The organism is Acinetobacter sp. YH12239 (assembly GCF_013417635.1).
Taxonomy (GTDB): Bacteria; Pseudomonadota; Gammaproteobacteria; order Pseudomonadales; family Moraxellaceae; genus Acinetobacter.
The window spans coordinates 115,343-173,013 of sequence record NZ_VPDP01000007.1 but is presented as its reverse complement, the minus strand read 5'-3'; the positions used below and the strand labels follow the sequence as shown (position 1 = coordinate 173,013).

At 37.9% G+C, this 57,671-nt stretch carries 46 protein-coding genes and 4 pseudogenes (2 of these 50 running past the window's edge); 30 read left to right on the top strand and 20 right to left on the bottom strand.

Features of this window, described 5'->3' with window-relative positions:
- Window positions 1-731, bottom strand: partial view of a multidrug transporter subunit MdtD gene (gene mdtD, locus FTV17_RS08450; protein ID WP_179998909.1) — the 5' portion only. Its footprint begins 661 nt before the window's first position; only the first 731 of its 1,392 coding nucleotides appear in the window; it begins with the start codon at window positions 729-731; its stop codon lies off the left edge, out of view.
- Window positions 732-894: 163 nt separating this feature from the next.
- Here mdtD and FTV17_RS08445 point away from each other — a divergent pair, with 163 nt between their 5' ends.
- Window positions 895-2,736 carry a choice-of-anchor I family protein gene (locus tag FTV17_RS08445; protein WP_257219911.1) on the top strand — a complete coding sequence of 614 codons (1,842 nt, stop codon included), beginning with the start codon at window positions 895-897 and terminating at the stop codon, window positions 2,734-2,736.
- Window positions 2,737-2,825: 89 nt separating this feature from the next.
- Here the strand turns inward: FTV17_RS08445 and FTV17_RS08440 are convergent, their stop codons facing one another.
- A complete protein-coding gene (locus FTV17_RS08440) occupies window positions 2,826-3,452 on the bottom strand; it encodes a TIGR00730 family Rossman fold protein (protein ID WP_179998908.1) in 627 nt (208 codons plus the stop codon).
- Window positions 3,453-3,801: 349 nt separating this feature from the next.
- Here FTV17_RS08440 and FTV17_RS08435 point away from each other — a divergent pair, with 349 nt between their 5' ends.
- From FTV17_RS08435 to FTV17_RS08420, 4 genes are all read left to right on the top strand, one after another.
- The gene (locus FTV17_RS08435; RefSeq protein ID WP_179998907.1) at window positions 3,802-5,388 is read left to right on the top strand and encodes a TerC family protein; all 1,587 of its coding nucleotides are present in this window, start codon (window positions 3,802-3,804) and stop codon (window positions 5,386-5,388) included.
- Between the two features lie 55 nt (window positions 5,389-5,443).
- Window positions 5,444-5,911, top strand: coding sequence for a YchJ family protein (locus tag FTV17_RS08430; RefSeq protein ID WP_373687195.1), 468 nt, complete (start codon window positions 5,444-5,446; stop codon window positions 5,909-5,911).
- A gap of 61 nt (window positions 5,912-5,972) precedes the next feature.
- The gene (locus FTV17_RS08425; RefSeq protein ID WP_035268119.1) at window positions 5,973-6,617 is read left to right on the top strand and encodes a trimeric intracellular cation channel family protein; all 645 of its coding nucleotides are present in this window, start codon (window positions 5,973-5,975) and stop codon (window positions 6,615-6,617) included.
- Between the two features lie 143 nt (window positions 6,618-6,760).
- Window positions 6,761-8,080, top strand: a complete 1,320-nt coding sequence (locus FTV17_RS08420; RefSeq protein ID WP_179998906.1) for an MFS transporter — start codon at window positions 6,761-6,763, stop codon at window positions 8,078-8,080.
- A gap of 34 nt (window positions 8,081-8,114) precedes the next feature.
- On the opposite strand, the gene FTV17_RS08415 is transcribed toward FTV17_RS08420, so the two are convergent.
- On the bottom strand, window positions 8,115-9,845 hold the full coding sequence (locus FTV17_RS08415) for a hypothetical protein (RefSeq protein ID WP_179998905.1): 1,731 nt from the start codon (window positions 9,843-9,845) through the stop codon (window positions 8,115-8,117).
- 244 nt (window positions 9,846-10,089) lie between these two features.
- Here FTV17_RS08415 and parC point away from each other — a divergent pair, with 244 nt between their 5' ends.
- Together parC and FTV17_RS08405 are read left to right on the top strand one after the other, a co-directional pair.
- Window positions 10,090-12,306 carry a DNA topoisomerase IV subunit A gene (gene parC / locus FTV17_RS08410; RefSeq protein ID WP_179998904.1) on the top strand — a complete coding sequence of 739 codons (2,217 nt, stop codon included), beginning with the start codon at window positions 10,090-10,092 and terminating at the stop codon, window positions 12,304-12,306.
- A gap of 150 nt (window positions 12,307-12,456) precedes the next feature.
- On the top strand, window positions 12,457-14,130 hold the full coding sequence (locus FTV17_RS08405; RefSeq protein WP_179998903.1) for a long-chain-fatty-acid--CoA ligase: 1,674 nt from the start codon (window positions 12,457-12,459) through the stop codon (window positions 14,128-14,130).
- Window positions 14,131-14,168: 38 nt separating this feature from the next.
- On the opposite strand, the gene FTV17_RS08400 is transcribed toward FTV17_RS08405, so the two are convergent.
- Window positions 14,169-14,552: a hypothetical protein gene (locus FTV17_RS08400; protein WP_035268065.1), complete on the bottom strand. Its 384-nt coding sequence runs from the start codon at window positions 14,550-14,552 to the stop codon at window positions 14,169-14,171.
- A 100-nt stretch (window positions 14,553-14,652) separates the two neighbouring features.
- Here FTV17_RS08400 and FTV17_RS08395 point away from each other — a divergent pair, with 100 nt between their 5' ends.
- Both FTV17_RS08395 and ppa read left to right on the top strand, forming a co-directional pair.
- Window positions 14,653-15,051 carry an MAPEG family protein gene (locus tag FTV17_RS08395; RefSeq protein WP_035268067.1) on the top strand — a complete coding sequence of 133 codons (399 nt, stop codon included), beginning with the start codon at window positions 14,653-14,655 and terminating at the stop codon, window positions 15,049-15,051.
- A 121-nt stretch (window positions 15,052-15,172) separates the two neighbouring features.
- On the top strand, window positions 15,173-15,709 hold the full coding sequence (ppa, locus tag FTV17_RS08390; RefSeq protein WP_005233448.1) for an inorganic diphosphatase: 537 nt from the start codon (window positions 15,173-15,175) through the stop codon (window positions 15,707-15,709).
- A 102-nt stretch (window positions 15,710-15,811) separates the two neighbouring features.
- Here the strand turns inward: ppa and FTV17_RS08385 are convergent, their stop codons facing one another.
- Window positions 15,812-17,125 carry an OprD family outer membrane porin gene (locus FTV17_RS08385; RefSeq protein WP_179998902.1) on the bottom strand — a complete coding sequence of 438 codons (1,314 nt, stop codon included), beginning with the start codon at window positions 17,123-17,125 and terminating at the stop codon, window positions 15,812-15,814.
- 690 nt (window positions 17,126-17,815) lie between these two features.
- Between FTV17_RS08385 and FTV17_RS08380 the strand changes: the two genes are divergently transcribed.
- Window positions 17,816-18,556, top strand: a complete 741-nt coding sequence (locus FTV17_RS08380; protein WP_179998901.1) for a TorF family putative porin — start codon at window positions 17,816-17,818, stop codon at window positions 18,554-18,556.
- A gap of 43 nt (window positions 18,557-18,599) precedes the next feature.
- Here the strand turns inward: FTV17_RS08380 and FTV17_RS08375 are convergent.
- Window positions 18,600-19,250, bottom strand: a pseudogene (locus FTV17_RS08375) (ATP-binding protein); the annotation flags it as partial.
- 155 nt (window positions 19,251-19,405) lie between these two features.
- Here FTV17_RS08375 and FTV17_RS08370 point away from each other — a divergent pair.
- The 8 genes from FTV17_RS08370 to adeS all read left to right on the top strand — a co-directional run bounded on the left by FTV17_RS08370 (window position 19,406) and on the right by adeS (window position 28,782).
- Window positions 19,406-20,116 carry a TnsA endonuclease N-terminal domain-containing protein gene (locus tag FTV17_RS08370; protein ID WP_038346575.1) on the top strand — a complete coding sequence of 237 codons (711 nt, stop codon included), beginning with the start codon at window positions 19,406-19,408 and terminating at the stop codon, window positions 20,114-20,116.
- Window positions 20,117-22,021, top strand: a complete 1,905-nt coding sequence (locus FTV17_RS08365) for a Mu transposase C-terminal domain-containing protein (protein WP_107008552.1) — start codon at window positions 20,117-20,119, stop codon at window positions 22,019-22,021.
- A 4-nt stretch (window positions 22,022-22,025) separates the two neighbouring features.
- Entirely contained in the window at window positions 22,026-22,946 is a 921-nt protein-coding gene (locus tag FTV17_RS08360) for a TniB family NTP-binding protein (protein WP_020752720.1), read from the top strand.
- An 18-nt stretch (window positions 22,947-22,964) separates the two neighbouring features.
- Window positions 22,965-24,071, top strand: a complete 1,107-nt coding sequence (locus FTV17_RS08355; RefSeq protein ID WP_020752721.1) for a TniQ family protein — start codon at window positions 22,965-22,967, stop codon at window positions 24,069-24,071.
- A complete protein-coding gene (locus FTV17_RS08350) occupies window positions 24,058-25,497 on the top strand; it encodes a hypothetical protein (protein ID WP_020752722.1) in 1,440 nt (479 codons plus the stop codon). Before FTV17_RS08355 ends, FTV17_RS08350 begins: the two co-directional genes overlap by 14 nt.
- Before the next feature lie 71 nt (window positions 25,498-25,568).
- A complete protein-coding gene (locus FTV17_RS08345) occupies window positions 25,569-26,825 on the top strand; it encodes a hypothetical protein (protein ID WP_020752723.1) in 1,257 nt (418 codons plus the stop codon).
- Window positions 26,826-26,948: 123 nt separating this feature from the next.
- Window positions 26,949-27,677 (top strand): efflux system response regulator transcription factor AdeR, encoded by a 729-nt coding sequence (gene adeR, locus FTV17_RS08340; protein ID WP_020752724.1) that lies wholly within the window; start codon window positions 26,949-26,951, stop codon window positions 27,675-27,677.
- Window positions 27,667-28,782: a two-component sensor histidine kinase AdeS gene (adeS, locus tag FTV17_RS08335; protein WP_107008550.1), complete on the top strand. Its 1,116-nt coding sequence runs from the start codon at window positions 27,667-27,669 to the stop codon at window positions 28,780-28,782. The genes adeR and adeS overlap by 11 nt, the downstream gene beginning before the upstream one ends.
- 103 nt (window positions 28,783-28,885) lie before the next feature.
- Here the strand turns inward: adeS and FTV17_RS08330 are convergent, their stop codons facing one another.
- From FTV17_RS08330 to FTV17_RS08305, 6 genes and pseudogenes are all read right to left on the bottom strand, one after another.
- Window positions 28,886-30,400, bottom strand: coding sequence for an MFS transporter (locus FTV17_RS08330; RefSeq protein ID WP_020752726.1), 1,515 nt, complete (start codon window positions 30,398-30,400; stop codon window positions 28,886-28,888).
- Between the two features lie 126 nt (window positions 30,401-30,526).
- Window positions 30,527-33,631, bottom strand: coding sequence for a multidrug efflux RND transporter permease subunit (locus FTV17_RS08325; protein ID WP_269465455.1), 3,105 nt, complete (start codon window positions 33,629-33,631; stop codon window positions 30,527-30,529).
- Window positions 33,628-34,791, bottom strand: a complete 1,164-nt coding sequence (locus FTV17_RS08320; protein ID WP_077109212.1) for an efflux RND transporter periplasmic adaptor subunit — start codon at window positions 34,789-34,791, stop codon at window positions 33,628-33,630. Before FTV17_RS08320 ends, FTV17_RS08325 begins: the two co-directional genes overlap by 4 nt.
- Before the next feature lie 376 nt (window positions 34,792-35,167).
- On the bottom strand, window positions 35,168-36,976 hold the full coding sequence (locus tag FTV17_RS08315) for a hypothetical protein (protein ID WP_046267466.1): 1,809 nt from the start codon (window positions 36,974-36,976) through the stop codon (window positions 35,168-35,170).
- A gap of 115 nt (window positions 36,977-37,091) precedes the next feature.
- A pseudogene (locus tag FTV17_RS08310) lies at window positions 37,092-37,937 on the bottom strand (YifB family Mg chelatase-like AAA ATPase); the annotation flags it as partial.
- A gap of 89 nt (window positions 37,938-38,026) precedes the next feature.
- Window positions 38,027-38,254 carry an accessory factor UbiK family protein gene (locus tag FTV17_RS08305; RefSeq protein ID WP_035264082.1) on the bottom strand — a complete coding sequence of 76 codons (228 nt, stop codon included), beginning with the start codon at window positions 38,252-38,254 and terminating at the stop codon, window positions 38,027-38,029.
- Window positions 38,255-38,526: 272 nt separating this feature from the next.
- On the opposite strand from FTV17_RS08305, the gene glnK reads away from it, so the two are divergent.
- From glnK to FTV17_RS08270, 7 genes are all read left to right on the top strand, one after another.
- Window positions 38,527-38,865, top strand: a complete 339-nt coding sequence (gene glnK / locus FTV17_RS08300; RefSeq protein ID WP_004650081.1) for a P-II family nitrogen regulator — start codon at window positions 38,527-38,529, stop codon at window positions 38,863-38,865.
- A 59-nt stretch (window positions 38,866-38,924) separates the two neighbouring features.
- Window positions 38,925-40,319: an ammonium transporter gene (locus FTV17_RS08295; RefSeq protein ID WP_179998898.1), complete on the top strand. Its 1,395-nt coding sequence runs from the start codon at window positions 38,925-38,927 to the stop codon at window positions 40,317-40,319.
- A 138-nt stretch (window positions 40,320-40,457) separates the two neighbouring features.
- Window positions 40,458-40,922, top strand: coding sequence for a transcriptional regulator NrdR (gene nrdR / locus FTV17_RS08290; RefSeq protein ID WP_035263879.1), 465 nt, complete (start codon window positions 40,458-40,460; stop codon window positions 40,920-40,922).
- 31 nt (window positions 40,923-40,953) lie between these two features.
- A complete protein-coding gene (gene ribD, locus FTV17_RS08285) occupies window positions 40,954-42,051 on the top strand; it encodes a bifunctional diaminohydroxyphosphoribosylaminopyrimidine deaminase/5-amino-6-(5-phosphoribosylamino)uracil reductase RibD (RefSeq protein WP_179998897.1) in 1,098 nt (365 codons plus the stop codon).
- A complete protein-coding gene (locus FTV17_RS08280; protein WP_179998896.1) occupies window positions 42,048-43,340 on the top strand; it encodes a DNA adenine methylase in 1,293 nt (430 codons plus the stop codon). Before ribD ends, FTV17_RS08280 begins: the two co-directional genes overlap by 4 nt.
- 28 nt (window positions 43,341-43,368) lie before the next feature.
- Window positions 43,369-44,028 (top strand): riboflavin synthase, encoded by a 660-nt coding sequence (locus tag FTV17_RS08275; protein ID WP_092767353.1) that lies wholly within the window; start codon window positions 43,369-43,371, stop codon window positions 44,026-44,028.
- Between the two features lie 111 nt (window positions 44,029-44,139).
- Entirely contained in the window at window positions 44,140-44,688 is a 549-nt protein-coding gene (locus FTV17_RS08270) for a VTT domain-containing protein (protein WP_179998895.1), read from the top strand.
- 44 nt (window positions 44,689-44,732) lie between these two features.
- Here the strand turns inward: FTV17_RS08270 and FTV17_RS08265 are convergent, their stop codons facing one another.
- The 4 genes from FTV17_RS08265 to FTV17_RS08250 form a co-directional block, all read right to left on the bottom strand.
- Complete coding sequence (locus tag FTV17_RS08265; RefSeq protein WP_179998894.1) at window positions 44,733-44,951, bottom strand: hypothetical protein; 219 nt, start codon at window positions 44,949-44,951, stop codon at window positions 44,733-44,735.
- A 109-nt stretch (window positions 44,952-45,060) separates the two neighbouring features.
- Window positions 45,061-45,669, bottom strand: a complete 609-nt coding sequence (locus FTV17_RS08260; protein ID WP_179998893.1) for a hypothetical protein — start codon at window positions 45,667-45,669, stop codon at window positions 45,061-45,063.
- Window positions 45,670-45,699: 30 nt separating this feature from the next.
- Window positions 45,700-46,107, bottom strand: a complete 408-nt coding sequence (locus FTV17_RS08255; protein WP_092767347.1) for a DNA polymerase III subunit chi — start codon at window positions 46,105-46,107, stop codon at window positions 45,700-45,702.
- The gene (locus FTV17_RS08250) at window positions 46,107-47,546 is read right to left on the bottom strand and encodes a leucyl aminopeptidase (RefSeq protein ID WP_179998892.1); all 1,440 of its coding nucleotides are present in this window, start codon (window positions 47,544-47,546) and stop codon (window positions 46,107-46,109) included. Before FTV17_RS08250 ends, FTV17_RS08255 begins: the two co-directional genes overlap by 1 nt.
- A 143-nt stretch (window positions 47,547-47,689) precedes the next feature.
- Here FTV17_RS08250 and lptF point away from each other — a divergent pair, with 143 nt between their 5' ends.
- The 4 genes from lptF to FTV17_RS08230 all read left to right on the top strand — a co-directional run bounded on the left by lptF (window position 47,690) and on the right by FTV17_RS08230 (window position 52,724).
- Complete coding sequence (gene lptF / locus FTV17_RS08245) at window positions 47,690-48,790, top strand: LPS export ABC transporter permease LptF (protein WP_035263893.1); 1,101 nt, start codon at window positions 47,690-47,692, stop codon at window positions 48,788-48,790.
- Window positions 48,790-49,860, top strand: a complete 1,071-nt coding sequence (gene lptG / locus FTV17_RS08240) for an LPS export ABC transporter permease LptG (RefSeq protein WP_179998891.1) — start codon at window positions 48,790-48,792, stop codon at window positions 49,858-49,860. Before lptF ends, lptG begins: the two co-directional genes overlap by 1 nt.
- Window positions 49,861-49,983: 123 nt before the next feature.
- Window positions 49,984-51,528: a 2,3-bisphosphoglycerate-independent phosphoglycerate mutase gene (gene gpmI, locus FTV17_RS08235; RefSeq protein WP_179998890.1), complete on the top strand. Its 1,545-nt coding sequence runs from the start codon at window positions 49,984-49,986 to the stop codon at window positions 51,526-51,528.
- A 20-nt stretch (window positions 51,529-51,548) separates the two neighbouring features.
- The gene (locus FTV17_RS08230; RefSeq protein ID WP_257219910.1) at window positions 51,549-52,724 is read left to right on the top strand and encodes a S41 family peptidase; all 1,176 of its coding nucleotides are present in this window, start codon (window positions 51,549-51,551) and stop codon (window positions 52,722-52,724) included.
- A gap of 28 nt (window positions 52,725-52,752) precedes the next feature.
- Here FTV17_RS08230 and FTV17_RS15630 read toward each other — a convergent pair.
- From FTV17_RS15630 to FTV17_RS08215, 4 genes and pseudogenes are all read right to left on the bottom strand, one after another.
- Window positions 52,753-52,932: pseudogene (locus FTV17_RS15630) on the bottom strand (helix-turn-helix domain-containing protein); the annotation flags it as partial.
- Window positions 52,933-53,039: 107 nt separating this feature from the next.
- A pseudogene (locus FTV17_RS08225) lies at window positions 53,040-54,168 on the bottom strand (sigma-54-dependent transcriptional regulator); the annotation flags it as partial.
- 17 nt (window positions 54,169-54,185) lie between these two features.
- Window positions 54,186-55,757 carry a PAS domain-containing sensor histidine kinase gene (locus tag FTV17_RS08220; RefSeq protein ID WP_179998888.1) on the bottom strand — a complete coding sequence of 524 codons (1,572 nt, stop codon included), beginning with the start codon at window positions 55,755-55,757 and terminating at the stop codon, window positions 54,186-54,188.
- Window positions 55,758-55,775: 18 nt separating this feature from the next.
- Window positions 55,776-56,411 (bottom strand): response regulator, encoded by a 636-nt coding sequence (locus tag FTV17_RS08215; RefSeq protein WP_035263902.1) that lies wholly within the window; start codon window positions 56,409-56,411, stop codon window positions 55,776-55,778.
- Window positions 56,412-56,628: 217 nt separating this feature from the next.
- On the opposite strand from FTV17_RS08215, the gene FTV17_RS08210 reads away from it, so the two are divergent.
- On the top strand, window positions 56,629-57,671 hold the 5' portion of the coding sequence (locus FTV17_RS08210) for a serine hydrolase (protein ID WP_179998887.1). The gene runs 19 nt beyond the window's last position; 1,043 of the gene's 1,062 nt are visible here — the first part of the coding sequence; the start codon lies at window positions 56,629-56,631; the stop codon falls past the right edge of the window.

The following is a 57,671-nucleotide window of genomic DNA, read 5'->3' as shown; positions in this document are numbered from 1 at the left end:
CTTGCAGATAAACCAAACACAATAAGAACAATACTCCACCATAGTGGAAGATAGGGGCTAGCAAAATTTTCAATCCCTAAACTTAAGCCAACCATCGCGATGACTAATAACAAGAAGCCAAAAAAATCAAACTTAGCAACATGGGTCTCAGTCACATTTGGCATGGCTTTAAATGTGAGAAAAACTCCAATGAGTCCAATAGGAATATTAATTAAGAAAATCCACTCCCAAGTCACGTACTCCACTAACCATCCGCCAAGAGTAGGACCGATTAAGGGGCCAATCAGACCTGCAAGACTCATCAGAGACATGGCTGCAAGGAATTGGGTTCTAGGAATGATTTTCAACATTGCAAGACGCCCAACTGGAAGCAGTAAAGCACCTCCAATCCCTTGAATCACTCGGAAAAATAACAGCTCATTTAAATTAGAAGAAAATGCACATCCGAGCGATGCCAAAGTAAAAATGATAATTGCAGAAAAATAAACATTTCGGACACCAAATCGGTCAGCCAGCCAACCACTGAGTGGAATACAGGCTGCAACTGACAATACATAAGCCACCACGACACTATGCATGTGTAGAGGATCTTCATTGAGGTGATGAGCGATTGCAGGAATCGCAGTATTGATGATAGTTGTGTCTAGACCTTGCATAAAAAAGCCGATCGAGACCAAAAACACCAATAATCTAAACTCAGGCTGTAAGGGTTGGTGTGCTGTGCTGCTCATCTTGTAGGATCATATTAGTAAGTTAATATTTTAAAACTGTTTCTCAGTATCACTTGTGGTTTATTTACGAAGGATTTGCAACAAAATTGCAATCTAATGGTCACAGTATTGTCATCGCATGGTCATAGAGTTGTTGCCAACAACATCATAAGACGATTAAAAAATGAAGTTAAAGTCTAACGCACTTGTGATCGCAATGTGTGCATTGGGGCTAGGGGCATGTAATGATGACACTAACAATATCACATCAGTACCAGATATTACGCCTGTATCGATTGAACTCAACTATCTCAGTCGGACAGAAAGTCGTGGTTTTGCGGTCAGCGCAGCAGAGATACCTGCCTATGATGCACAAAGCCAAAGATTGTTTGTTGTAAACGCAAAAGAAGGCGTGGTTGATATTTTTGATTATCGCCAACCTCAGCAACCTAAATGGATTGGCTCTTTAGATGCTAAATCTTATTTAACAGACTCAGAAGTAAATAGTGTTGCTGTAAAAAATGGAATTGTTGCCTTGGCTGTACAAGCCAAAGATAAAACAGATCCAGGAATCGTGGCACTTTTTAATGCCAATGATTCGAGCTTTATTGCCCAAGTTCCAGTGGGTTCTCTACCCGATATGCTGACCTTTAGTGCAGATGGGAAAACCTTATTGGTGGCGAATGAAGGAGAGCCATCTCATGATTATGTGATTGATCCCGAAGGTTCGATTTCAATCATTGATCTCTCAAATTTGAACAAACCAGTTGCAAAAACAGCTGACTTCAAAGCCTTTAACAGTCAAGCACAGCTATTACGTGATCAAGGTGTGCGAATTTATGGTCCAAATGCAACAGTAGCGCAAGATTTTGAACCTGAATACATCACACTCAGCGCAGATGGCAAAATTGCATGGGTCGCATTACAGGAAAATAATGCCTTAGCTAAGGTGGATGTTTTAAATGCCAAAGTCATGGCTGTTTATCCGCTCGGTTTTAAAGATCATGGCTTACAAGGTCATGGCTTAGATGTCAGTGATGCCGATGGTGAAAATGGTCTTGCGAAGATCAATATTCAAACTTGGCAGCATGTTCGTGGCTTATATATGCCAGATGCGATCTCAAGTTACGAAGTCAATGGTAAAACCTATATTGTCACTGCCAATGAAGGGGATGCTCGTGCTTGGGGTGAAGATGATCCTGAATATTGGGGAGAGAGATTAAAGGATAATCCGAATGCTCAAGGTAATATTAAGAAAGGTTTTGTTGAAGAATGGCGTGTGAAGCATCTAGTCCATAAAGATGGTTTCGATAGACGGCAAGGGGAAGATCTGCCACCACAATTAAGAGCACTGGCGAAAGGTGCTGAATTGAATCCTCTGCATTTTGCATATTGTGGAGCGATCGATGGCGATGCTAAAGGATGCCGTGAAGACAAGATGCTTGGCCGTTTGAATATCACTTGGACTGAAGGTTATCAAAAGAATACTGATGGCACACCTAAACTCAATGCTCGAGGCAATTTAGTTTACGATCATTTATATAGCTTCGGGGCACGATCTGTCAGTATTTGGACAGAAAATGATGCACAAACAGGATTAGAGCTGGTTTGGGATTCGGGTGATGATTTTGAACAATATATTGCTCAGCACCATCCTGAGATCTTTAATGCAAACCATGAAGAAGCAGGGGGCGATAATCGTAGTGACAATAAGGGACCAGAACCAGAAGGCGTGGTGATAGGTCAAATCGGTCAGAAAACTTATGCATTTATTGGTTTAGAACGAGTTGGAGGCGTGATGGTATATGACATCTCCAATCCTGCCCAACCCCAATTTGTGCAATATATTCATTCGCGAAAACTTGATGCAACCACTGCCGATATCGAGGCAGGTCAGGCAGGAGACTTAGGTCCTGAAGGATTAACCTTTGTTTCCGCAAAAGAATCTCCAACGGGTATGCCTTTACTGATTGTAGGGAATGAAGTCAGTGGTACTACAGCAACGTATCAGATCACGTTGAAATAGAGCCTGATCGTGTAGATGTATGATAAAAGAGCCATATGGCTCTTTTATTTTTTACTCGTCATTCGTAATACTCTAAAGTCTTGTTGAATTTAGACCACGAATTGTTCAGGGCATTTCATGTTTGCGATGGCATTGATGATTTGATGTGAATGCTCGCATACGATGATTTTTGCCCGATGTTGAGCAGGTAGAAAACCTTCTTCTACTGCATGATCGAGTTGTGCAATCAAGGCATTATAGAATCCATTGACGTTATAAATAATCATTGGTTTTTGGTGTTGATTTAACTGTCCCCAAGTTGCGATTTCTAAGATTTCTTCAAATGTACCTAAACCTCCCGGGAGCGCAACAAAAGCACTAGCACGTTCAGCCATCATGGCTTTGCGTTCATGCATTGTTCTTACCACGTGAAGTTCTGTTAACTGATTATGGGCAACTTCGTAATCAAGCATAAATTCAGGAATAACACCAACAACTTCACCATGGTTTTCAATGACTGTATCTGCGACTTGTCCCATTAATCCGATACTTGCACCACCATATACGATGCCAAATCCTTGCCTTGCAATTTTTTCAGCCAAAGCAATGGCTTTTTGTTGGTAAATAGGATTATTGCCAAAACGAGAACCACAATAAAGTGCAATAAGGCATTGAGTTGCTTTTGATTTAACTGATGTATCGGTCTCTAAGGTGTTATTAAGAATGCTTGTATTCATATTTATTTACTCACCTTTTTTAAATTAACTTCATCATGCAGTTTAATCTAAGCAAGAAAGGTGACAACTGTATAGATAAATAAGAATTTTTTGAAATATTTTGTAGTTTCATTCTAAAATGATTGATAAAGCCAATCTCGATTCACCGAAAAAATAGTGAATTGCAATAAAATCTTTTCTATACTGAAAATCTGTTCGGCAACCAATACATCAATATGAGTAGTGATCGACATCGCTCAATAGAACAAAATATTATTTATTTTCTAAATTTAAATACTGCATTTATAACTTTGCCTCATCACTTTGGTTTAAATGAATCCCATCTTCCTGAAACGTGGGAGTGTAACACATGATTTTTGAATGGATGTCTGATCCTTCCGCATGGGTGGGACTCTTAACTTTAATTATTTTAGAAATTGTTCTCGGGATTGATAATCTCGTCTTTATCGCGATTTTGGCGGAAAAACTGCCGCCTGAGCAACGCAATAAAGCCAGAATTTTAGGCTTAACGCTCGCGCTTGGCATGCGCCTAATACTTTTGGCGTCAATCGCTTGGATTATCACGTTAACGAATCCATTATTCCATATCTTTGATCATCCGTTTTCAGCCCGAGATCTTATTTTGATTTTTGGCGGTATTTTCTTGTTAATGAAGGGAACTTTAGAACTACATGAACGTCTAGAAAGTAAAGTTCATGTTAAAGAAGAAAATCCTGTTCATGCTGCATTTTGGATGGTCATTGTACAGATCGTGGTATTGGATTCAGTGTTCTCACTCGACAGTGTGATTACAGCAGTCGGTATGGTCAAAGATCTTTCGGTCATGATGATCGCCGTAATTATTGCGATAGGAATCATGCTATGGGCCTCTAAAGCCCTCATGGACTTTGTGAATAAGCATCCAACTGTAGTGATTCTGTGTCTATGTTTCTTGATGATGATCGGTTTCTCATTGGTTGTCGAAGGCCTAGGCTTCCACATTCCGAAGGGTTATCTATACGCTGCAATTGGTTTCTCTGTCCTGATTGAGTTTTTAAATCAATTGATGCGCCGCAACCAAGAAAAAACGGTAACAACGACTGATTTACGTTTTAAAACAGCTTCTGCTGTCATTCGTATGCTGGGTGGTAAGTCAAAAACGGCAGATGCTCAATCGGCAAATACAGATGATGTCTTGGCTACCCAAGCTTTGGTAGAGGAAATGTTCTCGGATGAGAATGCGGTATACCAAAGCGTGATGTTGCAAGGTGTATTAGGTTTATCTGAGCGACCAGTCAAATCATTAATGACCCCACGTCCAGAACTCGAATGGATCGATTTAAATGACGATCCTGAAAGTATTAAACATCAAGTGCTTTCTATGAAACATTCACGTTTGATCGTTGCACATGGCGAGCTGGACAATATTGCTGGGGTGGTGCTCACGCATAACGTTTTGAATGACTATATTGAATCGGGCGATTTTAATTTCGAAAAACACATTCGAGAGCCTGTTATTGTCCATGAAAGCGCTCAAGTCTTAATGGTGATGGATCAATTGCGTCAGGCACCATTACAAATGGCGATTGTTCTCAATGAATATGGTTCCATTGAGGGTATTGCAACACCGATTGATATTTTAGAAGCGATTGCGGGTGAATTCCCGAACGAAAATGAAATAGAAACTGCAGTTGAAAGCTTAGAGGATGGTTCACTCATGCTCGAGGGTTCAACTGATATTCGTCATATTTCATTATTGCTTGATCGTGATTTAGTTGATGAGTCAGAACAGTATTCTACGCTGTCTGGTTATATCTTATTCCATTTAGGACATTTACCTGAAAATGGAGAAACCTTTGAAGCAGAAGGGTATCTATTTGAAGTGGTTACAATGGATGGTCATAAAATCGAAAAAGTACATATTGTACCCATCGTAAAACAAGACCCATCAGAATGATTTAAACTCAGTTAAAATAGCATCTGATTAGGTGCTATTTTTTTTTGGAATATTGATGTCCGAACTCAATTGTCCTTGCGGGCATGGAATTTATACACACTGTTGTGAACCTTTACATCGTGGTCAGCGTGTTGCAGAAAGTGCTGAACAGCTCATGCGTTCTCGCTATAGTGCATTCGCTAAACATGAAATCGACTATATTGTGAGTACCACAGCATCAGGTCAGCAAAGTCATTTAGACATTGCTGCCATTCGGGATTGGGCGATGAGCAATCAGTGGTTAAAATTAGAGGTTATTCAGCATTTACCTCGTCTGGATAAAACCCATGCTCAAGTCGAATTCAAAGCACATTACCAACATGTCGATCAGGTACATGTCCATCATGAAACCTCAAATTTCGTATTCATCAATAGACAGTGGTATTTTTTGGACCCAACGACAGATCAAACTGTGACGATGAAGCAGCCTTGTATTTGTGGATCAGGAAAAAAATTTAAGCAATGTTGTGCGCGATTTCTCTAGAATTAATTTTTAATTAACTTAGAATATTGCGCATTAAAAACCCTCATTTGGAAGTAGGGCAATGTTACTCACCGTTATTTATATTATTGCGATTACTGCGGAAGCGATGACAGGCGCCTTGTCTGCAGGTCGACGAAGTATGGATTGGTTTGGTGTCATTATTATTGCCTGTGTGACTGCTTTGGGTGGAGGGTCAGTCCGTGATGTTTTGCTAGGGCATTATCCTTTAACTTGGGTGAAACATCCTGAATATCTAGTACTTACATGTTGTGCAGCATTATTTACGATTTTTATCGCAAAATGGATGCGACATCTACGTTCGGTATTCTTACTTCTGGATGCCTTAGGTCTGATAGGTTTTACCATTATTGGTTGTCAAATTGCGATTCAAATGGAACAGGGTTTCGTGGTTTGTGCAGTGGCAGGTGTATTGACAGGCGTTTCAGGGGGTATTTTACGAGATATCTTATGTAACGATGTGCCTTTAGTTTTCCGTCGCGAACTTTATGCCAGTATTTCTTTTGTTGCGGTCATTTTCTATTGGGGCTGTATCGAAGTCGGTTTTTCACAAGATATCACCATTATTTCTACTCTTGTTTTTGGTTTCACATTGCGTTGTATCGCAATTTACTTTGGCCTTGAAATGCCAAAATTTATTTATAAAGATGATGATGAACAGTCGGCGTCATCAAAAGATGTAAATTAAACTTTTTACACTCATCTTTCAAAATGGCCGATAATGTGATCGGTCATTTTTATATGGTTCTTTAGAAAATAAAAATAAGCAGTGTTGAGAAAACAGCGATTGTCATTGGTTGTATTTAAATCACTCCTCACAGAGAGCATGCTATGGATTTAATCTCACGAATACAGCGTTTACCTATTGGTAAATTTCACTACACCTTGTTGTGGGTGATTGGATTAGGCTGGATGTTTGATGCAATGGATACTGGACTAATTTCCTTTATCTTGGCGAAGATGGCTGAAGACTGGCAAATGACGCCTGCTGAAAAAGGTTGGGTTGTATCCATAGGCTTTGTGGGGATGGCGATAGGTGCAGTGTTCTCTGGTGGACTGGCAGATCGAATCGGACGTAAAGCAGTATTTGCTACAACTTTGGTCATTTATAGCATCGCAACAGCACTTTGTGCTTTCGCACCAAATTTAACATGGTTATTAATCTTTAGATTTATTGTGGGTTTAGGCTTAGGCGGACAGTTACCAGTTGCCGTGACTTTAGTGAGTGAATACATTCCAGCCCATGTTCGTGGTCGCTTTATTGTGTTACTTGAAAGCTTCTGGGGGCTAGGCTGGTTATGTGCTGCACTGGTTTCTTATTTCGTCATCCCTAAATTTGATTGGCATGTTGCATTTTTATTGGGTGGTTTGCCTGCACTTTATGTCTTCGTTATTCTAAAAAAAGTTCCGGAATCTATTCCTTACTTGATCAATCGAGGTCGTATTGATGAAGCGCACGCGATTGTACAAAAAATCGAGCGGCAGTGTGGTGTTGAAGTCATCGACAAAATTGAAGTGAAACCAGTTTCAACACATTCAAATGTCAGTTTTGGTCAGTTATGGTCAACCGGTTTCGCAAAGCGCAGTTTAATGTTGTGGTTAATTTGGTTTGGGATTGTTTATTCGTATTACGGTATTTTCACGTGGTTACCAAGTCTTTTAGTCAAAGAGGGATATACCATTGTGCAGTCTTTTGAATATGTTCTCGGGATGATTTTAGCACAATTGCCAGGTTATATTGTCGCGGCATGGCTCGTCGAAAAGTTAGGGCGTAAAGCGACGCTTTCAGGCTTTATTGCAATGTGTGCAGTATCAGCATATTTCTTTGGGCAGGCTGATACCGTAGCGATGATCATGTTCTGGGGATGCTTGATGTCATTCTTTAATCTTGGTGCATGGGGCGTTTTATATACCTACACGCCTGAACAATATCCTGCAAATATTCGTGCTTTCGGATCAGGTTGGGCAGCAGCAATTGGGCGTATTGGTGGGATTGTTGCACCTTTAGTGGTTACTCATATGATGGTGGCTTCAAATGGATTTAGCCAAGTATTTATGATGTTTACCGCTGTATTATTGGCTGTTGCGGCCGTGATCTTGGTGCTCGGTGAGGAAACCAAAGGTAAGACACTTGAGTCTATGGGGATGTAAATCTGTGAAAAAAGAGGAGCGAAGCTCCTCTTTTTTAGACCCATTTTTGACGTGCTTTAGTTAAGTCAAAATTTAATGTGTTCGACACTTGCTGAAGATTGAATTTTTCTTTATCTTCAGGGAGTTGAATTAAAATAGGCAAGGCTGATACCCCATTGTCGCCATTGACAAAAGCATAGTGACGCTCAGTCTGATTAATTGAAATCAAACTTTCAAACTCAAGGTACACCGTCGTTTCATCATGTTTTTTGGGCACTTTCACGAGATCTAAATATGCAATTCGTCGATTATTAATTCCAGCCAATTTAAGCGCTTCAAGCTCCGATTTTAACTTTTCAGTTTTATCAAACATTTTTTGAAAGAATCCTTTGTTTGATTGGCTTTCGAGTTCTCTTTTTTTCTGGTTGAAAGCAATTTGATTGACTTTATGTTGGTCTAGAGCATCGGCAATAATCGTTTTGACTTGCTCAATCGCTGCTTGAGATTTGCTATGACTTGCCGCATAAGACTCCGCATCTAAACTCACAAAAATGGTATGTCGTCTTTTTTCCATCAATTTTAAATAGGATAAAATTTTATATTCGAAAATTTGAGCTTGAGTATTGAATGCGATAATGGGTTCACTCGAAAAGTCTTTATAAAAACTCGCAATATCAGAGAACAGACGATGCATACTGATAAAACAATAATCAAACTCATCAGGGTGACGAATTGAATGACGCAGTGCATATTGAAAAGGTTGCAAGATCTCAAGAGTTAAAGCTTTTTCGAAATCTAAAAGGCGCTCGTTAATGACTTGTTCGACTGAAAATCCAGAAGCATCGAGCGGTTTTTTGAGTAACGGTAATAACAGATCAAAATTGACGTTATGAAATTTTTCCATCAGATCCAAAATAGGAGTCGTGATCTGTCGTTGAATCGTAATAATTCGGCTGACTTGCCATTTAAATTGTTCTAAATAACTTGGATCATTTAAGCGTTTCTTATCCAACACCACGCCATTTAGGTAAACTCGATCTTCAAGACCTAGCTTTTCTTCCATTAAAAAGCGGCGAATAGAATATGGGTTCTGTCTAAAGTCATGAATAGTCGCGACCAGATATAAATACTGACTGCTTTCAATGACATCAAAATCACGAATTTTTTGTTCTTGAATAATAAAGTCTTGGAATAATGGATGGCTAATTTGCTTCAGTTGTCTTGGGAGAATGGTTTTGAACCAATAGCCTAAAATTTGATGTTTAATATGGACTTCAAGAATAAAAGTACGAATTTCTTCAGCCGTTAAATGTCGGCAATTATCAGGAACATTTAAGTCGAGTGTTTTGATGATATTTGCAGCATCATATAAAAAAGTTTTACGTAGCAGTTGTTTGTCTCTAAGAAAACTTTGATCTTCTTCTGTTTCAATACGATCAATTTGATTTTGGACAGTTTCTAAATAATCGGCGATTTTAATTACGTCTTGATAAGATTTCAGCGTTTCTAAAGTGGCTGCAATTTTTTCAGCCAAAGTGCGCATTTTCGGTGAGATTAAATGACTGCTTAAATCCTGAAGACCAACAATGCCCTTAAACGTGAATGATTGTTGATGTTGATCCCAGTAAATATTCTTCGCAGTCAGGAATTGTTCCTGTATCAGACCTTGTATTGGTGCGGGAACACTATTAAAAATATTTTTTAAACGCGTTTGCCAATGAACATCTAGATTAGGGTCAATTTGAAATAATTTTGAGCGAAGATCATAAGGAATGTAATTATGCATGTTTGTACCGTTTATACGATGAGCGTATGTAAAATCATTTGTTATAAAGTTGTGTTTTGATTATTGTATATTTAATAAAATTAATTGGATACAAGAAAAAAGTGCAATTTAAAATGAAATAAAACCAACTGGCCTTTTTTTTGTTATTTTATCTTTACAAAGTGTCCAACCTTGCTTGTTCTTCGCAGTTTGGGAGACTAGCATACACCCTTAAACTATTCATTCATTAGGATTTCACGATTCAATGACAAGCCTTGCGCACCAAGCGACAGAGAATCGTTCTGTAGCAGAATTTACAGAACAAGCTTACCTAAACTATGCGATGTACGTGATTATGGATCGTGCATTGCCTCATATTAGTGACGGATTAAAACCTGTACAACGCCGTATCGTATATGCGATGAGCGAGCTTGGTCTAAAGCATAGTGGTAAACCCAAAAAATCAGCACGTACAGTTGGTGATGTTTTAGGTAAATATCATCCGCATGGTGATTTTGCTTGTTATGAAGCAATGGTCTTAATGGCACAGCCATTTAGTTATCGTTATCCATTTATTGAAGGGCAGGGCAACTGGGGATCACCAGATGATCCAAAGTCGTTTGCTGCAATGCGATATACCGAGGCCAAACTATCACAATATAGTGAAGTCCTGCTCTCTGAGTTAGGTCAAGGAACTGTCGACTGGCAAGATAACTTTGATGGTTCATTAAAAGAGCCTGTAAATTTACCAGCACGCGTACCGAATATTCTTTTAAATGGTACGACGGGAATTGCGGTGGGAATGGCAACAGATATTCCACCACACAATTTACGGGAAGTTGTTAAGGGTACAATTGCACTGATTCGTAACCCGAACTTGTCAGATGAAAAAGTTGCTGAATATATTCCTGGTCCAGACTTACCGACTCAAGCAGAAATTATTACACCTGCTGATGAATTACTGAAATTACAAAGCACTGGACGTGGCAGTTATCGCATGCGTGCGGTATATTCGGTTGAAAAAAATGAAATTGTCATCAGTGAATTACCATATCAGGTTTCTGGCTCTAAAATTATCAGCCAAATTGCTGATCAAATGCAGGCAAAAAAATTACCGTTGGTAAGTGATGTACGAGATGAATCAGATCATCAATGTCCAACACGTTTGGTAATTGTCTTGCGTTCAAATCGTATCGATGCAGATGCGGTCATGAGCCATTTATTTGCTACGACCGATCTCGAGTCGAGCTACCGCGTCAATATGAATATGATTGGTGCTGATGGTCGTCCACAAGTAAAATCTATCCGTCGTATTTTGTTGGAATGGATTGAAATTCGTAAAACGACTGTGACGAGACGTTTGCAATACCATTTGAATAAAATTGAAAAACGTCTACATATTCTGGCTGGGCTTTTAATTGCGTATTTAGATATTGATACGGTAATTCGCATTATTCGTGAGGAAGATCATCCGAAAGAAGTCTTAATGTCACATTTCGGTATTGATGAAATTCAAGCCGAAGCCATTCTAGAGCTTAAATTACGTCATTTGGCGCGTCTCGAAGAAATGGAGATTCGCCGTGAACAAGAAGAGCTTGAAGCTCGAGCAGCCGTGATTCGAGAGCAATTGGCGAATCCTGAATCTTTAAAAAATCTGATCATTTCAGAATTAAAAGAAGATGCGAAAAAGTTTGGTGATGATCGTCGATCTCCTATTGTTCAGCGTGAAGAAGCGACCGCGATTAGTGAACAAGATTTGATGCCAGCTGATCCTGTCACTGTCATTTTATCGGAAGCGGGTTGGATTCGTTGTGCGAAAGGACATGAGATCGATCTAGATAAAGTCAATTTCCGTGCAGGAGATCAATATTTAAGTCATGCACAAGGTAAATCTAATCAAAAAGTGTATGTATTAGATCAATCTGGTCGAAGTTACGCATTACCAATTACAGGATTACCTTCAGCGCGCGGCTTAGGTGAACCATTAAGCTCGAAATTATCGCCAGCAAATGGAGTAAATTTCCAACAAATTCTGATTGCTGAAGATGAGGTGGAAATATTAGTGATCAGCTCCAAAGGATATGGTTTTAAAACACAAGCGAAACAATTGGACACCAATGCTAAAGCGGGTAAAGCGTTTTTAACGCTTACAGATGATGCAAGCGCAATGCCATTGCAACAAATTGATGGTACACATATCGCTGTACTCAGCAGTTCTGGACGATTATTACTGACAGAGCTGACAGAATTACCAATGCTCAATAAAGGAAAAGGTAATAAATTGATGCAGTTGGATGCAAAGGAACGCATTGTGTCTATGACAACACTTAACTTGGATGATGTGCTTCAGGTCGTTGCTGGACAACAACAATTGAAATTAAAAGGTGATGATCTGCTGAAATACATCGGTAAACGTGCTTCAAAAGGGCAGGTATTACCACGAGGTTATCAAAAAGCAAATAAACTCTTCATTCAAAGATAAAGCTAGCATCTAGTCGACAAAATACGTTATATATGAAATGTATTTATGGCTATGGATGCTTTATTGAGCAATAAATTAAATAAGATGCTCAATACATTATCGAAAATAAGAGTTTAAAACCAAGTATTACTAATTGGAGAATATGGCATTATGGAAAAGATTTGGTTTGCTGAATACCAAAAAACTGGAATTCCACAAACAGTAGAATTACCACCAGAAAATACCTCTCTTGTTGATATTTTTGAGAGAAACTTCCAGAAATTTGGTTCGCGTGATGCTTTTATCTTTATGGATAAAACATTAACGTTCAATGAACTTGATACGGCGAGCCGTCAATTTGCAGCCTATCTTCAAAGCCTTGGTTTAGCAAAAGGTTCTCGCGTAGCGGTCATGATGCCAAACGTACTGCAATATCCAGTGGTAGCACTTGGTGTATTCCGTGCGGGCTTAGTTCTTGTAAACGTGAACCCACTTTACACAGCTCGTGAACTTGAGCATCAACTGAATGACTCAGGCACTGAAGCGCTTGTGATTATTGAAAACTTCGCTTCTGTTTATCAATCAATTCTTGGTAAAACGCCAGTTAAGCATGTGATCGTGGCGACAGTAGGTGATATGTTAGGTACCTTAAAAGGTACACTCGTGAATTTTGTTTTACGTAAAGTGCGTAAGCAAATTCCAGCTTGGAGTATCCCAGGACATGTGAAATTCACGACTGCGATGTCTAAAGGCAGTTCTGCAAATTATAAGCGCCCAGCAACAACGTTGAGCGACACTGCTGTATTGCAATATACAGGTGGTACAACAGGCGTATCAAAAGGTGCGGAATTAACACATCGCAACCTTGTTGCAAACTTAATGCAAGCAGATGGTATTTTCCAATCTAAATTTGGTGCTCAAGATGGTGCGAGCGACGATCGCATTTTCTGTGCATTACCGCTATATCATATCTTTGCATTCATGGTTTGTGCACTTTATGGTATGTACAAGGGTCAAGCAAACGTACTGATTCCTAACCCTCGTGATCTCCCTGCAGTCATTAAAGAGCTACGCAAATATCAGCCTGGTTTCTTCCCAGCAGTGAATACTTTATTCAACGCACTCGTTCATAATGAAGAATTCAAACAACTTGACCATAGCAAATTAAAAATGGCGATGGGTGGTGGTATGGCTGTATTGCCTTCAACTGCTGCAGCTTGGAAAAAAATCACAGGTACAAATATTATTGAAGGCTATGGTCTTTCTGAAACTTCACCTATTGCAACGGCAAACCCACCGGCATCTGAAGAGTTTAGCGGTACGATTGGTATCCCATTACCTTTAACGGATGTCGCTGTATTGGATGACGATGGCAATGAAGTTCCACAAGGTGAGCAAGGTGAGATTTCAATCCGTGGTCCTCAAGTCATGAAAGGCTATTGGAACCGTCCAGATGAAACAGCTAAGGTGATGACCGCAGATGGTTTCTTCCGTACTGGTGATATCGGTATCATGGATGCTCGTGGTTACTTCAAGATTGTTGATCGTAAGAAAGATATGATCTTGGTATCGGGCTTTAACGTATACCCATCTGAAATCGAGGAAGTGATTGCAACGCATCCTAAAGTACTTGAGGTTGCAGCGATTGGTGTAGCTGATGAAAAATCTGGTGAAGTGCCTAAGCTGTTTGTTGTGAAGAAAGATCCATCACTAACAACAGAAGAAGTATTAGCTTTTGCGAAAGAAAACTTAACAGGATATAAGCGTCCTCGTTATGTTGAATTCATGGATGAGTTGCCAAAATCGAATGTCGGTAAAATCCTTCGTAAAGATTTACGCAAATAATTCAAATAAAAAAAGCGCCGTAAGGCGCTTTTTTTATTTTATTCTTTCATTAGCCAACGGTCGATATAAGGTCGCGCTGTTGCAATAATAAATGTGAATGTCAGCATTGTACCTAAATGACGCCCTACAGCAGAACTCGGTAACTGTCCTGAATAACTGAAGTAAATATCAACTAAGCTATATACAGAAATAATGCTCAGCCAGATCCATTTATTCGCTCGTTTAATCCCGACTGCGATAAAGGCGATGATGAGAACCAGCAATGTGCCGAGAGTCGATTGCCAATTCATATTGGCACAAATTACGCTGATCAAGAAAGCCATAATCGGAAGAACGATATAAAGCACACGATCGACACGTTTTTGATGTTGCTTTTGTAACTCGAGAACATCAAATAACTTTTTTTGGTCAGAATTGGTCATGCCATTACTCAGAATTTTAATAAACAAAATAATTTAACTAAAATTATCGCACAAACATCATGCTAAGATAAAACCAGCTTAAATCATTGGACTGAAATCCATGCACGGTATTGAAGGTGTTATTTACCTTATTTTAATTGCTTGTTTACTCCCTTATTTATTTACAGTCATTGCTAAAATTGCAGGTGGTTTCAAAGGGCAGGATAATCAAAATCCGCGTGAATTCATGTCTAAAACCACAGGCTTAGCGGCTCGAGCGAATGCAGCTCAGCAAAATAGCTTTGAAAGTTTGCCATTATTTATTGCGGCAGTTTTGATGGCTGAGTATATGGTTGTTCAACAACAATTAGTGATTTTATTAGGTTCGGCGTATATCGTCTTACGAATCATCTATGGGATTTGTTATTTATGTAATTGGGCAACCCTTAGATCAATTGTTTGGTTCTTATCAATGCTTTGTCCGATCTTATTGCTTTTATTAATTATTCGATTGCTCTAAGAAAAACAGACTAACACCATACCTAAAATACATCTTCAGCTTGTATAATCGAATGATGATTGCTGAATAAAGCGTTATAATCAACCCCATTTTAATGAACACTGACAGTAAAGAGTTTGCTATGAGCTACAGTAATATCCCTGCAGGTAAAGATGCACCAAACGATATCTATGTAATTATCGAAATCCCTGCAAATGCAGCACCAATTAAATATGAAATTGATAAAGATTCAGATGCACTTTTCGTAGATCGTTTCATGGGTACTGCAATGTTCTACCCAGCAAACTACGGTTATGTACCAAATACATTATCTCTTGATGGCGATCCATTAGACGTATTAGTTGTTACTCCACATCCTGTAGAACCAGGTTCGGTTATCCGTTGCCGTCCAGTGGGTAAATTAAATATGGAAGATGATGGTGGTGTTGATGCGAAACTTGTCGCTGTACCACACGATAAATTAACGCCAATCTATAAAGATGTTCAAGAATATACTGACCTTCCTCCTTTATTGATTAGTCAAATTGAACATTTCTTCCAACACTACAAAGACTTAGAGCCAGGTAAGTGGGTCAAGTTAAGTGGTTGGGAAGGTGCAGATGTTGCTAAACAAGAAGTGTTAAGCTCAATTGCTGCTTATGCTGAAGCAAACAAATAATTTGCCGGATGTATAAATAAAGCTACAAACTTTGATCTTGTAGCTTTTATAAAAAACCTGCACTTTGTGCAGGTTTTTTTTATTGATCTTTTTAGTTGAAAATTAGAATAATTTCACGGGAATGTCTAACCAAATACGCCATTCGTTGGTGTCGCCGATATAAGCACTTTGATATTCATCACTTGCACGGTAGTAAGAGTGACGAACACGTAAGCTTGCATCTTTAGCAAAACCAGATTGGACTGTATATTTCACTTGATTAAAGAATTCACGTTCCTGTGCATCATTTGTTAGCAATACTGAGCGGTCAGTACCCCCTGCAGATACATCAATATCCCATCCATAAACAAATGCCGAAGTCCATGACAGGCCAGGAACATTTAATGCACCAAAATCATAGGTATATTGTAGCTGTAGGGATTTTTCATCATTACCAATAAAATCAGATAAATACGAGTTAGGCATATAAATCGTTTGATGGCCATCACCAACACCTTTGCCCAAACCATAGTCATAACCTGTATTACCTGTATTTTGTTGGTAAGCAAGCATTACATTGTGTGGGCCAGTATTGTAAGTTGTTGAAATTGCCCAAATATTATTGCTTAAGTTATTGAAATCATTTGAAGTATGAGAATAAGTATATGCCGTATTATTTGGTGTAGCATCCCATTCAGTACGATATGCACTGAAATCGTGAGTCAACTTACCTTTAGCCACGGCATAACTATAGTTGGCATTCACATAGTGACGTTCTAAACGATCTTTAATGTCTGTACCATAATAAGACGCATTGAGAGCATCACCAAAGTTATATTTAGCGCCCCAAACAACCGCGCGATCTAATTCATTTCCATCGGTATTGATTTGACTAGAACGTTGGTTTTCAGTAAATTTACCAGCAACCAAAGTCAAATTATCGATTTCATTACTTTGGATTAACAAGCCAGTGTAATATTCAGGTACCAAACGAGCTGTATTACTTGCAAGAACAGGTAAATCTAAAATCTGAGTCCCATAAGTAGCTGTGGTGTTCGACATACGAGCTTTGATGAAAGCACCACCTCTTGCCCAATGATCATAAGCATGACCATTATTATCGACTGGAATCATGTCGTTACCGGTATGGGCATTATCACCTAATTTGAAAGACCCATCACCAATAACACCAACACCGAAACCAACGATACCTTTCGTAAAACCAGACTCAATTTTAACCATGGCTGTTTGAGCTGCTGAGCTGGTATCTTCGACACCGTTCTTTTTATCACGATGCAAGAAACCTGTACGGAATAATACTGATCCTTCAGCATCTTCTACGAATCCCTTTGATTCACTTTGCTCACTCGCAAATGCAGTAGAAATTAAAGCAGTTTGAATAAGAACTGCTAAGCTTAGTTTTTGGAATTTTTGCATTGGGAGAGAGCCTCATACAAAATGATTATGGTTAAATGTTTAGTATTTGTATACGTAATGTATAACAAAATTGGCTCTATTATTCACAATTTCGCACCTAAAGTCATAAGCAAAAAGTATATAAATTGAACTAAGTTGTGAATTATTAAAGATTAAAAGTATTATAAAATTAAATTTAACTATTAATAACATATATTTATTTTTAACCTAATATTCTTTTTTTTATTTAATTTAGTCAATCTGGCACGTTTTTTTTTGTAACATCAGAAGTAAATAAGGATGAATAAAGGATTTTAAATAAGAATGATATTTATTCAGTTCATTTTCATTTAATTTTAATGTGGTTAAGACATCATTTTCTTTTAGTGTTGCACTAATTTGATACTCCAACTGTAAAGTTGATTAAAAAATAGCCTTAGAATGAGGCAAGTTGTAAATGAATGTGTGACCTAAAAAGATATGTCTTTAACTCAGGTAAATCGTCAAAAAAAATTTCTTTGAATATTTTTAAAAATAAGAAATTTAAACAAATATAATAATAAAATCATTAATTTAAATTATTTTATCTCGTTATTTTAATTCCTTTGTATCTAGACACCTTTAACTTTGGCATAGCTATTGCTAATTCACATATGAGTTCAACAAATAAACCGAAAAAGCATCTAATCATGATGTGGGGGGAACATAAATATGAAATTAGCAATTCAAGCATTGGGTCTAGCAGTTGTAGCATCTGCATCAACATTTACTTTTGCTGAGGCATCAACTTCACCGCATTCTGTATCGGGTAATATCAGTGTTTTATCAAGTTATATATTGCGTGGTAATACGGCAGCTCCTGAAAATACTGAAGCTACATTACAAGGTGGATTAGACTATAGCCATAGTTCTGGATTGTACGCAGGGTGGTGGACATCTACGTTAGGTACAGATGCTTACGGTACTACCAATCCAATGGAAAATAACTTCTATGCGGGCTATAACGGCTCAATCAATGAAGATACAGGTTTTACTGTAGGTACAACTTATTACTACTATTATGACGTTGAAACGTCAGTTTATGATGGCTTTGAATTATTACTCGGTCTGAATTACAAAGATGTTGGAGTAACTGCTCAAACTTTGTTGGAAGATACAGGTTGGGGGAACGCTGGAGACACATATTTAAAAGCTACATATAGTTATCCTCTACCAAATGATTTTAGTTTGGATACAGCTTTGGGTTTATATGTTTATGAAAAAGACGGTAAGTATGTTGCAGAAACACCAGAGTCAGAAAGTTTTAATTTCCGTCACTTTGATATTGGTCTAAGTAAAGCTTTAGGGGAAACAGGTGTCACAGCAAGCATGAATTATATTATTGGTGGTGATGATCGTTATGGAAACAATTTAAAGAATAAAATGGTACTAGCATTAGGTTATAGTTTCTAAACTCAATTCAATAAAAAAAAGCGACTCAACTGAGTCGCTTTTTTTATTCCTGTTTACGATAAGAGAGTGCTTCAGTTAAGTGAGCTGTTTGTATGTGTTCAGAACACGCTAAGTCAGCAATTGTACGAGCGACACGTAAGATTCGGTGGTAAGAACGTGCTGATAAATTCAAACGTTGTTGGGCCATAGCGATAATCTTTTTTGCAGAATCATCTAGTTGAGCCACTTGATCAAGCTGTTGAGAGCTTAGATTTTGATTTGTCACACCTTGTCGTTGAATTTGCAACTCATAGGCCTGAATCACCCGTTTTCTGACGGTTTCAGAATTCTCCATCGGTGTAGTGCTTTGCATGTCTTGAGGAGGTAAAGGTGGCACATCAATATGTAAGTCAATCCGATCTAGTAAAGGGCCAGAAATTCGATTTTGATAGCGCTTAATTGATTCAGGTGAACATTGACAACGACTGTCTTGATTGAAGGCATATCCACATGGACATGGATTCATTGCAGCGACAAATTGAAAATTAGCCGGGAAAGTAATTTGTCTTGATGCTCTGGAAATGACGATTTCTTTCGACTCAAGAGGCTGCCTCAATACTTCTAAGACTTTTCGGTCAAACTCAGGTAATTCATCGAGAAAAAGTACACCTAAATGGGCTAAGGTGATCTCACCTGGTCGAGGGTGTGATCCACTGTCATTTACAATAATAGAAGCTAGTGGCATTATATAAATTCAGCTAGTTGCATGTCGTTTTGTACAGAAATAAAAGCTAGTTTTTACAATAATAAGGGCTAGTAGATTACAAAACTACAATAATAGGGGCTAGTAGATTACTCTTGAGGTCTGATATGAAAAGAATAAGTGATGAATATAGTCCCGTTAGAAAAGCCCAAACCGTTTACGGAAGTATTTCGGGGAATTACTCTTTTAGGGGAGAAAAAACGATTTGGTTTGAATCCACTTTGGAGCGTGATTTTCTTTTTAAGCAAGAATATAACAGTAATGTTATTGATGTGGTTGAACAGCCTATTTCTATTCCTTATATAACTGAATTAGGAAATGAATCGGTATATACCCCTGATTATTTGGTGCAATTTTCAAGTGCAATTTATAATGATATTGATTTCTTTCCTGCACCATTATTGATTGAAATTAAGCCTAGAAAAAAATTAAAGGAAGATTGGAATACCCTTAGACCAAAATTTAGGGCAGCTTATGCTTTAGCTTCTGAAAAGGCATGGAAATTCAAAATTATTGATGAGTCTCGTTTGTATGATCAATATTGGGAAAATATCAATTTTTTAAAAAGATTCAGACGTTCTCATGTTGATGAGGTAGATCAGAGAGTATTAATTGAAACTTTATTAAAACTAGGCTTTTCAACAGTTAATCAATTGCCTGCTTATATTTTTAAAGATGAAAAAAATGTATTAAAGGCTATTCGCCAAATATGGGTTTTAATTTCAAAAAATATACTTGCTTGCGATCTATATAACCCTTTTACTACTGAAACTGTTATTTGGGTAAATGATGGCTCTAAAGCACAAGGAGTTATTTAAATGATACAGGATGATTCAGTAAAGATTGATAGAAAACGCCTAGTTATTAAACCAAATGCAATTGTTGGTTATAAAGGTAATAAATATAAAATTATCAATATTTTAAATGCAAAAGATGTCGTGATTGCAAATTTGGAATCTGCTCGAAGTTTACAAGTGAACATAAGGGAATTATCTGTTTTAAGTGAAGATAATTCTAAGCTTAACCAAGGTGAGGATATTTCTGCTGAGTCATGGCAAATCGCTTTAGATCATTATGAAATTATTAGGGAACTCATTGACTATTCCACAGTTGAGGCGGTTAAGAAGACTGCAAGTGAACATAATCTTCATGTAAATACTATTTGGAAATGGCTTAAAGCTTACCGAGAAAACAAGTCTATCTTAGCTTTAGTCCCAAAAAAACGTGGTTGGACAACAGAAAAAACAAGGTTGTCGCCTGAATTAAATCATATTATTCAACAAGCGATCCATACTAAGTATTTAACAAGTTTAAAGCCAAGTGTTGCCAAAACAATTTTGGAAGTGAAGCTTGAGTGCTTCAAAAGAAAAATTGAACCACCTCATGACAATACGATTCGCTATAGAATTGAAGCCCTTAATGGCTATGAAGTGACTAAGGCAAGATACGGAAAAAAGGCTGCTAAAGATAAGTATGAAGCATCAGCAGGGACTTTTCCGAATGCAGACTATCCTTTGGCGTATGTGCAGATTGATCACACTCCTTTAGATATAGAAATCGTTGATGAACAATACCGTGAAACAATAGGCAAGGCATATTTGACATTAGCAATTGATGTTTTTAGTAGAATGATTGTTGGTTATTACCTTTCTTTAGAAGCTCCAAGTGCAACATCGGTAGCAATGTGTATTTCATCAGCCATTATTTCAAAGAAAAGAAAACTGCTTGAGTTAGATGTGGATGGTGAGTGGGATATCGAAGGTATTATGGATTCAGTCCATTCTGATAATGGTTCTGATTTTAGAACAAACCATCTGCATAAAGCATGTCTAAAGTACGATATTAATTGGGAGTATCGACCTATTGGTGGTGCAAAATATGGTGGGCATATTGAGCGTTTACTTGGAATCGTAAATCTTGAAATGCATGTTTTAGATGGAACGACTAAATCTAATATTTTTGAAAAAGGAACTTATGATTCCGCTAAGAATGCTTGTTTAACACTTCGTGAATTAGAACATTACATCGTCTATTGGATTGTAAATGTTTATCATAAAAGCAAGCATTCAATACTTGAAATTCCGCCACAACAAATGTGGGAAGAGGGTATTTGGGGAACAAAATTTAAAGTTGGTACTGGTTTAAAAGAAAGGGTTGCGGATGAAGCAACACTATTTTTGGATTTCGCCCCTGAATTTGAATCAACCATTCAAAGAACGGGCGTAAAAAAAGATAAACTTTTTTATTTTGCTGATTGTTTAAGACCTTGGATCAATGCGATTGATCCAACTGACGATGAGAAAAAGCGTAAAAGAAAGTTTATTTTTAAAAGAGATCCTCGTGATATTTCAATGATTTGGTTTTATGAACCGAATACAAATACATATTTTAAAGTACCTACAGCCAAACGTGAAATTCCATCAATCGGATTGCATGAATATAGACAAGTCCAAGCATATCTTAAGAGTGAGCGATTAGATACAGTTGATCAAGATGCTATTTACAGAGCAATTATTTATCTCCGTGAAAAAGTAGATCAAGCCGTGACTTTAACTAAAAAGCAACGCCGAATGAATCAAAGAAAAAAAGAGAATGGTAAGATAGTTGCTGCACTACACCATGAAAATAAAAATAATTCAGTTATCCATACAAATGTAGATGCTCCAAAGTCACAAAATAGTTTATGGGATCAAAATTTAACTGCTTTTGACGATTTGAGGTAAGACCATGAAACAATATGATTACCTTGCTGAGCATGTCCTTGACACTATGATTCTTAGTGATGCTGAAAGAATTAATATTCTTTATGAGGATCGGTGGATTGGTTATCAGAAAGCAATTGCAGTTTTGAATACACTGACTGATATTTTGAAACGACCTAGAAAATTAAGACCAGAATGTCTTTTAATTGTTGGTGATTCAAATATGGGAAAAACTAAGATTATTCATGAGTTTGCAAAAGAATACTATACTAAGAGAGTTGATGATATGGACATGCAGCTTATGTCATTGACTAAACCAGTCATTCCTATTCAAGCCCCTGCTAGGGCAAATGTAAAAGATTTATATATTAATATCTTAGATCATTTTTTTGTCCCTTTTCGTGTCACTGATCCTGAAAGCAAATTAAGGTATCAAGCAACCCATCTACTGCGTAAATATGAAACCAAAATGTTAATTATTGATGAGTTGCATAATTGTTTAAGTGGGAGTGCTAGGCAACGGCAAGAAGTGATGAATACACTTAAAACGCTAAGCAATGAACTTAGTATGAATATCATTGGTGTTGGTACTCGTGATGCATCTCTTATTCTTCATACGGATACTCAGTATGCCAGTCGCTTTGAAATTATAGATTTGCCTTTATGGAAATTGGATGCGGATTTTTTAAGACTTCTTTTAAGTTATGTTCGCTTACTTCCCCTAAAAAAATTATCAAACTTGGCATCACAAGAAATTGCGACCTTACTCTATGAAATTTCAGGTGGTAATTTTGGTGATTTAAATCGTTTATTGGTGGAATGTGCAAAAGAAGCAATATTGACTGGTAAAGAAGAAATTACCCTCGAAATTGTTAAAAAATTCAAGTGGCTTAAACCAACAGAGGGTGCTCGTAATATTCGCACTATTCAGCTTAATTCTATTTAGTATTATTGAGGGTGTAATATGCCTAATTATGCTCAAAATTGGTTTATACATACCCCCATTGAACAAGGTGAAGTATTATCATCATGGCTCATTCGTTCAGCCTTAGACATGGGATGTTCCCCTTTAACACTTATAGAAGCATTGTGGGGTAGATGGAGAGCATTAACGATTGATCTTGATCGAGGTATGACGGAAGATCGGCTTGAATTATTATTTGTACATTCTTTTGATGATAAACAAAAAATTTTGAAAACAATGCTAACTAATGTGGCTCCCTATCTAGTTAAGAGTTCAAATAGTGGATGGGTTTTAAGTTTAGGTCAGCGTAGTAGATCAAATTTTTCAGGTCGGCAGGTGTGTACTCAATGTTTTGAAAGTGATGGTAGATCAGCTTATTTACGGTTAATGTGGCGAATGGGGTGGCATTGTTGTTGTGAAAAACATCAAATAAATTTAATTGATCATTGTCCGAATTGCGGTGTAGTCATTCAGCCATTTAAAATAGATTTAGAGCATGGATCATTAGCAGTATGTTTCTCATGCCATTTTAATTTGACTTTATATCAGCCACAACCTAGCAATATTCAAATTTTAGATTTTCAAAAAAATGCAGATAACGTTTTAAAACAAGGCTCAGGTTTATATAATAATCAAAATATTTCAGCTACCGAATGGTTTGCGATTGCTCGTGCATGGATAAGTGAAATCAGATTACTTGTAGATACAGATAATATTCAACTTATTGAAATGTTTAAGAGCTTTGGTATAAATTTAAATACCATAACTCCTTTCACACCAATTGCTTTCGAATATTTAAATACAAACGAACGTATAATTTTGCTTTCCATCTTGAATGAAATTATGAAAATCCCATGTGAGTTGATTATTGACCGCTCTTATGAGTACGGGATTAGTAGTGCAAATTTTTGGGATAAGCGTAAAAAACTACCGATTCAACTTCAACAAATGAAATCAGCAATGATCAAGCCTATAAGAGTATATGCTTTACAACGTGTGAGTTCTCATAATGGAAAACCAAAAGCAAAAAAAACCGTGCAACGTAAGTGGCTTAATTTGTTAAGAAAATCAAGAAAGAAACGGAGTCATAAGCTTGGCGGAGATTAATATTGAGCAGTTATGTAATGGGTGTGAAAAATCAGTTACCCAACTAAAAAAAAGATATAAAGGGAAAAAATATTGCTCAACTTGTTATGCTCGAATTTTTAAAAAATGTCTTTGCCCAAAATGTGGGTTATCTGCTCGATTACCTAAAAATGATGATCAAGCGATCTGTAATGAATGTATTAAAAAACAACCTTGTATAAGATGCAATCAAGTTAACAGACCGATAGGAACGCTTACAGAGTATGGGGTCGTTTGTAATAGTTGTTCTGTTTATTTTAGAGAGGTTGAACGATGTGAGCGATGCAATGTTCAATCGCAAAAATTAACGAAAATATCACGCTTTAATGATGACCTCAGAGTTTGTCCGAAATGTTCAACAAGGGATTATGAAACATGTCCTTCATGTCATAAATATCGCTTGTTAGAGTTAGATGAAAAAGGAAATAAAGTTTGTAAAAAATGTATAACTCAACCGAATAAACCTTGTATTGAATGTAAAACGATGATCTCAGCAGGATGCGGTGATCTATGTGATGATTGCTACTGGATTAAAAATCTATGGTCAAAGTTCCATCAAAATATTTATTTGTTCGAGTCATCTTTTTTAAAAAAACAATATGAAAACTACGTGCTTTGGTTGGTCGATTTAGTTGGAGCACATCAAGCAGCTTTGTATTTGAATAAACATACTCATTTTTTTATTAAAACAGAAATGTTATGGGAGAGTAATATTCCTGATGCAGACCAATTATTGTTGACTTTACGGACGAGTGGACTTAGAAAGTTTGAATTAGTAACACAGTGGCTCGATCAAATGCATGGGGTAAAAATCTCAACTATAAATAAAAATGAATGTTCTGAGATAGATCAAGCCAATAAGTTGATTGATCAGTTACCGCAGCCCTCATTGGCTTTTGATGTTGTATTTGCTTATAAGCAAAAGCTCGATGAAAAAATGCATCAAGGAAAAACATCTGCTCGATCTGTAAGGCTTGCAATGAAGCCTGCTGTTGCATTGATGTTATCTATTCAGGATAAGCAATTACTGCCAGATTTGGCAAAAGTAAAAGCTTATTTAAATGAGTATTCAGGTCAGGCTGCTGCATTAACAGGGTTTATTAATTTCTTAAACGATCAATATGATACGGATATTGATTATATTTCCTTAAAGCATTCTAACTTCATAAAAGAAGCAAGTAAGCGGAAATTGGAAAAAGAATTGATCTCGATGCTCAGCCCAAATACTGATTTCAATGTCATGGTATGGGTGAAAAATGGCTTACAACTATTCCATGAGATGAGTTATCAGGATTCATTGAAGATCAAGTTGGAAATGATCGTTGAAATAAAAGATGGCTATAATGTTTTGTACAATAACCAAAATTATTGGTTGCCTAAGAACATTGATCCATCTTTTAAAAAGTAAGTCTAAAGTTTCAATACTTCGATATATAATTTAGTTTAATATTTTGATAATTCATTAATTAAGAGAAAAAAATGGGCTTAAAGGATTTGCTTGGTCTGAAAGAAAGTGATGAAAAAAAACTACGTGAAGGATTAGCACAACTTAGGGCTTTAAATGATCATTTATCATCCATGTATTCTTTGAGGTCTGACTTAAGAGATTTAACAGATAATCGGCATACTGTTAGTTCACTTTTACAAGGTGAATTAGATAAGATTAAAGCTCACCAACAAAGTTTAATTAATAAAACGAATGAGTTATCTCAACTAAAAGCCAAATTAGATGAGTCTCTAATTGCTATTGAAAAAATTCAATCTGTTTTAGCTAATGATGAAAATGGTAGTTCTATTTATTCTCGTATATTAGAAGTAACCAATGAAGATAATCTAGATATTTTGGAAGTTGAGTCCGAAAAAATTCACACAGCTTATAGTCAATTATTTGATCGAAATGGTGAGGATACTTCTAAAGTTGATCGAGTAAATTATGTAATTGATAAAATTTTAGATCAATATGACAAATTGTTTGATGAACTAAATGATAATGGTGAAACGAAAGTTAAAGAATACGAAAGAAAAATTAATGAGTTAGTTGCATACTATGACGATTTATTTATTTCTGATGATCCTGATAATAAAAGTAAAAATGAGCAGATAAATTTTCAGTTATCGAGAGTCCAAAATTTTTATGACAAAATTTATGGTAATGAAGAAAAAAACATTACTGCATTAAGTGAAGATTTGGATAAAAGGTTAGAAAATTTAAAAAATGTTGAGGAGCGAGCAAAATCAGTTATTGGATTATCAAGTGAAGCAGGGCTTGCAGGTGGTTTTGTTGTAAAAGGACAAGAAGCCAAAAAAGGACAATTCATCAGTATTATTGTATTTGTATTAGTTGTATTAGCAATTTTTGGATTTAATTTTTATTTGTTTGATAAATCAGATTTTTTGAATATGAAGTGGGATACATTCTTATTCAAATTATTGATCAACGCACCTTTGATTTGGATTGCAACAATTGCGAATATAAATTTAAATCGTTTTTCTAAATTAGAGCAAGAATATTCTCATAAAGAAGCATTGGCTAAATCTTATGAACGGTACAAAACAGAAATTCAAGAGCTTGAAAAGTTAGGAGTTACTGGTTCAGAGGAGCTTAAATTAAAACTTTTAGAAATCAATCTTGAAGCATTTAAAGTTAACCCTGCGGAACATTCTGATAAAGCTAAGCCTGATTTCTCTATATGGGATTTGATTCAGAAGAAAAAAGATGAGAAACCTAGTGAGTAATTGAAGCTCAGGTACATTTTTCTCAATGTATTGGGTAAGCAGAAGTAGAATTCAGTTATTCTGAAATTTACAATTCAAACTGTTAAACTATTTACTTACCAAGATTTTATCCGAATAACTTGTATGTATCAGAACTTACAACATAGCTTTGAAAATAGCGTAATTCTCGTTGTAGAAGATGATTATGATATTGGTGACATTCTTGAAAAATACATAAAAAATGAAAACATGAAGGTCATCCGTGCATTGGATGGACAACAAGCTTTAGAGTGCTTAAAAGCCAACTCTATAGACCTGATTCTCCTTGATATTAAATTACCCAAACTAAATGGCTGGGAAATTCTACAAATCATCCGTCAAACAAGTCATTTACCTGTCATTATGCTGACTGCCTTAGATGATCAAGTGAATAAGATCATGGGGCTAAAAATGGGTGCTGATGATTTTATTATTAAACCATTTAACCCAAATGAAGTGATTGCGCGAATACAAGCCGTACTTAGACGAAGTACAAGCCAAAATACGGAAATAACTAATATTATTCGTTATAAAAATATTGAAATTAATCCAGATCATCATCAAGTTTACATTTCAAATGGTCAAAGAAATCAGCTGCTCAACCTTACGTTAACTGAGTATAAGATACTGGTTTTGATGGCAAAAACACCAAATAAAGTCTTTACACGCAATGAATTGATCCAAAACTGTATGCCTGAAAGTGATGCTTTAGATCGCACTGTAGATAGCCATATCAGCAAATTACGCAAAAAACTTGAAGAAAATTATGTAAATGGTTTATTAATCAATGTCCGTGGCGTGGGGTATCGCTTAGATCAAAATCATGAAATTTAACTTTTTTAAAAATTCAGTTGGAATTAACTTCCAGTTTATTATCATGATGAGCCTACTCAATTTAGGCATTACGCTGTTATCTTTCATGATTGGCTATTTTGTTTATAGCTGGGCGATAAAAATAGGTTTTCTAAATACGCAAGTTATTAATTCAAATGAATTTTCAGTTACCTATGTTGACTTTATCTGGCTGTTTTTAGTGCTATTAACAGGCTTTTTTCTTTCTACTATCCTCGCCTTTAAATATGGAAAACGCTATACACAGCCAATTAGTGATTTAGCAGATGTTATTCAACAAATTCAACAAGGTAATTTAGCACTCAGAATTAAACAGCCACATCATGATATTCCACATGAAATCAAGTCCCTTATTGAGAACTTCAATGAAATGGCAAACCAACTTGAAGTATCAGTTAAGAATTCAACTGTTTGGAATGCTGCAATTGCACATGAATTACGAACACCTGTGACAATATTACAAGGTCGCTTGCAAGGTATTGTCGATGGTATATTTATTGCCGATCAAGCTTTACACCTAAGCTTATTGAACCAAGTCGAAGGCTTATCTTACCTTGTGGAAGATTTACGGACACTGACACTTATTGAAAATAAACAATTACGTTTAGAACTAGAAAAGACCAATTTAAAAGATAGTATTGAAAAATGTCTGCAGATGTTTAATGAACGGTTTCAGGTTAAAGGTTTAACTATTATTTTAAATTTGACGGATAAATTGGTTTGCGTTGATATAAGAAGGATGGAACAAGTCTTTATTGCATTATTTTCTAATTTTCTAAGATATTCGAATGCTGGACAAATCAATATTACAACGATGGCCACAGCAGAACATTGGCTATTAATGTTTGAAGATGAAGGTCCTGGTATTGATGAATCGCATCTTGCACATCTGTTCAAGCCATTCTATCGTCTGGAAGACTCTAGATCACGTCTAGATGGCGGTACTGGATTAGGCTTGGCAGTGATTGATGCAATTATTGAAGCACACCAAGGTCATATTTATTATTCTAAATCCAAAAACTTAGGTGGCAGCTGTTTTACTATTCAACTAAATCGTATAAATCGTAAGACATCAACTCATTTATAATGTGTTAAGTTCAGATCAATACGGCTTCATTTAAACCATAAATTTAAGATAAATTGATGTCTGAACTTAACCATTCTGTTTGATGATCCTCAAATAAATTTCATTACAATGAATTCTCATCTCGATATTTCGCTAGCATAAAAAATACCACAATGGAGAGTATGCCGATGATAATCCCTGCTGTTAATAATAAATTAACATGAGCTGAACTGAAGGCAATTTTACCTGCGTTAATCAATGCTGTACCTTGTTCAACGGGTAACTGGCTCGCCACTAAATAGGTATCACCAATCGATAGTCTGGCTTTTTCTGCTAAAACAGCAGTTAAATCTGACGGCACTTGAAGATGACTGCCAAATATATAGGCCATGAAAACACCAAATAAAGTAATACCTAGTCCTGTACCCAGTTCATAACCTGTACTTTCAAGTGAACCTGCCGCACCGCCCTTTTCTGCAGGTACTGAGCCCATGATCGCAATGGATGAAGCTGTTAAACCGATACTTAGAGTGAGTCCAATTGAAGCTAAAATAAAGGGAACAATAATTCCCGGATGATGAAAATCTGAATAACTCAAACTGATCAACGCAATTGCTGCCAATATTAATGAAAATGTTGCAACTAGACGCAGTCCGAATTTATTAGATAAAAATCCAGCAATAGGCCCACCAATAGCAGCAGCAACCATAATCGGAACCATAAAAAGACCAGCTTGTAGTGGTGTTAAACGAATGACATATTGCAGCTCCATCGCTAAGGTTAATTCCACACCTGCCAAAGCGCCTGCAGCAACCATTGCCATAATAATGCCTGCTAAAATAGCAGGGCGTGAAAATAGTGAAAGATCTAGCATCGGTTGAGGAGAATTCAGCTGTTTGCGTACAAATATGGTTAATAATCCAATAGAAAAAATGACTAAAGGAAGGACAATTAACAACGACTGTTTACCGCCTAAGCCTGCTTTGAGCGCATATACAAATGAAACCAAACCGAAAATTAGCAATAGCGCCTGACCAAATGCCCAATGTCCAGAGGTTACAGCTTCATTTTTGGATAATAAGAAATAGCACATTGGGGCGACAACTAACATGATTGGGACATTAATGAGGAAAACTGAACCCCACCAGAAATATTCTAACAATCCACCACCAATGAGCGGTCCAATGGCGGCACCGGCTGATCCGATTGTGCCCCAAATACCCAGCGCAATGGCACGTTCGCGACTGTCTTCGAAGGTTCTGCGAATAATACCCAATACACAGGGCATAATCATGGCACCGCCTAATGCTAATAAAGCACGTGCGGCAATCAGCATAGAAGCCGTTTGGGAAAATGCCGCAAGGACTGAGGCAATTCCAAATATAACCAAGCCAATCAGCAGAATCTTACGATTGCCGACACGATCAGCCAAAGTTCCCATCGGAACTAAAAGTCCAGCCATAAGTAATGGATAAATATCAATAATCCATAAGACTTGGTTGCTTGAGGCACTCAATGATTGGGTTAATGATGGAACCGCAACATGCAGTACAGTCATATCAATCACAATCGGCAGAAATGCAAGCACGACAGCGAGCAATATCCACCAGCGTTTCGGATCAAGATTCGTAGCTTTCATGATCAAACCTATATTGATGGTTTATTAAATCAATTCTGAAATAAAGATGTAAATGAAAGATTTGTTGTGGGCTAAACTCGTTAACCCACAGCTTTTATATTTAGCTTTTATTCTCAGTTTTGATGCTTAATGTGCCGCTTTACGTTTCGAGAATTTCTCAACCATGCTCATGACGACAATAAAGAAAATCGGTACAAAAATAACAGCTAGAATTGTTGCGCTGATCATGCCGCCAAAGACGCCTGTACCAATCGCTTTTTGAGTTTCAGAACTAGCGCCACTGGCAATGACTAAAGGAATAACGCCACAGGTAAATGCCAAAGATGTCATTAGGATTGGACGTAAGCGCAATTTAGCGGCTGCAACGGTTGCCTCCACTAAACCCATTCCTTCTTCTCTTAATGCTTTTGCAAACTCAACAATCAAAATGGCATTCTTTGCAGATAGACCAATAATCGTGATCATGCCGACCTTAAAGAAAATATCATTTGGCATACCACGTAACATTACTGCTAAAAAGGCGCCAATCAACCCTAGAGGGACAACTAGCATCACAGAGAATGGAATTGACCAGCTTTCATAAAGTGCTGCCAAGACAAGGAAAACGACTAACATCGACAACAGTAATAAAAACAAGGTTTGTGATTCCGACTGTTTTTCTTCTAGAGAAATCCCAGTCCACTCATAACCCACACCTTTCGGAAGCTGTTTAATCAAATTTTCCATCTCAGTCATGGCTTGTCCTGAAGATACACCTGCTGCTGGACTGCCAGAAATACTCAATGATGGACGACCGTTGTAACGATTGTATTGTTGTGGTGAATGTTGCCAAATGGGTGTAATTATTTCAGACATTGAAACCAATTTACCGCTTTGACTGTTCACTTTAATCTGAAGAATATCTTCAATACTCATGCGTGATTTGGAATCAAGCTGCACTATGACTTGCTGCATGCGGTCTTGATTTGGAAAGTCATTGATGTACATCGAACCCATTGAGGTTGAAATAATATCGGTCACATCACTGAAATTAACACCTAATGCCTGCAATTTATCTCTATCAATTTTAAGCTGTACAGAACTGCCATCTGGCAAACCTTCAGGATAGACCTCCGCCACGATTTTACTTTGTGCTGCTAATGCTAAAAGCTGATCTTGCGCTTCTCTTAAAGCAGGCATGCCAATATTGCCACGATCTAATAATCTCAGTGAAAAACCAGATGAGTTACCTAATTCATCAATGGCTGGTGGTAACACAGACATGGTTTGACCTTCTGAACTTTCAGCCATCGCTATATTTGCATTATTCACGACTTCTTGTGCCGTAATAGTACGCTCTTCGAATGGCAATAGATTAGTAAAATACATCGCTGTATTCTGACCAGAACCACTAAAACCAAAACCTAAGACTGCCATATTGTCTTTAATACCCGTTTCTTGGTCTAAATGATTTTGAAACTCAGCAACGACTTTACGGGTACGTTCTTGAGTTGCATCCGCAGGAAGCTGAATTGAAGTCATAAACCACCCCTGATCTTCTTCTGGCATAAACGCAGTCGGAACGTGTTTAAAACTAAAAATCAGCACAATGACAATGCCTAAGAAACATAACATTGCGAGGGTTTTATGTTTAATTACTTTAAATAAACTACGTTCGTAGCGATTGTTCAGCTTCTCAAAACTGCGATCAAACCATGCAAAAACACCTTTTTTCTGATGGTCTTGATCAATCGGTTTTAACATTGTTGCACATAACGCAGGGGTTAATGTCAATGCAAGGAAAGCTGAGAATAAAATGGAAACTGACATGGTAATGGTGAATTGGCGATAGATAATCCCCACCGAGCCTGACGCCAATGCCATCGGCAAGAATACAGCGGCTAACACTAAGGTAATACCAATAATCGGATTGGTAATTTCCTTCATGGCTTTAGATGTGGCTTCAACTGGAGATAAACTTTCTGTCGCCATAATTCGTTCAACATTCTCAATGACCACAATCGCATCATCGACAATAATCCCAATCGCAAGCACCATGCCGAACATGGTCAGCACATTAATCGAAAAACCTGCAAGTAGCATGACTGAAAATGTGCCAAGCAATGCAATCGGTGCAACGATCGCTGGAATTAAGGTGTATCGAACATTATGTAAGAAAATAAACATGACAATAAAAACTAAAGCCATAGCTTCAAGCAATGTCATGATTACTTTTTCAATCGAAACTTTTACAAAAGGTGCAGTGTCGTAAGGTATAGAGAATTTCATACCATCAGGCAATGCTAGACTTAATTGTTCAATTTTTGCTTTTACACCCTCTGCAGTCTTAACAGCATTGGCACCAGGACTCATTTGTATCGCCACAGCTGTAGAGGCTTTACCATTTTCTAAAATCGCAAAGTTATACATTTGCGCACCAATTTCGACACGAGCAACATCCGATAATCGAACAATGGCACCATTTTGTTGAGCACGTAAACTAATGTTCTTGAATTGCTCTACAGTTTCTAATTGACCTTGAGCAGTCAAAGGAATGGTGATTTGTTGCCCCTTCAACGCAGGAACATCACCAATACGACCCGGTGATATCGGCAAGTTTTGGTTTTGGATGGCTGTATTCACATCTTGAATACTCAATCCATAAGAGACCAAGCGGTCTGGATCGACCCAAATTCGCATGGCTTTCTCAGCACCAAAGTTTTGGACTTTACCAACACCTTCGACCCGTTTTAATTCTTCAATTACATAGCGAGTCATATAGTCACTGACATCAATTTCACTATATTTGCCATTTGGTGAACTCAACCCCACCATCATTAAAAAACCAGATGATGCAGCATCAACCATCAGCCCCTGTTGTCGAACTGTTTGGGGTAGGCGCGACTCAATGGCTTTAATTTTGTTTTGTACATCAACTTGTGCCAGTTCTACATCTGTGCCTGGTTTAAAGGTTGCGGTGATTGTTGCTGTTCCAGAACTATCCGAACTTGAACTGTAATACAGTAAGTTCTTGACACCTGACATTTCCCGCTCAATCAATGTCACAACACTATCATTCAGTGTCTTTGGGGTAGCACCTGGATAGATTGCAGTAATACTGATCTGTGGTGGCGCAACACTCGGAAATCTTGCAATAGGTAACTTGGGAATACTGAGTACACCTAACAAAATAATAAATAAAGCGATCACCCATGCAAAAACAGGACGCTTAATGAAAAATTGAGACATTATTTCTTGCCTCCACTTTCCTGAGTATTTGTAGGTTGCCACTGCTTAATTTTTAGTTTTTGCTCAGGCTGTATACGATCAGCGCCTTCAACAATAACTTTTTCGCCTGCTTGTAATCCTTGTGTTACTACATAGCTATTTTGATAACGTTGACCAAGCTGAATAGGCTTGCTTTGCGCTAAACCTTTTTGATTAACAATCGTAACATTGGCTTTACCATTAATATCATGTTGAATCGCTTGTTCAGGTACTAACAGCGCATTTTCAACTTGAGCTCGGCTCATATTGACTCGAACATACATGCCTGGCAAAAGTTTTTGATTTTGATTATTGACTAGAATACGAATCGTGACATCACCCGTGTCAGGATCAACTTTAGTATCTGAAAATAGGATTTCACCTGTGACATTATAAGGTTTACCCTGACTATTCAGGATTTCAACCGTATGTTTGATGTTTGACACGTCACCTTGCTGCAAAGCTTCCTGTAGCTTTTCATAATCACTAATTGATTGCTTTACATCGACGTAGACTTTATTAATCTGTTGTATTACGGCCATCGCATTGCTATCGCCTTGACCAACCAATGCACCTTCAGTCACTAAGATTTCACCAATCGTTCCTGAGATGGGTGCTGTGACAGTGGCATATTTAAGATTGAGCTGCTGTCTACTTAACATAGCTTGCATTTGCGCCACATCGGCTTTTGCTTTTTTATAATCTGCTTCCGTATTGTTGTATTCCTGCTGACTAACCGCATTTACTTTTACCAATTCAGTGTAGCGTTTTAACAGCACCTGCAAACGTGTCACCTCAGCTTGTGCACGGTTTAAAGTAGCTTGATTGCTTTTTACATCTGCCTGAAAGATTTCAGAATTTAATTTAAAAAGTGGTTGACCTGCTTGCACATAAGAGCCTTGTTTAAAAAGCACTTTATCAACAATTCCACCTACTTGCGGACGAATTTCAGCAATCCGGTAAGCTGTAACACGGCCGGGAAGATTTTCAATTACATTCATAGATTGCGGTAATACAGTGATGGTACTGACCACCACCGGCGGCATTTCTGCTGCGGACTGTTCAGCATCTTTGGATTGTGTACAGCCGATCAAAAGTACAGTTGTAATAAGTATTGAACTTATTAAATGATGACATGTTTGCATGTTTTTTCAGAGAGAGTTTTAGATGCTACTATTTTGAAATAGCAGTGTTTATGAATTGCTAATGTTATGTGGAGATTGTGTGGAGAAAACTGTTAAATGGGAAGTAATTTTAATTTGGCTGAAACTATTATTAATAATAAACACTTGATTTTGTTAAGCTAAATTATTGTTTTATAATAACTTTATTAATATTGGTTGATTGAGAAACCTGTTGGAAGTTTTAGATATATTTCATACTATTCTTTATATGAGTTATCTATTTAAAAAGAAGTAATAAAGAAGCTAATGGATCATTTTGAAGTAGAAGTTTTAAAACAAGCTGCTTCGTAATTCTTCAATAAATACGAAGCATATTTTAGTAAATTTAATTCTCTATTTATAATTTTTTCTTTTTTATTAATATTTTGAAAATTTTATTAAAACTTGCAACCCAATCAGCTTGGTCAGTATGCATGTGCTTCATGGCTCTTTTTTGATTGAAGTTAGTCTTGCAAATATCGAACCATTTTTTTGTTCCTTTTTTCCCCTCAATTGCTTCACAAATCATGGTTATATTTTTTTCATTAAGCATCTCTTTGGTAATAAATAGAAAAAAACAAAATGCTTCATTATTTTTGTTATTTTTCTTAATATCAATAAGGTAAAGATGATCATGAAATTCGGCTAACTCTAACTTTAAAAACAAAAGTAATCTTCCAACGTCATCGTTAATCCAAGTATTATGAATAGGGAATTTAACGATGGGCTTTATCTGTAAAAGTGAAAAGGTGTCTGAAAGATTTCCACTTTGATCAATGCAAGATACTTTAGTTAATTTAGTAGAATCTTTTTTAGCTTCAATGTTTTTTAAACTACTAAATATAAGAGCAAGATCATCTACATCTAGTTTATTCGGTTTTTTTTCTGAATTTTCAGATTTTGTAGGTTTATTCTTTCTATTGCCATAACGGTTGCCTGATGATTCTTCATCTTTATTTTCATTTTTTTCTTTACTTTCAATATATTGTATATTTGATTCAGTTTCAATTACTTCTTCAATAATCTCAATATCGAAGTCAGTAAAATCTACTGAAATATCAGTCTGTTTTTTATTTTCACCTCTGTTGTGAGATGGGTCTTCTTGGGTGTTGATACGAGTGTTATTGCGTTTTTTTTTGTTTCGACCTTGTCTATGAACTTTATCTTTATCAATGGTTTCTATCTGTTCCTCTGATTCTGTTACAGGTGCATAAGCTACTATAGGAAAATCAGCAATAGGAGAAACTTTAGATACGTGTGTAATTAAAAATCGTTTTCCATTTTCAAGCCAAATACCTTCGGCAGTTAAGCTCATTGTTGTTGAATGCGGAGGAATTACACTAGGAAATCTAGATGGATATGGCTTTCCAGTTTTATCGAGTTTTATGTCATTTAACGAATTTCGTATATTTAGCACTTTTTCTTGGGTGTTTTTGTTTAGTGCTAGATTTGCCAAAAATGTGATCGCTTCTTTTCCTATGGTTTTAACCATATTTTTTTTCAGTACAACAGATATTTTTTCAACATTTTCAACATTTTCAACATTTTGAATTTCATATTTTTCTAAAAATAAATCAACTATATGTGAAATACTGTAATTTTCATTGATGATATGGCCTCTAATGTCCTTTCTTGCAGGGATATAAAAAGCATGGAGTGAATGAATACAACTTGTAAGTACTTCGATATTATCATTTGATTTTAAAATACAATATTTACTCATTAAAAATGGGTAATATCTAAAAGGCACATTTGCACTGTATTCATTTTTAGGAATGAATATTTTTTCATTATATAAGTAGTATTCGTCTGAATCAGGAATCTTAGCATCAAATCTAATGATCTTTGGTTCGTTAATGGAAAAATCAAACTCAAAATTAACTGTTCTCAGACAGTTATTAAAAGAGAATTTTCTTCCCTCTATTCGTGTTTGGCCTTTCCATATTGTGCCAATTTGTACTGTATCCAAATCTCGAAAAGTGACATCATATTTGTTGTAAGAATTTTCAGATACATTTAAACGATTAGGGTTTGCCGCATCAAGCTCAACAAGTAGAACTTCAATTAATATATTGTCAGATTCAGAACTCGAATTTAACTTTAAACAACTATATAGGTAGACAACTCGTTCGATTTCATCATCAGGAAATGAGTCAATAGAGGTCATATCAGAATATACTCTAATAAAGGTTATTATAAAAAAGAAATTATGAGTTATTAATAGTCTATTTTTATATATTTGACTAGCTTCTATTTTTGTAAACTAGCTTTTATTTTTGTAAGTGACATCCACCACCAACCAAGGCCACAGCGGATGCCGTATGATGTGGCGCTCTAAAGGGGCGATGACCAAATTGATAAGGTGTATTTGCAATGGAGTAAACACTTGCGACCTCTAAGTGTTCTTGATTGGTTAATGGGGGCAAGATGCCAGACAATCTTGAGGCAAGCAGTGTTTTACCAGTGCCTGGCGGGCCTTTAAATAAAATAGAATGTCCACCAGCTGCTGCAATTTCTAAGGCGCGTCTTGGACGTAATTGACCTTTGACATCAGCGAGATCAAATCGATTTATTTGAGGTTGGATCGTTTTATTCGCTAATATGGGTTGAATTGGACTCGATTGATCAAAGTGTTGGCAAACATCTTTTAATGACTTGGCTGTATACACCTCAAAATTGGGAAGAAGGGCTGCATCATCCAAATTATTCACAGGAATCATTAACTCATGACCTGCGGTTTGACATGCCATTGCGATAGTCAAAGTTCCAGTTACAGGTCTTAACAGACCATCGAGTGCCAATTCACCTATAAATTCAAAACGGTCAATATTTTGATCATGTAGTTGCCCAGAAGCGATTAAAATCCCCAAAGCAATAGGTAAATCAAGCCTTGAACTATCTTTGGGTAAATCAGCTGGGGCTAGATTGATCGTCAGCCGTTTGGTTGGAAATTGAAAACCGCTATTAATGATTGCAGAACGGACACGATCCTTGCTTTCTCGAACAGCAGCTTCTGGAAGACCTACAATGGTGAGTGAAGGTAATCCTTGGCTGACATGAACCTCGACTTCAATCAGTGGTGCATGTAAACCAAGAAGACCTCGGGTATAAATTTTGGCAAATGACATAAAACTGAACCATTATTATATTATTTTTAGAATTGCTTTATTTTTAATCACCAACTTTGTGTTTAAGCACTGTATTGGTGCAATTTTGCTTATTTTTGATCGGAAATTAAGCTTTCTAGTGATTTTAATTGCGTTTGAAGTTCTGTTAAACGGGAATTGGCATTGTTTAGTGCAGTTTTCTGACGTTCGATTTCTTCTTTAGAAACCAAATCCATTTTACTAATCGCTTCGTTTAACAACGCTCTCACATTTTTTTCTAAATCTTTTTTGGGTTGGTCAACCTGTTCTAAGATTGCCTGTAATAAAGTTTCAATCATAGTTCTTCCGAATAATAAGTCATCAACATTGAAGTTTAACATCCGTTTTGGATTGACCCTAGTGTTAACTACATTTCATAGGTTAAACCAATAAGAACATAAAAAAAATCCATCAAAATTCCCAATATTTTTAGAACATAAGACCGTGTAGGCGTATAAAATAGGTTATAAATAAGTTCATGCTGGCTGATTAATATCCCCAACCATTATGAAGTTTGGCATGAAATTTGAACATAAAACCTTACTGGTGAAAAAAGCCGAAGGAAAACAACATGAAACTCGTAACAGCAATTGTAAAACCATTCAAATTAGATGACGTGCGTGAAGCACTCTCTGAAATTGGCGTTCAAGGGATCACCGTAACTGAAGTAAAAGGTTTTGGTCGTCAAAAAGGTCATACTGAACTTTATCGTGGTGCTGAATATGTGGTTGATTTTTTACCTAAAGTAAAAATTGAAATCGCAATCAGTGACGAAATGGTTGATTCAGTGATTGAATCAATTACACGTGTAGCTAGTACTGGCAAAATTGGTGACGGAAAAATTTTCGTGACGAATCTAGAACAAGTTATCCGTATCCGTACTGGTGAGACTGGTGCTGACGCAGTTTAATTTGGCATGAAGTTTGCTGAGTAGCGAATAACTCACAAAAACTAGGTTGGGGGATACGAATGAAAAAAATGCTAATGGCGCTGAGCTTGTCTGGCGCACTCTTAGGTGGTTCTGTCGCATGGGCTGAAGAAGCCGTGTCAGAACCAACTTCTACTGAAGTTGCAGTTGTTGAAACTGAGGCTTCATCTACAGATTCTAATTTGGTTGAAACATTACCAGCAGCTCCAGAAGAAGCTCCTGCTGAAGAAGCGGCAGTTCTTGATACGGGTGACACTGCCTGGATTTTAGTTTCAACTGCACTCGTTTTACTCATGACCATTCCTGGTTTAGCGCTGTTCTACGGCGGTATGGTACGTAAAAAAAATGTCTTAAGTACCATGGCACACAGCTTTGTCGCTGCTGCAGTGGTCAGTATCGCTTGGGTGGTGGTTGGCTACACACTTGCTTTTGGTGAAGGTAATGCCTTTATTGGAAGTCTAGATAAATTTATGTTGTCTGGTATCACTACAGAAGCATTGAGTGGAACAATTCCAGAAATTTTATTTGTCATCTTCCAAATGACATTTGCAATCATTACCGTTGCCATTATCAGTGGTTCTATTGCAGAGCGTATGAAATTTAGTGCTTTTGTTGCGTTTATCGCAATTTGGGTGGTGGTTGTCTATGCTCCTATTACACACTGGGTATGGGGTGGTGGTTGGTTAGGTAACGATGGTGCACTTGATTTTGCAGGTGGTACAGTTGTTCATATTAACTCAGGTGTTGCTGGTTTAGTTGCGGCGTATATGCTTGGTAAGCGTATAGGGCTAGGCAAAGAATCAATGGCGCCACATAACCTCACATTGACTGTCATTGGTGCGAGCTTAATTTGGGTCGGCTGGTTTGGTTTCAATGGTGGTTCTGCATTAGGTGCAAATGGTTCAGCAGGTTATGCATTGGTTGTTACTCAAGTTGCTGCTGCCGCTGCTGCCATTTCATGGTTAATCACTGAAAAAGTCGTTCGTGGCAAAGCTTCAGTGTTGGGTGCGGCATCAGGTGCGGTAGCTGGTCTGGTTGTGATTACGCCAGCTGCTGGATTCGTGACAGTAGGTGGTGCTTTAGCGATGGGCTTAATTGGTGGTGTTGTATGCTTTTGGGGTATTACAGCATTGAAACGTGCATTGAAAGCGGATGACTCATTAGATGCCTTTGGACTTCACGGTGTTGGTGGTATCGTCGGTGCAATTCTAACCGCATTCTTTGCAAGCGAGTTCATCATGGGCGATGCAGCACCTACAAACGTATTAAGCCAATTATGGGTACAAGTTGAAGGTGTTCTTGCAACAATCGCTTATTCAGCAATCCTGACATTCATCATCTTAAAAGTTATTGATTTAATCATCGGTATTCGTGTTGAGTCAGACGATGAGCGTATGGGTCTGGATTTAAGTCAACATGGTGAGCGTGTTGAATAACGATTAAACACAACAATCAATATATAGTGTGAAACAGCCCTTTGGGGCTGTTTTTTTTCTATATATTGATGAAAGCTCAACATGAGCAGATTTTTTTGCTACACTTGGTGCAAATAGAATTTGTTCAATTAAACTGCTATGCATTGTCCATTTTGCAACGCCGCTGATAGTAAGGTGATTGATTCACGTTTAGCTGCTGAAGGCTGCCAAATTCGCCGTCGTCGTGAATGTATTAGTTGTAATGAGCGTTTTACAACTTTTGAAAGTTTTGAAGTGGTGATGCCTCGGGTCACCAAGTCTGATGGTAAAAATGAACCTTATGATGAAGCGAAACTTCGTCGTTCACTCATGCATGCTTTACAAAAACGTCCCGTGACACAAGAACAAATTGAAACGGTGGTCAGTGATATTCAACTTCAAATTCGTCGACTAGGTGAACGTGATGTGCGTTCGCGTACTATAGGCGAAATTGTAATGAAGGCTTTATTTGCACTCGATCATGTCGCATACGTACGTTTTGCTTCTGTATATCAAGATTTCCAAGATGTAGAAGCGTTTCGCCGTCAAATCGAACAAATGCAACACCGAGATCAAGAACATTAATCTCGCCCCAAATTCAACTTCAAGGTTATGAATGTCTGAGTTCTCGCAACAACAGATCGATCAAGATCAAATGTGGATGCGTCGTGCAATAGCATTGGCGAAGCAAGGTCAATATTCGACAAAACCAAATCCTAATGTAGGTTGTGTCATTGTCAAAGACGGACAGATCATTGGTGAAGGTTTTCACCCCCAAGCTGGGCAACCACATGCCGAAGTGTTTGCACTTCGTCAAGCAGGGGAGCAAGCACAGGGTGCAACGGCGTATGTCACACTAGAGCCTTGTGCGCATTATGGTCGAACTCCTCCTTGCGCGAAAGGCTTAGTAGAAGCGGGCATTGCAAAAGTGATAGTGGCTTGTTCAGACCCTAATCCATTGGTTGCTGGTAAAGGTGTGGCTATCCTACAACAAGCAGGTATAGACGTTGAAGTCGGGATCTGTGAGTTGGAAGCGCGTCCTTTGAACTTAGGCTTCTTTAAAGCCATGTCTAAGGGATTACCTTATGTACGTTTAAAGGTCGCGTCGAGTCTCGATGGTCGTACAGCAATGGCTTCAGGGGAGTCGAAGTGGATTACAGGTGAATTGGCACGTCAGGATGTTCAACATTGGCGTGCAATTTCTGGTGCAGTGATCACGGGTATTGAAACGGTGTTGGCTGATGATTGTCAGTTGAATGTTCGAGCTTTACCGAATATTGAATTAGAGCGAGTTGTGCAGCCTAAACGTGTGATTTTAGATCGTCAAGGTCGCTTACCTTTAGATGCTAAAGTGTTAGAGAATCCTGATACTGTCATGGTCATGGGGCCATTTCGAGCAGAGCTTGCACAACTTGGCGTGATTCAACTCGAAGTTCAGCCCTTAGTTGAATTGCTAAAAGTCTTAAAAGATTTTCAAATCTATGATGTGATGGTGGAAGCTGGTGCAACCCTATCTACTGCATTTTTGCAGGAAAATTTGGTAGATGAATTGATTAGTTATATTGCGCCTACACTATTAGGTCAATCAGCTCGTCCAATGTTTAATGCTGAATTTAAACAAATGACAGAACAACTCCGTTTTAAACTTCAAGATGTAACTCAGTTAGGTGATGACATCCGTTTAAAATTAATCCCTGATCAAGAGTCGCTATGAGTACAGAGTCAACGGTTTATCATAAACGTCGCCATGCAGCACGTACGACAGATGAATATTTGTTTAATCAACTTGTGCCTTATTTAGGCAACAAGCGTCGTTTATTACATTTGATTCTTGAGGCATTAGAAAGCACTGGAACTTTGAATACGAGTTCAGGTCGAGCGCCTATCTTTGCGGACTTTTTTGCTGGAAGCGGTGTGGTTTCTCGTTTGGCTCGTCAAAATGGCTACCGAGTAATAGCGAACGATTGGGAGCCTTACAGCCACGCACTTAATCATGCCATATTGTCATGTACTGAAGCTCCTGCTTTTAAAGAATTAGGCGGATATCAGAAAGCAATTGATTATCTTAATCGCTTGCCTGAGGTCAAAGGATGGGTGACACACAATCTCTGCCCTCGTAATGATGAAATCTATGATCCTTCAAGAGACCGTTTATTCTTCAAACGCCGAAATGGCATGCGCATTGATGCAATTCGCCAACAAATTGCAACTTGGCAAGCTCAAGGTGCAATTGATGATGTGGAAATGAGCGCTTTACTTGCACCTTTATTGTATTCAGCAAGTTTTGTGAGTAATACGTCAGGCGTATTTAAGAGTTTCCATCACGGCTGGGGCGGTAAAACTCAGACGGCTTTAGAGCGAATTGAATCATTACTATGGCTGACCCCAAGTCGTTTTTGTGAAAATTCAAATCTTACAGGCCCAGCGGCTGAAATGTGGTGTGTGGATGCTCAACATTTAGCAAATCAAATGAGCGGTTTCGAAGTCGATGTGGCATATTTGGATCCACCCTATAATCAGCATGCGTATAGTAGCAACTATCATGTATTGAATGCTTTGACTTTATGGGATCAGGTAGATTTACCAAGTCCAGATACTAAGGGTTTCAAGAGCGGAATCGACCGTGCTTGGCGTAAAGAACGACCAAGCCCATACAATTCTTCTAAACATGCCAAAGAAGCGTATGAAAAGCTTTTGCAAACCATTAATGCACGCTATATTTTGACCAGCTATTCAACAGATGGAAATATTGAGGCTGGTGATTTACTTAAAGCGAATTTAGAGCGTGGACGAGTCATCATTTTGACTCAAGATGTTCCAAGATATCGTGTGAGTAAGCAGCGTCAGTCTGAGCGTGCGCGCGTTCTTGAGTTTATCGTGATTACAGACACGCACGCAAAATCAGGACCGCCAATTCGACAGTTACTTGGTCAGTTACACCACTATGCTGAATTGGGTGGTGTTGACACTACAGGCGTCGCTGAACAATTAGATTTATGGTAAAAATAGAACAAATTTAAGAGTACCCATTATGTTTACAGGCATTGTTGAAAGTTTAGGGAAAGTCGAAAGTTTACAAAATGTAGGTGGTGATATCCGCTTGCGTATACAGACTGATCTTGATATGTCTGATGTTCACTTGGGTGATTCTATTGCAACCAATGGCATCTGCTTAACTGTTATTGCATGGGGCAATCAATGGTACGAAGCAGACGTGTCACTTGAAAGTATTCATCGTACAACCTTATCGAGTTGGAAAGTTGGGCAAACTGTCAATGTAGAAAAAGCGATGTTGCCGACAACTCGCTTTGGTGGTCATATTGTCAGTGGACATGTGGATGTTGTTGGTGAAATTACAGTGCAACGTCAAGATGCACGTTCACTCTATTTTGAGGTAACGGCCCCGCCTGAAATTGCAAAATATTTAGCGGAGAAAGGTTCTATCACAGTTGATGGAATTAGTCTTACAATCAATCATCTACGTGGTAATGTGTTGAGCTTAAATCTTATTCCTCATACTGCAGAGCGGACCAATATTAGTACGTGGAAAGTCGGGACAAAAGTAAACTTAGAAGTCGATGTACTTGCACGATATATTGAACGTTTATTGCTTGGGGATAAGGCTGCTGAGCATAAACCTGAGTCTAAATTAAGCATGGAATTTTTAGCACAGAATGGTTTTTTACGTTAAAAAATGATTAAAATAGAAAACAGCCTAAATTTTTAGGCTGTTTTTTTGTTTAAATAAATTAGGTATACAATCTATCTAAAGGAGAAAGCAACATGCTCAGAGAACTTCAGAATGATTGATTTTTTACTGCATTTAGAGCAGCTTTTACCTAGTTTATTAGAGCAATATGGCGTATGGATTTACGCAATTTTATTTTTAGTGATATTTGCGGAAAATGGTTCCGTTTTCATGTTTTTTTTACCTGGGGACAGTTTGCTCATCGCCATCGGTGCTTTATGTTCGACCACTGAGTTGATTCATTTGCACTATATGGGATTGTTATTATTTATCGCCTCCGTCCTTGGTTATATTCTCAATTTCTATACAGGGCGATGGCTTGGTATTAAATATTTTAGCGAGCACTCACGTTGGTTAAAACCCGAGTATATTGCCAAAACCAATGCTTATTTCGAAAAACATGGTGGTAAGACCATTTTAATGGCGCGCTTTATCCCTTTTGTACGTTCTTTTGCTCCATTCGCTGCTGGCTCTGGATATATGAACTATAGCAGTTTCATGTTTTACAATATTATTGGTGCTTGGATTTGGATCGCACTTTTACTAGGTATGGGGTATGGCATGGGAAATATATTCTCAGCCGTTTTAGATTTTTTTGCTTAAATTGGTACTTCAAACCTGTTAAAAAAAGCCCTCAGTGGGCTCTTTTAAATTTTATTAATGGTGAGTGATGTGCGATCAAACCAATTCTCTACCAAAGCTTCATCTTGAATTAAAAAGTCGCCTTTTTTTGACTCCTGTTTTAAATACACTAAAACCGATTGAAAATCTGCTCGACTAATCAATAGTTCTTGAGCACTGATCGTGACATGTTCGCCAGATTTCAAATGAGTGATTCGTTCAGAGATGTTGTTTAAAAGATCCATGGTGATACTTTCCTCATGTCCGTCAAATCGCAGAGAGCATTTAAATCACATTCATGGTGTGACAAATATGTTTCATTTTGATGACACTAAGCATCCACCGTTCGAGCCTCTAAGAGGGTAGAGATGTATTTTTTAAAATAAGTTCGATCTCTTCTTTTGCTGCTGCTTGGAGTTTTGATTTAAAAATTTGTACGGCATCTTCAATCATGGTTTCAGCTTCAAGCTCGAGACGTAAACGAATCGTATCTAAATCTTGATGAATTGATAAATGCGCAGAAGAGTTTCCTGAAAAGTCCCGATGGGGTGTAGTCACTTTTTGGTATTTTTCAGTATATTCATCGATTTCTGCATCAATCACTTGTCGTAACTGTACGAGCGAATCGGTTTGTTGTTGAAATTTAAGATATTCATCTTGTAGAAGCTTTTGATTATAAGCCTCTTGCAGTGCACGTTTGTCTGCTAACGATTTTTCTAAAGCCAATTGCTTACGAATACGAGCTTCTTCAATTAATCGTGCTTTTTCATCCGCATAAGCCTGTTCAACCTTTAATTGAGCCACTTGCTGGGCACGATTATCATGGTCTAGCCATTGCTCTGGTTGAGTTTGAGGTTCGAGTAAATCACTGATGCGATTAAGGTCGTCAATAAAAGCTTGGCGAACCGCTTCTGGCGCTTTCAACCAACGTTTTTTAAAATCTTGACCGACATTAATGGCCACCTTGATTCTCCTTTTTCCAATGACAACGCGCTAAAGTTTATGTGTTTGAGGTGAGATACCTAATTTTCGATAGGTTTTATATTTCTCTCGTCCAATTTCTTTGGCAGCTTCGTTGTTTTCAATAATTTCGATAATGTGACTGAAACGTGAAGGATCTTCAAGTGCATGAATGTGAAAATTAAACACGATCCATTCCTGAGTTTCAGGGAGCTTAGACGAAATACAAATAGCTGCTGATTGATCATCAATGCCATGTGTCAAAAAACTCTGCGGATCGAAACTCCAAAGTAAATCATCGAGTTCATTTTGAATGCTCAATTCTGGACAATGAATCCATATTTTTGCAGGGTGACGCAGAATTTTTCGACATAAACGACAGGCACTTTGGACCTGTCGTTCTGGACTCTTTTCAAATAAGTAGAAGCTGATTTTAGACATTAATTTACGCGATTTGCGAGAAATTGAACCAGTAATGGAACTGGGCGACCAGTTGCACCTTTTGCTGCGCCAGATGTCCAAGCTGTACCAGCAACATCTAAATGTGCCCAACGATATTCACGCGTAAAGCGTTGCAAGAAGCAAGCAGCTGTGACAGCACCAGCTTTTGGACCACCAATATTGGCAATATCAGCAAATGGAGAATCAAGCTGCTCTTGGTAGTCATCATAGACAGGCATACGCCATACACGGTCAAATGATTGTTCACCAGCTTGAGAAAGTTCATTTGCCAGTTCATCATCTGGTGTGAACATACCTGTTAAAACAGAGCCTAAAGCAACGACACAAGCGCCTGTTAATGTTGCGATATCAATCACAAGTTCTGGGTTAAAGCGTTTGACATAGGTCAGCGTGTCACAGAGGACTAAGCGACCTTCGGCATCTGTATTTAGAATTTCAACAGTTTGACCACTCATGGTGGTGACGATATCACCTGGACGAGTTGCATGACCTGATGGCATGTTCTCAGCAGCCGCAATTGCACCTACAACATGAATCGGAAGGCGAGCTTCACAGAGTGAGCGCATGGTTCCTAAAACTGAAGCTGCACCACCCATATCGTACTTCATTTCATCCATGCCTAAACCTGGTTTTAATGAAATACCGCCCGTATCGAAAGTGATCCCTTTACCCACAAGGACGATAGGAGCTTGTTCAAGTTGACCTTGATATTCAAGAGTAATGATACGTCCAGGGCGATCTGAACCTTTACTGACTGCAAGAAATGCATTCATGCCAAGATCAGCAATTTGCTGTTCATCTAGCACGGTTACTTTCAATAAATCTGGGAATTCTGCTGCCAATGCAATTGCATGATCCGCTAAATATTCAGGAAAACAAATATTTCCTGGGCGATTTGCTAAATCACGTGCAACGTTTTGACCGCTTTCAATTGCTTGAATTAAGTTGAGTTGATTTGACGTTAGCGTAGAGTTTGATGCAATTAGATGAACTTGTTCGAGTATAAAGTCATTTTTTTTCGACTTAAACTCGTCAAAAGCATAAGCAGATTGAGTGAGTTTAAGTGCAAATAAGTAGTGTAATTCATTCGGCAAAGCTGAAATATCAACACTGATTTGTTTGAATTTTTTTTGTGAAGCTTTGATAATAGTTTGTGCAATTTTTGCTAATTTTGCAGCTTTAATTTCTTGTGCATTACCTAAGCCAAGTAAAATGCTATTCGGTTGATTTTCAATTTGACCCAATAACGATAAAGACTCATTGAAACTTGCTTTGAATTGAGCTGCTTCAGTTAGGCTGTCTAAATTGTTGATTTGATAGTTGCTTTTAACTGCATGGGTGTTTTCAGAGTCGACTAAAATAACCAAATGTTGGCTTTCTGAAATTTGTGCTAATGATGTATTAATTGAAAGTTTCATATGCTTGTTGTGTGCCTATTGAGACCGTTTAAATCATTAAACCATTGAAACACTACCAATGATAGAATTTCAATGAGGTTTTATATTTTTAACATTCGGGTAAACTAGCGCTAGCCGATTTAACCTAATTTTGGAAGATTACTTTGATTATAAGACGTTACCTCGTCAAACAAGTGGTATCTACCTCTGTGGTTGTGATTTCATTGCTTACACTCATCATGTTGGGTGGGCGTTTGATCAAGTATTTTGGCGTGGCAGCTCAGGGTCGAATGGATGCAAGTATTTTATTTAGCATCATTGGCTACCGTCTTCCAGAATTTTTGACATTGATCTTACCTTTAGGTTTTTTCATTGGTCTCATGTTGGTGTTTGGCCGACTGTATGTAGATCATGAAATGGCGGTTCTCAATGGCAGTGGTGTTAGTCGTAATCAATTGGCTCGTTTATTGTTACCTCTCACAGCCATTTATTTGGCCATTCAAACGGTATTAATGGTATGGATGTCTCCATGGGGTATACGTGAATTTGAAAAGCTTACGACGACCCAAGCGGTTCGATCAGGCTTTGATTTGGTACGTCCAAAAGAGTTTATTTCCTCAGGTCCTTATACCATTTATGCTGGTGCACTTTCAGAAGATCGTAAAAACTTAAAAGAAATTTTCTTCTATCAGCGAGCAGATAAGCCTGAAAAACCTGACATCATGATTTTAGCGAAAGAAGCGACACGTGTTGAAATGGTCGGTGAAACAGCGAGTGTTGTTGATTTAACTCAAGGTCGTCGTTACGAAATTTATCAAGATAGTCCGAAATATAGTCATACTGAATTTGCTTCATATCGTTTGCGTCTTGAAAGTGATAAAGAGGCGAAATTCGAAAGTGGTGATGTAGAAGCGTTACCAATTTCGAAGTTGATTGAAACTCGTGAAGACCCTGTAGTAGCCAGTGAATTGGGCTGGAGAATATTTGTGCCATTTACATTGATTGTGGCATTGATGTTAGCAACGGCATTGTCTGAGGTTACTCCACGCCAAGGACGATATTTAAAATTATTTCCTGCACTATTAATTTTTGCCAGTTTGATTGTGGCATTAATGGCGATTAAAACCAGAATTAGTAAAGATGAGATTGGTATTTGGGCTTATCCCGCTATCTTGATTGTTTATGCAGTAGGTGCGGCGATTTTCTCGCGTAAACAAAAACTAGCGCCTAAGTTAAAAAAACGAATTGAGCAGGTGAAATCATAATGTTGGCACGTCGAATTGTCGCAAAACATGTGACGAAAACCACAGCGCTGGCGATGTTGGGTGCTACAGCGATTTTATCAGCCCTTCAAATTCTTTTTACCTATATGGGTGAATTAGGCAGCCTCAAAGAAGGGTATGGAGCTTGGCAAGCGCTTATTCATGTTCTATGGGCTTCACCGCAATATTTATATGAAATTTTACCTATTTCAGCATTGATTGGCGCAGTGCTCGGTTTGGGTTCAATGGCTTCAAATAGTGAGCTGATTGTTATGCGCGCTTCAGGGATTAGCCTGTGGCGTATTGTGGGTTGGGTCATGCGTTCAGCAATGCTCTTGGTATTGCTTTCATTTTTACTCAGTGAATATGTTATTCCTTACACCAATGAGCGGGCGGAAAGTATTAAAGACCGTCGTTCTGTTGCTGAGCTTGGCGAAGTCAAAGGGTATTGGACTAGAGAAGGTCAACGTTTTATTTATATTGACTATGCAAATGCGCAAGGGCAGTTACGTCAAGTTGAGATGATGGACTTTGATCAAGATTATCGTCTGAAGTCAGTCTTGACTGCGGATCAAGGTCAATTTGTACAAAATGGACAATGGTCTTTAATTGAAGCCAGTCAGATGGATATTTTTCCTGAAGGCTATTCGAGACTGATTCAAACTCCTCAGCAGGATGTTGCTTTAGCGCTTCAACCTAAATATGTTCATATGGTGACGATTGATCCTGAAGATTTAGCTCCAAGCCAATTGATCAGTTTTATGCGCTATATGGATGAATATAGCCAAGTTCCTAAAACGTATTTACTTGCATTCTGGCAAAAAGTGGCTTCGCCATTTGCATTGTTGGCACTTGTACTGATTGCTTGCTCTTTTATTTTTGGCCCTTTACGGCAACAATCCATGGGATTTCGTTTAGTAATTGCGTTATTTGTAGGGCTTGGTTTTTACTACCTACAAGACTTCTTAGGGTACGCGAGTTTGGTGTATTCACCATCTCCAGCTTGGTTTGTTTTTCTGCCAATTGTGCTTATCTTTGCGGTAGGTAGCTATTTGCTATATCGAGCGCGCTAGAGAATTTTTAAATTGAAAAATAGATGGTCTAGATCAATCAAAGCCATCGTGTTCAGATAGAGTCTTAATGAAAAATTCGTTAAGATACGTTGATTAATTTGTAAACAGAAAAGAGTGTATATCATGACGGATGCAACTGCTGGCAAAATCCCTCACGTTTTAGTCATTATGGATGGTGTGGGTCATCGTGAAGCGGTCGAAGATAATGCTTTTCTTGCAGCGAAAACACCTAATTTAACTGCAATGAAACAGAATCATCCACATGGTCTGATTTCAGGTTCAGGTGAAGATGTTGGTCTTCCAGATGGCCAAATGGGGAATTCAGAAGTTGGTCATATGAATCTTGGTGCTGGACGCGTGTTGTATCAAGATTTCACTCGTATTACCAAAGATATCCGTACTGGTGATTTCTATAAACATGAAGTATTGGTTGATGCTGTAGAAAAAGCAAAAGAAAATCAAAAAGCAGTACATATTTTTGGATTGTTGTCTGAAGGTGGTGTTCACTCTCATGAAGACCACATTGTTGCTATGGCAGAGTTGGCACTAAAAAGAGGTGCTCAAGTCTATTTACATGCTTTCTTAGATGGTCGTGATACTCCTCCAAAAAGTGCACAGCCATCTTTAGAGAAATTAGATGCATTATTTGCCCAATATCCAAGTCAGGGTCGAATCGCAACGATGATCGGTCGTTATTTCGCAATGGATCGTGACAATCGTTGGGATCGTGTCGAACAAGCATATCGTTTATTAACAGAAGGTGAGGCTGTTCGCGTAGTCGAGTCTGCTGTGGAAGGTCTCGAACAAGCGTATGCTGCTGAAGAGTCAGATGAGTTTGTGAAAGCAACACGTATTGGGGATGTAGCCGCAGTACAAGATGGTGATGCTGTTGTTTTTATGAATTTCCGTGCAGATCGTGCTCGCGAATTGACAAAAGCATTTGTTGAACAAGGCTTCGATGGTTTCGAGCGTAAAGTTGTTCCTCAGCTTGCGAAATTCGTGATGTTAACGCGCTATCAAGCGACAATTAATGCGCCAGTAGCATATATGCCAGAACCGTTGGTCAATTCAATTGGTGAATACCTGTCTAATTTAGGTAAAACTCAATTACGTATCGCGGAAACTGAGAAATATGCCCATGTGACTTTCTTCTTCAGTGGTGGTCGTGAAGATGAGTATCCAGGTGAAAAACGTATTTTGATTCCATCACCAAATGTTGCAACGTATGATTTAAAACCTGAAATGAGTGCTTATGAAGTCACTGATGAGTTAGTGAATGCAATTAATTCAGGTGAATTTGACTTACTCGTTGTGAACTATGCAAATGGCGATATGGTTGGACATACAGGTGTATTCGATGCTGCCGTTAAAGCAGTAGAAGCAGTGGATGTCAGCTTAGGTCGCGTCTATGATGCAGTGATGGCGAAGAAAGGTCATATGTTGATTACTGCGGATCACGGTAACGTTGAACAAATGCAGGACTATGAAAGTGGCCAAGTTCATACTCAACATACAACTGAGCATGTGCCATTTATTTATGTAGGTCCAACTCAAGCAAAAATTGCAGAGGGGGGTGTGCTTGCAGACGTTGCACCGACATTATTACATTTAATGCAGTTGCCTGTTCCTGCTGAAATGAAAGGTCGCAATTTAGTGACTTTAGTTTAAAAAATAAGAAGGAATTCAGTATGAATCCATTGTTATTCAAACTCATGTTAGGTCTAGCTTTAAGTTTGAATGGGGTTCATGCTTTCGCTGCTGGATCTAAGGGGCCAGCAGTTGATCCTTTAGAAGAAGACTGGTCATCAAACAGTTCAGAAGTTCCGATTGAATCTATACAGCAGTTTGTTCAGATTTACGGTACGGTAAAAGAAAACTATGTCACTGAAGTCACTGATGATCAGTTATTTTTACAAGCGATCCAAGGTTTGGTGAGTGGGCTAGATCGTTATTCTCGCTATTTATCTCCAGACGATTATCGCCAGCTCCTCAAATATACCGAGGAGGATTTAGCGAGTATCGATTTTGATCTTAGCTTTGATACCTCACGCGGTTTATGGCAGATCGAAAATTTAGATCCCGATAGTGACTCGGCAAAATTAGGATTGGCCAACGGCGTTACACTTTACAAAATTGATGGACAAGAGCTTAGATTGCTAAACCAAGATCAAGTCAAAGACTTGCTCAGTGGCTCGATTGGATCAACCATCAGTTTACAAAGATCACCGAACTCATCTCCAATTATTTTAGTGAGAAATCAAAAACTAGATGTTGCCGATATACAAGCACATATGCTGAGTAATCAAGTTTTACTATTAAAGGTGAAAGTTTTTCAGAAAGATACTGCGAATGAAATAAAACGTTATATAGATGAGCATCATAGCCAACAACTCAAAGCTGTTTTAATAGATCTAAGAAATAATCCGGGTGGATTATTATCTTCTGCTGTGGAAACGGCAGATTTATTTTTAAATCAGGGTTTGATTGTATCTACGCGTAGCCGTTCAGAAGGTGATCAACAATTCCAAGCTTTACCTGGACATGAATTTACAGGGCTTAAAGTCGGAGTATTGATTAATCAACGTTCGGCTTCTGCAGCAGAAGTATTTACGGCAGCAATGAAAGATCATCAACGCGCTATAATCATTGGTGAAAAGAGTTATGGTAAAGGTGTTGTGCAAAAACTCTTTCCACTTGAAAATGGTGCGGCACTACAAATGACAGTATCTCATTACTTAACACCCAATGGTGTCGAGATTGATGGGCAAGGCATAGCCCCTAATATCGAATATCCTTGGCCGCAGGATATGAAGGAGGAGGATTACCTCCAACACGCAGCCGATTTGTTGTTAAGAAGCCGTTAAATATCATCAATATCGGGGTGATGCTAAGTTATTCATCTTCAGTATCTAAACCAAATTTTTTTAAACGATATCGTAATGAGCGGAATGTCATTCCCAATTTTTTGGCGGCTAGGGTTCTGTTCCAATGCGTTGAGTTTAACGCGTTGATTAAAACTTCTTTTTCTACTTTCTCAAGGTATTGTTCTAATCCCTCTTCGGGCAAACCTTTGGGTGTTTGAGAAGGTAAATCCGTAGTTGCTTCAATTTGACTATTTGGTTGTTGTGCTAAAGGTGGGGATGTTAAACCTAATGAAGGACTTTTAACATGCTCGACGGTTATGAGCTTGTCATCGCAAAGTGTAAGTGCACGCTCGATGATATTTTTAAGTTCGCGTACATTCCCTGTAAATGGTTGTTGTTTAAGGAATTGTATCGCCTCTTGAGACAGTTGAGGGGCTTCAATACGCCATTCACTACTGATTTTATCAATAAAATGTTGAGCTAGAACAGGAATATCTTTGGGTCTATCGCGGAGTGGGGTAAGACGTAAATCCATCACATGAATTCTAAAAAATAGATCTTGTCTAAATTTGCCTTGTTGAACCAATTGCTCAAGATTTTGATGGCTTGCACTGACAATCCTAAAATCAACATCAAGCTCTTTATCACTGCCAATCGGACGGATTTTCTTTTCTTGAACTGCTCTTAGCAATTTAGCTTGCATGGCGAGTGAAAGCTCTGCAATTTCATCTAAAAATAATGTTCCACCATCAGCAGTTTGAATTAACCCTTGTTTGTCTTGGTCAGCACCTGCAAAACTGCCTTTGATATGACCAAATAATTCACTTTCCATCAGGTCTTCATTCATCGCACCACAATTGATCGCGACAAAGGCATGATCATGACGATTACTGAGTTGATGAATAAGATTCGCAACGATTTCTTTACCAGTCCCTGATTCACCTGTAATAAAGACGGGTGCTTGTGATCGAGCAATTTTTTTGATTGCTGTACGAAGCTGTTGAGTTTGTTCTGAGACACCAATCAGCAGTTGTTCCTCAAGTGGAAGCTGATTGAGATCATCATCCACTGCAGGGGTATGTAATGCTTTATTAAGCAATTGGTGCAAATGTTGTTGATTAATAGGCTTACTGACGAAATCGAAAGCGCCTGCTTTTAAAGCGGAGATTGCCAACTCCATATTGGCATAGGCGGTCAGTACCGCGATGGGCGTCTTCGGATAGTGCTGGGTGACGTATTTAACTAAATCGATGCCATTGCCATCTGGTAAATTGAAATCGCTAATACACGCATCGTATTTATATTCGCTTAGAAAATGTAGCGCTTGTTTCAAATGATGTGCCATATGCGTTTTAATGCCCATCCGAGAAAGGGTCATTTGCATCAACATACATAAATCAGGTTCATCATCGACTAAAAGTACTAAAGGTTGTTGCTTTACCATAACCTGATCTTATCCATCTAAACGTCTGTCTTATGGCATGTAATACGAAAACATGCACCTTGCTGTTCTTGCTCGATATAACTCAATTTTGCTTGGTTAGCTTCACAAATACTTTGTGATAAATATAATCCTAAACCAGTTCCATTGGTTTCAGTACTAAAAAATGGTTGAAATAATTGAGATAAATCATGTTGTTGGATGCCTTTGCCAAAATCGATAACATCAATAAAAATTTGATTTTCTGAACAACTGCTTCTGACAAAAATGTACTCTGCGGTCGGATCATTATGACGAATAGCATTACGAATTAAATTAATCAGAACTTGTCGCAGTTGGATTTCATCAAAATAAAGTTCAATATTGGCTTCAAGCTGTAATTGGATATGAGAACTGATATCTGCTAAATCTTGTTGCATAAGATCATGCATAAACTGCTCAAAATGAATCAGTACACCGGCAGTTTTTTTATTCTTTGCCATATCCAATGTGTCTTTGATGATTTTATCAATACGTTTTGCTTGCTTAGCAATCATTTGATTGAGCATACGTTTTTGCTCTTCATCCGAATCATCATTAAGTTCATTGGCTTGTACGATTGCTGCTAAAGGATTACGTATTTCATGTGCAATACTGGCTGATAATTGACCAAGAGAAGCTAATTTCATTTGTTGAACTTTCTGATTAAGTTTTTGCGCATCTTCCAAAATTAATAGCGTGAGCGCTTGTTGAGGCGTAACCAGTTTTTGAACACGAATATCAACTGTATAGGATGATTGATGAGATTCAAACTGAAAGCGCTCTCCATGAGCAACCAATGTGTTTTTTAGAATTTCATAGAGATCTGGTTGAAAATTTGCAAGATTATATTGTTCATGAGCATAGAGTGGCGAAATACCGAGTAGAGAACAAGCAGCAGGATTGCAGACGATAATTTTACAGTGATCATCTAAGACAAGATAACCAACTTCGATTTGCTCAAGAATAGAACGATTAATATTTTGTAATTTAAAGAGTTCGTTAGCTTGATGTGTATTGACCGATTCGAGTACTTGAAACCGTTGTATTGATACTTGACCAATGCCATGAACCACAAAAAATAAAAAGGCAAGAAAGGCACTGTCACCAATATTATTTAGACTTTCAATGGAGAACAAACTACCAAAAAACTGTTGATATACGACCCCAATCACCGCGACCAATGTGATGAATAAGGCTTGGTTTTTACTGAGTAAAAAATTTGCTGCAAAGACGGAAATAACAAACAATAACCCAATTGCGATATTGGGGCCACCGAGTGCAAAAGTAAGGGTATTTAGAAAGAGCAGGTCAACTGCAAATAAGGTGATAATTTGTTTAGAAATGGCTTGTGGTAAGTATTTTAAAACGATCGTTTGTACAATGCTGCTTGCGACATAAAGGAGTAAAGCGTAAAAATAGATTGATTCGTATTGATAAAAATAACGTTCAGAATCAATAGTCAGTAGGAATATGAGCGTTAAGCTTAGGGCGATAATGACACGATAACTTGAATATAGCGTTCCAAGACGGTAGATCGTTTGGTAAATAGAAATTGAAGCAGCAGACGTCATTGGAATACTCAGATCAAATTAAGGCTTAATCAAACCATAACGAATTGCCAAATGAGTCAGTTTGACATCACTATCGATTCCTAATTTTTCAAATATACGATAGCGGTAGGTATTCACTGTTTTTACGCTAACAAAGAGTTTGTCTGAAATTTCTTGGGCACTAATACAATTCACAACCATCATCGCGACTTGCATTTCACGTTCAGAAAGTGCGTCAAAAGGAGAGGTTTGTGTATCAGATAAATAAGAACTCGCAAGCTGTTCAGCAATATCTGCACTGAAGTATTTACCACCTTGCATGACTTTATTGATTGCACGCACCATTTCTGTGATTGGAGCTCCCTTCGTGATATAACCACGAGCCCCCGCTTTTAACAGTAGTGATGGATAGGGTTCTTCCGCTAGACCACTGACGGCGAGAACTCTGGTGTCAGGCGCTGTTTGTAATAAACGTCGAGTGGTTTCTACGCCACCGATACCAGGCATATTCACATCGAGCAAGACGACATTAGGGTGGTGTTGACGAACAAGACTAATGGCTTCTTCACCGGACTCTGCTTGACCAATGACTTGAATATCTGCTTGATCTTCAAGCATACGACAAATACCTGTACGAACTAACTCATGGTCATCTACCACTAATACCGTGATCACAAACACCTCCTCTGAAATCTATTCTTACTTTTTTGTTACATGATGCAAAAACTGCTTGCATTGGACTAACAAAAATAGCAATGCTATTCATAATCTTTACTAAAATACTGTGCATAATCACGTGGTTTAATATTAATCACGTTTGTACCTAAATGTAAGTCATATTTGAGGTGATTAGCAATGATGCAAAATGCCTCCGTGAGATGAGTAAGTTATCGTGAAAAAACAGAAATTAACGCTAATGCATGTACTGACTACATCAGTACTACTCTCTATGAGCTCATTGAGCTTTGCAGAATTAATTAATCATGCTAATTCTGCACCGGGGCAAGCGAGTATCAGTTGGTCATCTGAAGATGCAAGCCAATTCTTAAATAATGATAGTGTCAAGGCTTCTACTTCCTCTTCAGAAGAGTATACACCTCAAGCAACGACCACAATTACAACAACAATTCGTAAATCTACAGGCCCTGCGACTTCAACATCACCAACCACGCAGATTCTTGATAATAGTCGCTATAGCAACCAACCTTCAGTAAACGCGCGTGCAGCATTGGTCATGGATGCAAATACAGGTGAGGTCTTATTTAGTAAGAACACGAATACTGCTCTACCGATTGCGTCTGTTACAAAGTTAATGACAGCTGTAGTGATTGCAGATGCACAATTAAATATGTCTGAAAATATTACGCTGCAAAGTATTGATTTTGCAGGTGCGGGTGGTAAAAACTCAAGCTCGACATTGCGTGTAGGTGACACAATGAATCGTGCTGAAGCCTTATTATTCGCTTTAATGAAATCTGAAAATCCTGCAGCTGCGGCTTTGGCTCGAACATATCCAGGAGGTCGTGCGGCTTTCGTCTCTGCTATGAATAATAAAGCACGTGCCTTAGGGATGTATTCATCTAAATTTACTGAGTCTACAGGTCTAGATCCTCGCAATGTTGCTTCTGCGCGGGACTTGGGCATATTGGTGAGTACTGCATCACAGTACGGTCTTATTCGTCAATTTTCTACGACGCCAACCTATGACTTTAACCTCGGTTATCGTGTGTTGAAATCGAACAACACGAACTCTCTCGTTCGTAACGGTGGCTGGAATATTAACATTTCAAAGACGGGATTTATTAATGAGGCTGGGCGTTGTGTGGTGATGCATACGACTTTGAATAATCGTCCAGCTGTAGTTGTGCTTTTAGGAGCAAGCAATACTCAAGCTCGTAATGATGATGCTGTTCGCTTAATGCGTTGGACCAGTCA

Coding starts and splice junctions, on each gene's coding strand:
- gpmI (WP_179998890.1), top strand. CDS start 49,984: ATGACGGATGCAACTGCTGGCAAAATCCCTCACGTTTTAGTCATTATG.
- ppa (WP_005233448.1), top strand. CDS start 15,173: ATGAGCTACAGTAATATCCCTGCAGGTAAAGATGCACCAAACGATATC.
- FTV17_RS08360 (WP_020752720.1), top strand. CDS start 22,026: ATGAAACAATATGATTACCTTGCTGAGCATGTCCTTGACACTATGATT.
- parC (WP_179998904.1), top strand. CDS start 10,090: ATGACAAGCCTTGCGCACCAAGCGACAGAGAATCGTTCTGTAGCAGAA.
- FTV17_RS08445 (WP_257219911.1), top strand. CDS start 895: ATGAAGTTAAAGTCTAACGCACTTGTGATCGCAATGTGTGCATTGGGG.
- FTV17_RS08280 (WP_179998896.1), top strand. CDS start 42,048: ATGAGTACAGAGTCAACGGTTTATCATAAACGTCGCCATGCAGCACGT.
- FTV17_RS08430 (WP_373687195.1), top strand. CDS start 5,444: ATGTCCGAACTCAATTGTCCTTGCGGGCATGGAATTTATACACACTGT.
- lptG (WP_179998891.1), top strand. CDS start 48,790: ATGTTGGCACGTCGAATTGTCGCAAAACATGTGACGAAAACCACAGCG.
- FTV17_RS08250 (WP_179998892.1), bottom strand. CDS start 47,546: ATGAAACTTTCAATTAATACATCATTAGCACAAATTTCAGAAAGCCAA.
- FTV17_RS08385 (WP_179998902.1), bottom strand. CDS start 17,125: ATGCAAAAATTCCAAAAACTAAGCTTAGCAGTTCTTATTCAAACTGCT.
- FTV17_RS08420 (WP_179998906.1), top strand. CDS start 6,761: ATGGATTTAATCTCACGAATACAGCGTTTACCTATTGGTAAATTTCAC.
- FTV17_RS08345 (WP_020752723.1), top strand. CDS start 25,569: ATGGGCTTAAAGGATTTGCTTGGTCTGAAAGAAAGTGATGAAAAAAAA.
- adeS (WP_107008550.1), top strand. CDS start 27,667: ATGAAATTTAACTTTTTTAAAAATTCAGTTGGAATTAACTTCCAGTTT.
- FTV17_RS08330 (WP_020752726.1), bottom strand. CDS start 30,400: ATGAAAGCTACGAATCTTGATCCGAAACGCTGGTGGATATTGCTCGCT.
- FTV17_RS08295 (WP_179998898.1), top strand. CDS start 38,925: ATGAAAAAAATGCTAATGGCGCTGAGCTTGTCTGGCGCACTCTTAGGT.
- FTV17_RS08265 (WP_179998894.1), bottom strand. CDS start 44,951: ATGGATCTTTTAAACAACATCTCTGAACGAATCACTCATTTGAAATCT.
- FTV17_RS08425 (WP_035268119.1), top strand. CDS start 5,973: ATGTTACTCACCGTTATTTATATTATTGCGATTACTGCGGAAGCGATG.
- adeR (WP_020752724.1), top strand. CDS start 26,949: ATGTATCAGAACTTACAACATAGCTTTGAAAATAGCGTAATTCTCGTT.
- FTV17_RS08370 (WP_038346575.1), top strand. CDS start 19,406: ATGAAAAGAATAAGTGATGAATATAGTCCCGTTAGAAAAGCCCAAACC.
- FTV17_RS08435 (WP_179998907.1), top strand. CDS start 3,802: ATGATTTTTGAATGGATGTCTGATCCTTCCGCATGGGTGGGACTCTTA.
- FTV17_RS08320 (WP_077109212.1), bottom strand. CDS start 34,791: ATGCAAACATGTCATCATTTAATAAGTTCAATACTTATTACAACTGTA.
- FTV17_RS08355 (WP_020752721.1), top strand. CDS start 22,965: ATGCCTAATTATGCTCAAAATTGGTTTATACATACCCCCATTGAACAA.
- ribD (WP_179998897.1), top strand. CDS start 40,954: ATGTCTGAGTTCTCGCAACAACAGATCGATCAAGATCAAATGTGGATG.
- FTV17_RS08405 (WP_179998903.1), top strand. CDS start 12,457: ATGGAAAAGATTTGGTTTGCTGAATACCAAAAAACTGGAATTCCACAA.
- FTV17_RS08255 (WP_092767347.1), bottom strand. CDS start 46,107: ATGTCTAAAATCAGCTTCTACTTATTTGAAAAGAGTCCAGAACGACAG.
- FTV17_RS08230 (WP_257219910.1), top strand. CDS start 51,549: ATGAATCCATTGTTATTCAAACTCATGTTAGGTCTAGCTTTAAGTTTG.
- FTV17_RS08400 (WP_035268065.1), bottom strand. CDS start 14,552: ATGACCAATTCTGACCAAAAAAAGTTATTTGATGTTCTCGAGTTACAA.
- FTV17_RS08440 (WP_179998908.1), bottom strand. CDS start 3,452: ATGAATACAAGCATTCTTAATAACACCTTAGAGACCGATACATCAGTT.
- glnK (WP_004650081.1), top strand. CDS start 38,527: ATGAAACTCGTAACAGCAATTGTAAAACCATTCAAATTAGATGACGTG.
- FTV17_RS08305 (WP_035264082.1), bottom strand. CDS start 38,254: ATGATTGAAACTTTATTACAGGCAATCTTAGAACAGGTTGACCAACCC.
- FTV17_RS08365 (WP_107008552.1), top strand. CDS start 20,117: ATGATACAGGATGATTCAGTAAAGATTGATAGAAAACGCCTAGTTATT.
- FTV17_RS08270 (WP_179998895.1), top strand. CDS start 44,140: ATGATTGATTTTTTACTGCATTTAGAGCAGCTTTTACCTAGTTTATTA.
- FTV17_RS08315 (WP_046267466.1), bottom strand. CDS start 36,976: ATGACCTCTATTGACTCATTTCCTGATGATGAAATCGAACGAGTTGTC.
- FTV17_RS08220 (WP_179998888.1), bottom strand. CDS start 55,757: ATGACGTCTGCTGCTTCAATTTCTATTTACCAAACGATCTACCGTCTT.
- nrdR (WP_035263879.1), top strand. CDS start 40,458: ATGCATTGTCCATTTTGCAACGCCGCTGATAGTAAGGTGATTGATTCA.
- FTV17_RS08275 (WP_092767353.1), top strand. CDS start 43,369: ATGTTTACAGGCATTGTTGAAAGTTTAGGGAAAGTCGAAAGTTTACAA.
- FTV17_RS08415 (WP_179998905.1), bottom strand. CDS start 9,845: ATGCATAATTACATTCCTTATGATCTTCGCTCAAAATTATTTCAAATT.
- FTV17_RS08395 (WP_035268067.1), top strand. CDS start 14,653: ATGCACGGTATTGAAGGTGTTATTTACCTTATTTTAATTGCTTGTTTA.
- FTV17_RS08380 (WP_179998901.1), top strand. CDS start 17,816: ATGAAATTAGCAATTCAAGCATTGGGTCTAGCAGTTGTAGCATCTGCA.